This is a genomic window from Nocardiopsis sp. B62 (genome assembly GCF_018070675.1).
In the GTDB taxonomy this organism is placed as follows: Bacteria; Actinomycetota; Actinomycetes; order Streptosporangiales; family Streptosporangiaceae; genus Nocardiopsis; species Nocardiopsis prasina.
On sequence record NZ_JAGPXK010000020.1, the window covers coordinates 1 to 56438 of the forward strand.

Sequence of the window (56438 nt, forward strand, 5' to 3'; positions counted from 1 at the left end):
TGTGGGGTGGGAGAGTAGGTCGCTGCCACGGTTTTTCTTGATAGGGGAGGGGAAGGGCTTGTCCTTTGGGGCGGGTTCTTTCCCTTCTTTTTTGTTGGGGTTGTTTGTGCGTTTGTGAATTGTGTTGGGGTTGTGGTTGGGGTTGTGGTTTCTGGGTTGGGGGATGGGAGAAGCCCTGGGGGGTCGAGGGCTACTGGGGGTTGGTGTGCGCTGTGGGTTCTTGGGTTGTGGTTGCTGTAGCGCGAGGGTTCTACGGCCAACCCGTTTTTCCCATTAGCTGAAGTGGTCGGGTGCCGGTTACTGCGTACCCCTTGGGGTCATTCGCTCTGGTCAGGGCGGGGTGGGTGGATGGTGCTGTGCCCGCACCGCACTTGGCGGATGAGCAGACCAGCGACCGTCTGGTAGTTCAGGGCCAAGTACGGCGACGGGCCACCCCCCAGGACTACTGATGTGTTCCAGAGATGCGTGTCCCCCGGACTGGTAAAAACCCCCGCCGTCTGAGGGCCGACCACCGCTCTACGGCCAACCCGCACCACTGAACCAGGCGCACGAGTGCACGTTTGCACCCCGCTGTGTCTGAGGGGGTTTGCGCCGTGCGGGTTCAACCAGGGGGGACGGGGCTTCAAGCACACCTCCTGGGGCTGAGGCGGCTGCACACTTGCACGCGCACACCCCCTGGGGTTGAGGGGGTTTGCGCCGTGCGGGTCACTACGGCGCAGGGGGAAGCATCAAACCCCCGGTGGCCGAGGTGGTTGGTGCGTGCGGGCTACTACCGCGCGCCTGGTGGTGGTCTGAGCCCGGTGTTCGGCAGCCATCGGCGGCCGCTACGCACCTTGTTCCGGCAGTATGAAAGAGCGCGAGGAACGCAGCCGGCCCACCCCCAGGACAACCGACGCGCTCCAGAAGAACGTGTCCCCAGCATTGGCGCACACACCAACGAGGGCACTCACGTGACCGTTTCCAGACCCCCAGGGTCTGAGGGGGCTGGCGCCGTGCGGCACGGTCGGGGTCCCTTCGGTGCGGGGCGCTGCCCGGGTGTGCCTCGCAGCAGCGCGTGGTGGAGCTTCCAGCCCCGAAGGGGCGCGGGTGGCCTTCGGGCCCTCTGGGGTGCAGGAGCAGGGCACGGTGGAGGTACTGACCCCTAAGGGGTGATGGGCACCTGCGGTGCTCAGTCCTCGTCGGCTTCAGGTGTGTCGATGAGCTGCCGCAGCAGCGCAACGAAGTCGTCCTCGCTCAACGTCGACCAGTCCACGTGCTCGTTCATGTTCAGCGGTCTCCCCAACTTCCACGTCCGTAAGCCTCTGTTCGGCGTATTGGTTGGAGAAGTCTGGGTTAACGGTTCGTTGACGCAGGTGGGAGAGGTGGCCAGATGAGGACGGAGTGGTTCAGACCCGCTGTTGGAGGGCGCCGCGGCACTCGGGGCAGCGGCAGCGCTTGTTGTAGCCGGTGACGCTGCCGTGGGGGAGTGAGGGGTCGCGCTGGCTCGTGAGTGTGGCGTCGAGCTGCTCGCCGAAGGGCTTGAGGACTCGCGCCGTCGAGAAGACCTGCTTGGGGCTGATGTCCAGCTCCTTGGCGGCGTCGTCGATGTGCTTACCCATGCGGAGTTTCGCGATCAGGCGTGACCGGGTGCTGGGTGGCATCTGGGCCTCCGCGTTCGCGATCAACTGCTCTGCGTCGTCAAGCGGGTAGCTCATGGGTTTCCTCTATGTGTGCGGGTACGCCCTCAAGCATCGTACGCGCTTTTCAACTGTGGGTTCGTGTTGCGGATGTGGTTACTTATCGTAACAAACCTTCGGTTTTGGCATTGAGGTCCGTCTCGTAATGCATCGAATCGGTCGCTCTTTTCTAGAAACTCATTGCTAGATGCTAGGTGTCGTGTTTCGCTGATAGACCCGACACTCTGCGTCATTGGATCAGTGCTATGACCAGCCCCACTGTTCGCCGACGGCGACTGTCCGCCGAACTCCGACGTCGCCGTGTCCAGGCGGGCATGACCCTCAACGACGTGGCGGAGGAGTTGGAGTGGTCGCCGGCCAAGCTGGGTCACATCGAGACGGGTATCCGCAAGTGGCCCTCGGTCATGGAGATCGCCGCGCTGCTGAGGTTGTACGGGGTCACCGGGGGACAGCGGGAGGCCATCCTGACGCTGGTTCGGGAGTCGCGCCTGCGGCCCTGGTGGACCGAGTACGAGGACGTGCTGTCGTCGGCCTACGTGGGGAACGAGGCCGGAGCGGTGTCGTTGAGGTCCTACGCGGGCATCCTGGTGCCTGATCTCCTCCAGACGCCGGACTACACGGCCGCCCTGGCTCGGCGCCTGGGGCACGGGGAGCGCGCGGCGGAGCGGATGGTGGCCGCGTACCTGAAACGCCAGGAGATCCTCGACTCCGGGTCCCTGGGGCACTACCACGCGGTCGTCGAGGAGGACGCCCTCCAACGCGTCTCGGGTGATCTGGGCCTGTTGCGCGGGCAGACGAGGAGGATCGTCGAGTTGGCCGCCGAGCCGCATGTGACGGTCCAGCTGCTGCCGACGTCCGCGGGACCCCATCCGGGGTTCGCGGGACCCTTCTCCATACTCGAGTTCGAGGAGGACGAGGCCGACCTCGCGTACGTGGACTCCACCCAGGGCGGAGGGATCGTCGAGGCTGAGGACGCGCTTCGTTCGTGCCGGAGGGTCTGGGAGGAACTCACCCGGATCGCGGCCTCCCCCCAGTCCACGGTCGGGATTCTGGGGCGCATGGCGCTGTTGACCTGACCGTGCGGAACCCCCTCAGGGCGGATCAGCGGAAGAAGACGGTGTGAATCCGTCCACCATGGCAGGGACCGCCCGCCATGGCTTGCTAGTCTGCTAGGTGACAACCTCATAAAGTTGCCCACGGGGCTCTCGTTCAGGGAGCCCGTGCGTACGACCGGTTTTCCAACAGTGAAAGGGTCCGGACAGTGAAGAAGATCATCGTTCTGGCGCTGGTGGCCCTCGGGGCTTTCGCCGTCTACCGCAAGATCCAGGCGGACCGCGCCGAGCTCGACCTGTGGACGGAAGCCACCGCGGCCAGCGAGAGCTGATCGCCCTTCGGCTCAGGGGCCGAGAGCTTTCCAGGTGACACGAAGACGTGGGTGGGCCGACAATCCCGTGGTGCGACCCACGGCTTTGTGCTGTGCGGCCCCGCGATGCGGGTATGCTCTCCAGGTGGCCTGGATGTTCCCGGGCCCGTTGGGGCCATAGCTCAGCTGGCAGAGCGCCGGTTTTGCATACCGGAGGTCAGGGGTTCGACTCCCCTTGGCTCCACCCCCGAAGCGGTCCTGTGCTTGGCACAGGGCCGCTTCGTCGTTTCCTCGCACGCGTGAGCACCCAGAGCGCGCAGGCGCGCCGCCCAGGCTCCTGGGGTTCCTCGCGGTCGCTCCCGTGGAGGGGGTCGACCTGCCGGTGGTGATCTTGTCGGCCTCAACGGTGACTCCGGAGACGCGGCGCCCATCAGGTCCTGGACGACCTTGACCGTGGGCCAACGGATGCCGCGAATCATGGACCGTGAGCCATTCGTGCCGAAATCCCGGTGCTGGGACCTTTGGTCACATTGGATGGGACGCTCCGGAACGGACTCGCGAAAAATTCCCCGAGGTTACTAAACGGTAGTTATGTATGCGTTCGTGTGGGAGTGAATTGGGGGACCTGTGTGGTTGCCCTGCACGTCTGTCCGGGGGGTCCGCATAGCCCGATCGGGTGGGTTCGGTGACAGCGTGTCCTGTTGGGGCACGCCTGTCGCAGTGGGGACTCTCGCCCATGGGATGGTGTGAAGTCGCAGGTCATCATGGTTTTCAGGGAATGGTCTGAGACCGACCTTTCATTGTGGTTGCGCGGGGGTGCTTGTATCACATGCGGTGACTCTCCGTGTGTGTATGATGACACTTCCTCAGGAGGCAATGGTCCTAGTGGGCCATATGAGAAATAGGCCTCTTGGGGCCTGTTGGTGAACTCCGGCGATCCGTAGTTTCGACACCAACGACAACGAGAAACACAGCGCGCCGAAACGACGACCCCCGAAGGCGAGCCGCGCGGCCCCCCGCCCGGCATCGTGCACCGTCCTCGCTTCGGTCCGCTGTTCCTCGTCCATCGGAAGGCCTGAGCCCTCCGGTGGGATTCGATCACCACACATGCTGATCTTGGGAGTGGGGCAACATGTGGAATGAGAAGATGGCGGCCCGAGCCAAGTGCCGCGAAATCGACCCTGACGCCCTGTTCGTTCAGGGTGCCGCGCAGAACCGCGCGAAGCTCATCTGCCGGGGATGCCCGGTGCGTACCCAGTGCCTCGCCGAGGCGCTGGACAGTCGGATCGAGTTCGGTGTCTGGGGAGGCATGACCGAACGCGAGCGCCGTGCCCTGCTGCGTCGGCGCAAGGACGTCACCAGCTGGTTCGACCTGCTCACCAACGCCGAGCGGCGCTACGAGGAGGAGCGGACCGAGCAGGAGCCCGCGCGTCCCGGGGTGCCCGTCACCGCGCGACAGTGAGGTGAGACCCGTCTGGGAGGGGAGCCCGGACGGATGACGGTCGGCCACGGGGATGCTCGCGCCAATCCGTGACGGCGACCGCGGCGGTGTGTGGCGCGTTCCGACCAAAGTCGATGCCGGTCTCCTCCCTTGGGGGGAGGACCGGATCAGGGGAGGATCAGGGACGCCCCCCATACCCGCACCGCGTGTGATGCCGCATCATGGAGGGGAGCGCGGTCATCCTCGTACGGCCGTGCTCACCGAGCACACTGGGAGTGGGGATGGCCGTGCAGAACCCTCAGAAGCCGCCGAGGCGGAACCCGTGGGATCAGAGCCCCGCCGTTCCCGAGCCGCACATACGGCTCACCCACGCTGACCGCGACGCCGTGGCCGAGGTGCTCCGCGAGGCGTACTCGCAGGGGCAGCTGGACGAGGACGAGTTCGGCGATCGGCTCGACCACGCCATGCGGGCCAAGGTCAGCGCGGACCTCGTACCGCTCACGGCCGACCTGGGGGTCCGCGTCTCGCCCGGCGGGACCGGGAACGCCCGCGGGGCCACCGGCCCGCAGCAGGGCAAGGGGGAGAAGGAGCCGCAGCTGACCACCGACAACCCGGTGGAGAAGGTCGGGGCGGCCGCCGGACACCTGTCCGCTTTCTTCCTGCCCTTCCTGGCCCCGCTGGTACTGCTGCTCATCGGCGGGGAGCTGTCGCCCTACCTGCGGCGACAGGCCATGGAGGCGCTCAACTTCCAACTCTTCTGCCTCGTCGGCGCGATCGCGAGCCTCCTGCTGGTCTGGCTGGTGCTACCGGCCCTCGTCCTGGTCGGTATCTTCCTCGGCTGGTTCATCCTGCCGATCATCGCCGCCGCCGGGGCCCTGATGGGCCGGAGCTGGAAGTACCCGCTGGTGTACCGCCTGATCAAGGACAACTGACCCGAACACGACTGAGGCCGCGCCGAGACCTCGACGCGGCTCACAGAACGCACCGGTCGGCGGGCCCCTCCCGGAGGGGCCCCGCCCTCACCGGGAGGGGGATGTCAGGTCCGGGACGTCAGTCCTTCTTGGCGGCGCGCACCGTCTCCTTCGCCTTGGCCTTGGTGGCCTTGGCGGTCTCGGTCGCGGTGTCGGCGGCGTCCGAGGCCTTCTCCTCCAGGTGCTCACGGGTCTCACGGACCTGCTCGCGAGCCTGGTCCAGGTGTTCCTGCCACTCGGCGTCCTGTGAGGCCTGGCGCATCCGGATGAGCGAGTACACGATCACGCCGCCGACCACGGCGGCGCCACCGATCAGCACCCCTCGAGGCACACGGCGGTTCCCGCGCCGGAGCAGCCGCAGCCCGCGGCGAGTCGGCTTCGGGTCGATCCGCTGCGCGGCCGTGGTCAGCAGCCCGGCCACCCTGGGCGCCACAGTGTCCTCGACACGGAGCGCGGCGGTCTCCAGCCGAGGAGCGGTCCATCCACGCGCCTGGAGGAGCCTGAGCGCCGCCTGGTCCCGTGCCTGGTCCGCGTACGGGCCGAAACGGTCGGCCTGCTCCTTGGCCAGGTCCTGCAAGCGGGCGAGGCTGGCCTCGGCCTCCTTGCGTGCCTTGCGACGCTTGGCAGTGATAGGCACGTCGTCAGCTCCTTCGATCGATCTCAGGTTCGTTGGGTTCCTCCACCCGGTGGCCGACGCGTGCGGCCCCCCGGGCGGCTTCCCGTCGTCCTTCCCCGTTATCCGGGTGTTATCTCAACATACGTCCTCTGCGTCTGTGATCTACGTTTCGACACCGTCAAGGGGCCGATCGGGTTCAGGCGAAACGCGGTGGACGGACGGGTAACGTGAGCACGTAAATCTCACTCGACCGAAAGGCACTGAGGTGTCGGACTCCACGGGTCAGCCCACCGCGCGGCTGAACACCTCCAAGGGAACCATCGTCGTCAAGCTCTTCGAGGAGCAGGCGCCGGAGACGGTCGCCAACTTCGTCGGGCTGGCCGACGGCTCCAAGCAGTGGGTGGACCCCAGCACGGGCAAGCCGTCCAACAGCAGCCTGTACGAGGGCACGGTCTTCCACCGCGTCATCGACGGCTTCATGATCCAGGGCGGGGACCCGCTGGGCACCGGTCGCGGCGGCCCCGGCTACAAGTTCGGGGACGAGATCCACCCGGACCTGAGCTTCGACCGTCCGTACCTGCTGGCCATGGCCAACGCGGGCCCGGGCACCAACGGTTCGCAGTTCTTCATCACCGTCGGTGAGCCGTACTGGCTCAACGGCCGTCACACCATCTTCGGCGAGGTCGTCGAGGGCAGTGACGTCGTCGACGAGATCACCAAGGTCTCGACCGACGCGCAGGACCGTCCCCACGAGGACGTGGTGATCAACAGCGTCGAGATCACCCGCTAGATCTGGAACCACAGCGGTGAGACCCAGAGGAGTGACGACCCACCCATGACCGCGTATCCCCCTCCGCCAGGAAGCCCGTCCGAACCCGGTTCCGAGCCGGGAACACCTCGTACCTGCTACCGGCACTCCGGCCGGGAGACCGGTGTCAGCTGCACCCGGTGCTCGCGGCCGATCTGCCCGGACTGCATGGTCGAGGCGTCTGTCGGGTTCCAGTGCCCCGAGTGCGTGGCGGAGGGGAACCGGAGCGTGCGGTCCGCACGGACCACCTTCGGCGGCCGGGTCGTCCAGAAGCCCTATGTGACCTGGACGATCCTGGCGCTGATGGCGGTGGGCTTCCTCGTTCAGCTGGGCACCTCCGACCCGGTCGGCCAGGCCGGGCGGTCACCGTTGGTCGTCGAGTTCGGCATGCACGGCTTCGCCGCGATCCTGCAATTCGAGTGGTACCGGCTGATCACCGCGGCCTTCCTGCACGGCGGTGTCATGCACCTGCTGTTCAACGGCTACGCGATGTATCTCCTGGGGCAGCAGTTGGAACGCTGGCTCGGGCACGGCCGGTTCATCGCTCTGTGGGTCACGGGCGCCCTGGCCGGGTCCGTCATGAGCGCGCTCTTCGCTCCCGGTCAGCTCTCGGTGGGCGCCTCCGGCGCGATCTTCGCCCTCTTCGGGGCGGTCTTCGTGATCGGCCGGCGCCTCCGGCTGGACATGCGGATGATCCTGGTCCTGCTGGCGCTCAACCTGGGCATCACGTTCCTGGTCCCCGGCATCTCCTGGACGGCGCACATTGGCGGTCTCGTGGCGGGGCTGGCTCTCGGCGCGGTCTTCGCCCACCTGCCGTCCGGTTCGTCGGGTCGGGAGGGACGGCGGACCCTGACGCACACGGTCCTCGTGGCGGCCTTCGTGGTCCTGCTGATCGTGCTGTTGTTCCTGGCGCCGTCGCTCTGGTTCTCGGTGCTGTCCGTCTGAGCCGACTCGGTCGGCACCAGAAGGCCCCCGGAGGATGTGAAGTCCTCCGGGGGTCTTCTGGTGCCAGGGCGCTCCGCCCCGGGACGCCGGTGGTCGGTTCCGTTTCCGGGCATGCGAACAGAGCTACCCACAGCCTGTGGATAACCCTGTGGAAAACCTGATCAAGGCAGGTGGAACGCCCACGGGGGACGTTGGCGCCGTTGTCGGACCGCTCGGGTCAGGGGGTGCCGCGCGGTGCGCGACGGGGGGTCAGTGCCAGCGCGTGGACAGGATGACGGCCATGATGATCCCGCTGAAGCCGATCAGCAGGTTCCAGTTGTGCCAGTCCTGCATGTAGGGCACCTGGGAACCCGCGATGTAGTAGACCGCGATCCAGAGAATGCCCAGGATGAAGAACCCCAGCATCGTCGGCACGAGCCAACGCGGACTGACCTTCGGCTTCTCTTTGGAAGGAGGCGGCGTGTAGACAGCCTTCTTCTTGCGGTCGTTGCGGGACTTGGGCACGGTCGTTGCTCCAAGGATTAGCGGCGGTTCGGAACGAACACAGTCTACGGGTCGGGTGGGGCGCACGTCACTGGAGGATGGTTCCAATAGCCCAACGCCTCGGGCTCCGGGAGCGCACACGACGGCGGGCGGGGCTCCTCGGAGCACCCGCCCGCCGTCGTGTCAGCCTCGTCCTAGTCCCTCCGGAAGACGAAGTCGTCCCCCGGGCCCGGGAAGTCCGGGAAGGTCGGGCCGTCGGACTCCCCGGGATCGGTGGGCTCGCCCGGGTCCGTGGGCTCCTCGGGGTCGGTGGGCTGTTCGGCCGGGGCCACCGCCAGCGTCACGGTCACCGTGCTCCCCGTGTTCACGTTCTGCCCGGCGGAGGGCGACTGGCTGATGACGGTGCCCTCCGGGGCGTCGCCGTTCTCCTGCTCCTGGAAGTCACCGCTGAGCCCGGCGGAGCTGAGCGCGTTCTCCGCCTGCTCGCGCGTCATCCTCTGGAGGTCGGGCACACCCACCTGGTCGGGACCGGAGGAGATGATCAGCGTGATCTCCTCGGAGGGGTCGGCGTCCGTGCCGGAGTCAGGCTCGGTTCCCACCGCGTTGCCCTCGGCGATGCTGTCGTTCGCCCTGCGGTCGGTGGCGACGTTCTCGAAGCCCGCGTCGTTGAGCGTCGACAGCGCGTCGGCCTCCGACTGGTTCTCCACGTTCGGGACCTCCACGGCCCCGGGGCCGGAGGAGACGTAGACGACGATGGAGGTGGTGGCCTCGATCTCCGATCCGGCCGAGGGGTCGGTCTCGATGACCGTCCCCTCCTCGATCTCGTCGTCGGCCCTCTGCTCGGAGCGGAAGTTCTCGAACCCGTCCTCGGTGAGCTCGGCCTCCGCCTCCGGCAGTGTGCTCCCGGCCAGGTCGGGAACGGCCATCGTCGGGACGTCCTCCGTGCTGTTCTGGTTCATCAGGAAGAACACCAGGATGATCGAGCCGATCACGCCCAGGGCCAGCAGGGCCCACAGAGCCGCCCTGCCCCCGCCGCGCTTCTTCTCGTCCCGGTAGTCGTCGTAGTCGTCATCGTCGTAGTCGTCGTACCGGTCGTCGCCGGCGGGCGGCATCGCGGTGGTCGCACCGGCCGCGGCCATCGCCATGGTGCCCGCCTGGGTGGGCATCCCGGCCAGACCGCGCTGGATGTCCGCGCGCATCTCGGCGGCGTTCTGGTAGCGCTCCTCGCGGTCCTTGGTCATCGCGCGGAGGGTGACGTCCTCCAGCCACTCCGGGATCTGCCCGTCCAGATCGGACGGCGGCACCGGGTCCTCGCGGACGTGCTGGTAGGCGATCGAGACGGGGGAGTCGCCGGTGAACGGCGGCCGGTTGGTGAGCAGCTCGTAGAGCACACAGCCGGTCGAGTAGATGTCGCTGCGCGGGTCGACCCGCTCGCCGCGCGCCTGCTCGGGGGAGAGGTACTGCGCGGTGCCGATGACCTGGGAGGTCTGGGTCATCGTCGCCTGGTTGTCGTCCATCGACCGGGCGATGCCGAAGTCCATCACCTTGACTTCGGCGTTCTTGGTCAGCATCACGTTGGCGGGCTTGATGTCCCGGTGGACGATCCCGTTGTCGTGGCTGTACTCCAGGGCCTTGAGGATGCCGTCCACCAGCTCCGCCGAACGCTCCGGCAGCAGCTTGCGGTCGTCGTCCAGGAGCTCCTTGAGCGTGCGCCCGTCCACGAACTCCATGACGATGTACGGGAGGGAGACCCCGTCGACCATGTCCTCACCGGTGTCGTACACCGCGATGATCGCCGGGTGGTTCAGGGACGCCGCCGACTGCGCCTCCCTGCGGAAGCGCGCCTGGAAGACGTGGTCTCGTGCCAGGTCGTGGCGGAGCGTCTTGATGGCGACGAGCCGGTCGAGCCGGAGGTCGCGTGCGCGGTGTACCTCGGCCATGCCACCGCGCCCGACCACCGTGTCGAGTTCGTAGCGGCCGCCGAGAAGCCGGGGCTGGGACATGTCGTGCACTCATCCTCGTGTCATCCGGAAGCCGCCCGAGGGCCGCCGCCTACCCTGATCGTCTCTGGCTCGTTCCCTCTTCACGGAGGATTGTTGCCACCGCCCGATCCGGGCGGGGGTTCGTTGCCCCCGCCTTCGCCGTCGCCGGGGGTCTCCGGGTCGGGTGCCGGTTCGTCGGTGCCGGGATCCTCCTCGGACCCGTCGCTCTCGTCGTCCTCGGGGAGGGTCGGCTCCTCCTCGCCCTCATCGGGCAGGGGGCTCTCCGTCTCCTCCCAGCCGCCGGGATCGGGCGTCCAGTGCGGCGTGTCGTCCACCGGCACATGGGGCTCGATCTCCTCGTCCTCGTCCTCGTCCTCACTGGGGGTGGGCGAGGGGGAGACCTCGGAGGTCGGGGGCTTCGTGCTGTCGTTGACATTCTGGGTGTCGCGGTCCGGGCTGAAGACGAACCCCGCCACGGCCGCGGCCACGATCAGGATGGTCGCGGCCACCGCGGCCAACACCACGGGGGTCCGGATGCGTCGCTCCGTGCCCGAACCCTCGGCCAGACTAGCCGAATCGCCGCCCTGAACAGGGGTTACGGCCGACTGCCCGGCGGTTCGCCGCACGGTTCCGGACGGTCCGGTACGGGGACCGCCGTCCGGCACGGAACCGACCACCATCGTCTGCGCCATGCCGTGGAAACCGGTGGACGGGGTGGGCGGCCCGGTGCCCGCGTTGGAGCGGATGACCGCGGCCAGGTGCGCGACCTCGCCCGCGGAGGAGGGGCGGTCCTCCGGGTCCTTCTGCAACATCGAGAAGACCAGCTCGTCGATGTCGGCGGGAACGTACTCGGGCAGCTCGGGCGGATCGTCGCGGGTGTGCGCGAGCGCCAGGGCGACCGGGCTGTCCCCGGTGAACGGGGGCGTCCCCGCAAGGCACTCGTAGGCCACCACGCCGAGCGCGTACACGTCGGAGGCGGCACTCGCGGGCCGCCCCGACGCCTGCTCGGGCGAAATGTACTGGGCGGTGCCCATGACCATGCCGGTCTGGGTCAGGGTCACCGAGGTGTTGCCCCGGGCGATACCGAAGTCGGTCAGCTTGAGCTGGCCGTCCTCGGTCACCAGGAGGTTGCCCGGCTTGATGTCGCGGTGCACCACACCGCGGGCGTGCGCCGCGGCGAGCGCCTTGGCCGCCTGGCACACGAAGTCCAGGGTCTGGTCGGAGCTGAGTTGGCCCTGCTCGCGCAGGACCTGCGAGAGCGGCTCGCTGACCACGAGTTCCATGATCAGGAACGCGCGGCCCTCCTCCTCGCCGTAGTCGAAGACCTGGGCGATGCCCGGGTGGGACAGACCGGCGGTGATCCTGCCCTCCGTCCGGAAGCGCTCTCGTGCCGTCGGCTCGGCCATCTGGGCCGGGTGCAGCAGCTTCACCGCGACGGAACGGTTGAGCAGTGTGTCGGTCGCCCGCCACACGGTGCCCATACCGCCGGAGCCGATCTGCTCCTCCAGGCGGTAACGGTTGCTCAGAACGGCCCCGGCCAGTCCACCGGGGCCGTTATGGGAAGACGGCTCGTAGGCGCTCACTACTGGACCACTGCCTCCATCATCTGGCGGGCGATCGGCGCGGCGAGTTCGCCACCGCTGCCGCCGCCGTGCTCGATCACCACGGCGACCGCGACCTGCGGGTCGTCCGCGGGTGCGAATCCGATGAACCAGTTGTGCGTTCCGTTCTCACCGCCGGTCTCGGCGGTACCGGTCTTGCCCGCGACGTCGATGCCCCGGATGGCGCCGTTGGTGCCGGACCCGTCCGGGCCGGTCACCAGGACCATCATGTCCGTGAGGGTGGACGCCGTGCTGGCGCTCATCGCCTGGCTGTGGATCTCGGGAGTGGTCTGGGTGACCACCGAGCGGTCCGCGTCGCGCACGGAGTCGACCAGGTACGGGTGCATGACCTCGCCGGAGTTGGCCACACCGGCGGCGACCATGGCCATCTGGAGCGGCGTCGCCTCGACGTTGGACTGCCCGATGCCCGCGCGCCCCAGGATGTTGCGGTCGTCCTCGACCGGCGCCAGGCTCGGCACGACGTCCATGGGCACAGTGAGCGTGTCGCGCTCGTCGGGCGTCTTGGAGAAGCCGAACGCCGAGGCCTGGTCCGCCAGGGCCTCCCCGCCCATCTCGATCGCCCAGTTGGCCATCGAGGTGTTGCAGGAGATCTGGATGGAGTGGGCCAGGGTGTCCGGCTGCCCGCCGTTGCAGGTGCCGCCCGGCGTCGCGTTGGGTAGCGAGTGCCCCAGCTCCAGGACGTCCGGGGCGTCCATGGTGCTGTCGGGGCCGGCGTCCAGGTGCTCGATGGCGGCGGCGGCCGTCACGATCTTGAACGTCGAACCCGGAGGGTAGCGCTCGCGCAGCGCCCGGTTGAGCAGCGGCTGGTTGGGGTCGTTCTCCAGAGCCACGTAGTTCTCGTTGGCCTCGGTGACGTCGGTGATGCTGGAGACGTCGTTGCCGTCGTAGGACGGGTAGGAGACCGAACCGAGGATGGCCCCGGTGCTCGGGTCCAGGGCCACGGCGGAGCCGTTCTTGCCCAGCGCCTCGAAGCCCCGGTAACCGGCCTCCTGCACAGCCGGGTCGATGGTCAGCTCGATCCGCGCGCCCTCGGGCTCGCGGCCGGTGATGATGTCGCGGAAGTTGCGCACGGCGAGACGGTCGTCGCTGCCGTCCAGCAGCGCGTTCTCCGTGTACTCGATCCCCGAGGCGCCGAACCGGCGGAACGAGCCGACGACGGGGGTGTACATGCTGCCGCCGACGTACTCGCGCTGGTAGCGGGCCGGGTCACCCTCCTCCGAGATGTTCGTGGAGGAGGCGACGTTCTCGTCACCGATCACGATCGGTCCGCGCTGCTCGCTGAGGCGCTCGGTGTACTGGCGCGCGTTCAGCGGGTCGTCGCGGATGGCCTCGGCCTGGAACCCCTGGATGTAGGTCAGCTGGACCATCAGGGCGGCGAACAGGATCATCGAGAAGACGCTGAGGCGTCGGATGGGTGTGTTCATCGCTGGATCACCTGTGTGGCCCCCTCGTCCTGGATGGCCTGCGGCGCCGGGCGCCGCGCGTTGTCGCTCATCCGGAGCAACAGGCCGATCATCAACCAGCTGGCCATGAGGGCGGAACCACCCGCGGCCATGAAGGGCGTGGTCATACCGGTCAGGGGGATGAGCCGGGTCAGGCCGCCGAGCACCACGAACACCTGGAAGCACATGACGAAGGCCAGGCCGCTCGCGAGCATCTTGACGAACAGCTCACGGGAGGCCAGAGCGATGCGCATGCCCCGCTCCACCAGGATGAAGATGACGATCAGGATCGCCATGAGGCCGGTCAGCCCCAGGTCCTCCGAGAGGGAGGCCAGGATGAAGTCGCTGTCCGCGGCGAAGATGTTGTGGGCCTGGCCGCCGCCCATGCCGGTGCCGAACAGTCCGCCGTACGCCATGCCGATCTGGCCCTGGACCAGCTGCATGCTGCCGCCCAGACGGTCGTAGACCTCCTGGTCGAAGGCGTTGAACCAGATGTCGACGCGCTGGCGGAAGTGCCAGAAGAGCTGGAAGGCGAGCGCGGCCGCCCCGAGGAACACGGTCAGGCCGATGATCACCCAGGAGGAGCGCTGCGTGGCGACGTACAGCATCGCCAGGAAGGTGCCGAAGAGCAGCAGCGAGGTGCCGAGGTCCTTGGTGATGACCAGCAGACCGATCGCCGCGACCCAGCCGACGACCATCGGCATGAAGTCACGGGCGCGCGGCAGGTCAAGGATCTTGAACCGGCCGATCTTCACCTGCCGGGCCGCCAACGACAGCACCTGCCGTTTGGTGACCAGGTAGGACGCCAGGAAGATCACCAGGGCGATCTTGGCGAACTCGGAGGGCTGGATGGTTCGGCCCGCGATGCCGATCCACCGCCGGGCGCCGTACTCGGAGACGCCCAGACCCGGGATCATCGGCAGGGCGATGAGGATCAGTGCGGCCAGCGCGCTGATGTAGGTGTAGCGCTGGAGGACCCGCGGCTCCTTGAGGAAGAACAGCAGGGCGATGCACATCACCATGCCGACCGCGGTCCAGATCAGCTGCATGCCGACGCCCGCGTGCTCGATCTCGCCGGAGTCCGCGGCGTCCAGACGCCAGATCATCGCGACGCCGATGCCGTTGAGGAAGAGCGCGCACGGAAGGATGAGGGGGTCGGCGTAGGGCGCGATGAAGCGCAGTGCCACGTGGGTGGCGAGCGCCAGGGCTCCGAAGATGAGGCCGTAGCCCCACATGGCGCCGGGGACCTGGCCGTTGAGGTTCAGACCCGAGATCGCCATCGCACCCATGGTGATGAGGATGGTGATCCCGATCAGGACCAGTTCCGCGTTGCGGCGCTGGATCGGGGGGAGTGCCGTGGGCGCCTCGGGCGCGGTGGTACTCACAGGGTCACCCCGATTCCTCGGTCTCGGTCTCCCTGTTGGCGCCGCCCGTCGTGGAACCGTTCGAGGCGGCGCCGTCGGCGGCCTCCTCCAGCTCCCCGACGACGCGGGTGGCGTCGGCACGGTCGTCGACCGTGATGGTGTTCCTGACCAGTTCCTGGTCGGCCTCGGAGAGCGACCCCACCTGGAGATCGGTCGTCTCGACCTCGTCGGAGAGGCTGATGCCCGCGATGTCGGTGTCGATGCCCTGGTAGACGCTGACCGTCTCCCCGTTCGGGGACAGGCCCACGTAGAACTGGCTCTCCACGTACTGGCGGCCGAAGTAGTAACCGCCGCCCGCGATCAGGGCCACCACCACGATGAAGACCACGATGATCGGCCACCAGCTGCGCGTGCGGTACTCGGGCTCGGCGTCCCGGCCACGCGAGGGCGGCGCGTCGTAGTCGTCGTGGGTGTCGTACGAGCGCTCCTCGTAGGGGGCGCCGTAGGCGGGGTCCTGGTTCTGGGCGTTCTCCCGGACCGGGTCGAGTTCGGCGGTGTCGCCGCCGGCGCCGCGCAGCTCCTGCGCCCGTCTGGCGGGGCTGGTCTCGTTCGGCCCCGTCGACTCGTCGCGCTGGTCGGCCGCGCCCACCGTGTGGGAGACGTTGGTCGGACCCTCGCGGTCGGTGTCCGTCTCGATGACGTCCGCGACGACCGCGGTGATGTTGTCCGGGCCGCCGCCGCGGATGGCCAGCTCGATCAGCTTCTTGGCGGCCCCGCGCGGGTCGGTCTCCGCGACGAGCGTCTCGTGGATGGTCTTCTTGCTGACGACGCCGGACAGGCCGTCGGAGCAGAGCAGGTAGCGGTCGCCGACCTTCGCCTTGCTGATGGAGATGTCGGGGTCGACCGGGGTCTTGCCGTCCAGCGCGCGCAGGATCAGCGACCTCTGCGGGTGGGTGGCGACCTCCTCCTCGGTGATCTTGCCCTCGTCGACGAGGGTCTGCACCAGGGTGTGGTCGTGGGTGATCTGCTCGAAGCGCGGACCGCGCAGCAGGTAGGCGCGGGAGTCGCCGATGTGGATCAGGGCGACCTGGGAACCCGACCACAGCATGGCGGTCAGGGTCGTGCCCATGTTCTCCAGCTGGGGTTCCTGCCGGATGCGGATGGCGAGCGACTCGTTGGCCCGCTCGACCGCGCGCTGGAGGACCTCGGCCATCTCCTCGGACCTGGGGTCGTCCTGGGTGTCGAGCTGGCGGATGGACGAGATGGCGATGGAGCTGGCCACCTCACCGCCCGCGTAACCGCCCATGCCGTCGGCTACCGCGAGGAGGTGTTGGCCGGCGTAGCCGGAGTCTTCGTTGCCTTCGCGGAGGCATCCAACGTCGGAGTACGCCGCGTATCGGAGAGCGATTGTCATTTGCGCAGTTCCAGGACGGTTTTGCCGATACGGATGGGCTGACCCACCGTGATGGGCTGGGGGCGGTTCAGCTTCTGCTGGCCGAGGTAGGTGCCGTTGGTGGAGTTCAGGTCCTCGACGAACCAGCGGCCGCTTTCGGAGTAGACGCGCGCGTGGCGGCCCGAGGCGTAGTCATCGGTGATGACCAGTGTCGAGTCCGGGGCGCGGCCGATGAGGATGGGCTGTGAGGACAGGTTGACCGTGGTTCCCGTCAACGGGCCCTGGGTCACGGCCAGGACCGTGGGCTCGTTGCGGCGGGGACGCTGCGGTCGGTCCTGGGACGACGACGCGGCGCGGCGCGGGGCCGGACGCGACGAGGAGGAGCGGGGTTTCTTCTTCCCGGGCTTCTTCTTCGACTGGCCGAAGAGGTCCGTGCGGATGACGCCGACCGCCATGAGGACGAACAGCCAAAGCACCGCGAGGTACGCGATCTTGATCAATATGAGGGTCAAGTTGGACATCGAACTGCTCTTCAGCCCCTGTCGTGCTTCGGCCGGGGTGGCGGTCATCGGCGCCGCCACCGTTTCTGCCCCACCTTCGAGTCGGTGAGTCTGGGTCGCTGGTCCGCGGCCCAGCCGGGCGCGGCCATTCTCCCCGATCGGTCAGGTCATCGCGGAGACTACCCGCCCGGCCGGAGTTCCGACACAGGTCCATACCAGGCCGGGCTCGGACAACGACCTTTCAGACGCCGAATCGGGGCGGTTGGTTGCGGTCCGGTTCGGCCGGATCGTCCGACTGATCGGGGCCGGGTGGTCAGTCCCGGCGGAAGGTCATCGTGGTACGGCCCAGGCTGATCCGGGTCCCGTCCACCAGCCTGGCCTGCCTGACCTGCTGTCCGTTGACGAAGGTCCCGTTCGTGGACCCCTTGTCCTCCAGGATGACCTCTTCGCCGTCGACCCGGATCTCCACATGGTGACGTGAGACACCGTTGTCCACCAGGCGCAGGTCGCAGTCGGTGCCGCGCCCCAGCAGGGTGACCGGTGTGGTCAGCTCGAAGGACTGCTGCATGCCCTGGCTGGCGATGTTGCCCTCGGCGGTCGCGCCGCCCGGGGAGATCAGCAGTCGGGGGCGGCCGGTCTGGCGCGGTCCCCCGCCCGGGCCCGGGTCGCCCACGGGCTGACGGACCTCTCCGTCCTTGACCATCGTTCCTCGGACGACGCCCGAGCGGATGCGGAAGCGACCCGTCTTCAGACCCTCGTCCGACCTGAACTGCACCCGCACCGGACCGACGAACGAGTAGCCCTGTTCGGTGGCGTAGTCGCGGGCCAGCTTGGACAGTTCCTGGCCGAGGCTGTCGGCGTAGACTTCCAGGCGCTCCTTGTCACTGGCCGAAAGCTCGACGATGAAGTCGTTCGGAACCAGTGTGCGTCCCTGGGCGACGATCGCCGCGCGCTCGTCCATTTCACGCTGGACCGCGCTCGCGACCTCGACCGGCTGGAGCTCAGACTTGAAGGCCATCGCGAAGGTGCCTTCGATCATGCCCTCAAGCCTGCGCTCGAAGCGTTGGAGCACTCCCACGAGGTACCTCCCTTGTACTCCACTCCGTATGTGTAGACGATCGTAACCGGGCCCGGGTGTCCCTGGTTTCAGGCGCACCCCCGTCGGGAGGCTCCGGGAGCCCTGATCCGGGTCCGCGACAAACGGTGTGCAACCCGCCTTGAAGCCGTGCTAGCCTTATTCATGTCGCCAGGGGGAACAGGAAAAAAGCCCGGATCACCTGGCAACACAACTTCATGAGTCACACCAGCGCGGGTGGCGGAACGGTAGACGCGCACGGTTCAGGTCCGTGTGTCCGAAAGGATGTGAGGGTTCAAATCCCTCCTCGCGCACCAGACGAAGACGACCCCGGTCGTTGGCCTCAGGCCAGCTTCCGGGGTCGTTTTGTTGTGCCCTGTGGGGGACGACGCTCCGCGCCCCCGGTGTGCCACTCGGCCTCCGGCCCTCCGGCTTCCGGTACGACCGTGGATGGGCCGGTCCTGGCCCTCCGTGTGGCGGGGCACTCCGGCCCACGGCTGGGTCCTGCGCCTGGTCAGGCCTGTGGGTTGGTCCTCCGTTGGAGTCGGTCTCCGATTTTGGCAGTTCTGTCGGGACTTCGGGCGTGGCGCGGCTTTCGGCTGCCGCTGAGTACGGGATTCGGGTTGCCCCAACGGGTCGGGGTTGCCCACTAACGATCTTCGATCGTTAGGTCCGGGGGCCGTATGCGGACACCGAGGGTGGCGGGTTCCGGGGGTCATCCACGCGAATGGGACACTCCGGGCGTGGGAATCATCGAGAGACTTCACGACATCGGGCGGCCGCTGGTCGCCGAACAGCTCGCGCATCCGACGGTCTCCGGGATCGCCCGGGGTGACCTCGACGAACGGGCCTTCCGGTACTGGCTGGAGCAGGACCACCTGTACCTGTTGGACTACGCCCGGGCCTTCTCCCGGCTTGCCTGGCAGGCGCCGGACGGCCACCTCGCCGACCTGGTCGGGATCGCGCACAGCACCCTGACCGAGGAACTGGAGCTGCACCGCTCCCTGTCCGGGGAGTTCGGCGCGGACCTGGAGACCAAGGAGAAGGGCGCCGCCTGCGAGGCCTACACGTCCTGGCTCCTGGACGCGGCCGCCGACTACCGGGACGGGCTGGCGGCCGTCTACCCGTGTATGTGGGGCTACAACACACTGGGGCTCGAACTGGCCCGGGCCAGGCCGCAGGACCCCAGGTACCAGCGGTGGATCGACACGTACGCCGATCCGGCCTTCACCGATCTGACCCGCAGGTACGGGCGCATGCTGGAGGAGGCGCGACCCGATCCGGCGAGGGCGGAGCGCTTCTTCCTGGAGGGCATGCGCCACGAGGTGGCCTTCTGGGACACCCCCTACGCGTAGACGTGGAGGGGCGGACCGGGTCCGCCCCTCCGTGGTTCCACTCGTCGAGGACCGTGGTCCTACGGGTTGAGGACCGTGTGGACCTCTTCGAAGCGCTCGATCTCGCAACCGTCGCGCTTGTTGAACTCGGTGTCGATGTCGGTGCCGTTCACGTGCCCGGTGACGCGGACGACCTCGGGGCCGCCGATCTGCATCGTGCACATGGAGTCGCTGGTGTCGAGGGTGAAGGGTTCGGTCCCGACGTCCTCGATCTCCGCGCAGGCGGCCTCGGGGTCGGGGTGGTCACCGCCCGCGGGGGCACAGGTGAGCGTCCACTCGTCCTCCTCGAACCCCTCCTCGGGGGTCAGGGCGTCCTCTTCGGACAGGGAGCGTTCGATCACGAGTTCCACTTCGGCGGTCTCGTCGGGGGCTGTCTGGTCGGGAGCCGGCGCGTTCACCTCGGTGGGCTCGTTGCCGCAGGCCGTGATGAGCAGGCCAAGAGCTGCGAGTGCGGCGAGGCGGGTCGGCAGGGCCGTTGCGAAGGTGTGCTTACGCATACTGGTTGGACGGAGGGCCCGGTTCCCGGGTTCCACCGTTTTTTCGATTTTCGGAACACACTCGACACAGGGGGTCACCAACATGTTCGGTGAGCAGGTCGCCGAGGTCCTCGTCAACGACGTGCCTGAGGGCGCCTACCTTCTCGACGTCCGCGAGGACGACGAGTGGAGGGCGGGCCACGCGCCCGGCGCCGCGCACATCCCGCTGCGGACGCTGGGGGAGCGCGCGGGCGAGGTGCCCAAGGACCGCAGGGTCTACGTGGTCTGCCGGGTGGGCGGCCGTTCGGCCCAGGCGACGATGGCGCTCAACCAGGCCGGTTGGGACGCGGTCAACGTCGCCGGGGGCATGCAGGCCTGGCAGCACGCCGCCCGTGACATGGCGGCCGAGGGTGAGGGTGAGCCCACAGTCATCTAGTGGTCACGCTGTGAAGCGGCGGTCGTCGAATTTGGTCGGATTGTGCGAAGCCCCGCCACGCGGAGCCCCACGAATGGCACTATGACGACGTGAGTTCCGACCGCGCGCCCCTCAGTGCCGAAGCCGTGCTGGCGTCCTCGGCGGACGCGGTCATCGGCATCGACGACCGGCTGCGGGTCACCGTCTGGAACCCGGCGGCCGAGCGGATGTTCGGCTGGCCCGCCGCCGAGGTGCTCGGCGGCGAGCTGCCGATCATCCCCAAGGAACTGCGGCCGGAACACGGCGCGGTGCTGGAACAGGTGCGCAACGGGACGCCGTTGACGATCTTCACCCGTCGCATGGGCAGGGACGGCGCCGCCGTCGACGTGCGGGTCAGCACCGGTTGCGTGCGGGACGAACACGGGAACCACGCCGGGTGGGTGCTGGTGCTCTACCCGAGCGAGAAGGAGGTCCAGGCGCAGACCTCCGCCATGGAGCGCGCCCGCCTGGTGCGACGGCTGACCGACGTGGTCGCCGACATCAACGCGGACCTCAGCCTCAAGTCGGTCCTGGACCGCATCATCAGCAGCCTCACCGAGCTGACCGGTGCCGACGCGGGCGGGTTCGTCCTGCTCAACGAGAACCGGGTGGAGCTGGTCAGCCTCACCCACCTGTCGGAGGAGCTGTACGGGGTCAGCGCGCCCCTGGAGTCGAGCCTGTTCGGTGAACTCCTGCGCAGCGGCAAGTCCGTGCTCCTGGCCAACAGCGCCACCCGCAGCCTGGAGGACCTGGTCTGGGCCGACCTGCCCGGCCTGCACACCATCGCCCTGTGCGTGTCCAACGTGCAGGGCCGCCCCTACGGAGCCCTGTACGCGCTGTACAGCGAGCGCAGGGTCGGGCACGTGGAGCTGGAGCTCCTGGAACTGCTGGCGGAGCACGCCGGGGTGGCCATAGGCAACGCGATGGCCTACGAGGAGCTCAAGCTCCAGCGGGCCAGGGAGCAGGCGGTGTCGGACTCCAGCGCGGACGGGATCGCGGTGCTGGACTCCACCGGCAAGGTCCGCAAGTGGAACCGGTCGGCCGCGGAGCTGACCGGCTACTCGTTCGAGGAGATGGAGGGCCGGCACCCGCCCTTCCCGATACCGGCCGCGCACGGTGAGCCCGTCAAGCACAAGAACGAGGGCGGCCGGTGGCTGGAGATCCTCATGGCGCGCATCCCGGACACCGACGAGTGGGTGGTGGACTTCCGCGACATCACCGCGCAGAAGGCGCTGGAGGAGGAACGGGAGTTCTTCCTGGCCAGCACGGGGCACGAGCTGCGCACACCCGTGACGGTGATCCAGGGGTACGCGGCGCTGCTGTCCCGCAAGGGTGAACGGCTGGGCCCGGAGGGCCGCCAGGAGGCGAGCGAGATCATCCTCGACCGCGCCCGTGCGCTGGCCAAGCTGGTGGAGCGGCTGCGGTTGGGGTCGGACGTGGCCAGCGGCGAGATGACCGTGGACAAGGTCCCCTTCGACCTCGTCGAGCTGTTGGGTCAGTCCGTGACGGCCTTCCGTCCCCTGGCCGAGCGCCAGGAGCTGATCCTGGACTCCGGCGGGACCCTGTGGACGGTGGGCGACCCGCTGGTCACGGGGATGGTGATCGACCAGCTGCTGGAGAACTCGCTGAAGTTCACGCCCAGCGGCGGGACCGTGCGGGTCACGGTCCAGGAGGACGAGGACATCGTCACCATCCACGTGGACGACGAGGGGATCGGGATCGACCCCGGTGACGAGGAACGGATCTTCGAGCGCTTCTTCCAGAGCGGCGAACGGGGCGACCGCCGGGGGTACAGCGGGCTCGGGATCGGTCTGTACATCGTGCGCCAGCTGGTGCGGGAACAGGGCGGGGAGGTGACCGCGCACCGGATGGAGAACGGTACGCGGATGCGGGTCACCCTGCCCCGGCACCGGGGCGAGGACGCCGAGCTCGGCGTCCTGGTGTCCGAAACGCCGAGGAGCAGGGAGGAGCCGGAGGTTTCCCCGGCAAAGGCGTAGAACGGACACGGCGACACACAGAAAACAACAAAAACCTCAACGGCCCCGCAAGCCCTGTCACGTCGGAGTTGTACAGGGCCGTGACCGGGATCGTCCCCGCGGATTCGCCCACGGGCTGGTTTCCCCTGCAGGGGATCGGGGCATTTCCACCCCTGGTGGAATTCGCTGGCACACTTCGGGCGAGTTCCGGACCGACCGAGAAGCACGAACTCGCGGGGACGAAAGCTGTGTCAGGAGACAACGCCGCACACGACGACGGGGGCCACGACGCGCCTCGGCAGGTCGAGCGAAGCGTCATCCTTCCCTACGTTCCCGAGAGCGTCACCGGGGCCAGACAGGCGCTCTGCGCCGACCTGCGCGCCCTGGGCATCAGGGTGGACCGGATCGACGACGCGGCCCTGATCCTCAGCGAACTGGTCAGCAATGCCCTCAGACACGCCAGCGCCCTTCCGGACGACACGGTGGGTGTGTGCTGGCGGGCCGAGATCGACCCGGAGGGTCCAACGGCGGACTGGTTGGAGATCTCGGTGCGCGACGGTGGCTCCACCACCATGCCCCGCGTGTCCCGCCCCTCGCTTTCGGGTCTGGGCGGGCGCGGCCTGGGCATCGTGCAGTCCCTGGCGGGCCGCTGGGGTACCGAGATGGACGCGACGACGACCACGGTCTGGGCGGTGCTGGAGATCGCCGAGGAAGCGGGCGACACCGTCGCGGCGGCGCCCGCCTCGGACGAGGGATGCGCCCGGTCGTACGCGGCCGACGTGGTCGAGCTCGACCTGGGTGTCCGCGAGGGCCAACCCGCCTGGAGTGTCCTGCCCTGACCCGGAATCGCCGGTCTGATCCGCTTTGAGCTGGGCTTTCGGTGGTTCCGAGCGGAGAACGTGACCGATGTAGCGAAACGCCGCCAACGAGGTGGCCCGGCCCCGGCGTGGACGCTACAGTCACGACCGTGGAGTTGAAGATATCAAGCCGATCTCAGGATGACGTCGCAGTGGTAACCGTGGGTGGTGAGATCGATCTGTACACGGCACCCCAGTTGCGCACCGAACTCGTCGAGTCCCTCGCCCTGGGGGCACGGCGCCTGGTCGTCGACATGTCGAGGGCGGAGTTCTGCGACTCGACGGGGATCAGCGTCCTGCTCTCCGCGATGAAGCGCTCCCGTGACCGGGGCGGGGACCTGGAACTCGTGGCGCCCAAGCCCGCGGTCATGAAGGTCCTTCAGGTCACCGGTCTGGACGAGGTCTTCGTGATCCACCCGGACGTCGACGCGTCGCTGGTGGCCGCGGGAACCGGCTCGGCGCAGTAGTCGGGTGTCCGTGGTACGAGGACGGCCCGAAGAGCCGACGGACGCGGCGGTCGCCGTGGTGATCGCCGCCAAGAACGAGGACGACCGCATCGGCGCCACCATCGTGGCCGCCCACACGCTGCCGGGTGTCGACCTGGTCGTGGTGGTCGACGACGGTTCCACCGACCGCACCGCGGACCTCGCCCTCGAGGCGGGGGCCAGGGTGCTCAGGCACAGCCGCAACCGGGGCAAGGGCGCCGCAATGGAGACGGGCGCCGAGGGTGTGCGCCTGACGGAGGAGCGTGAGGCGGCGGAGGGGGCCATCCGTGCCCCGCGCCACCTGCTCTTCCTCGACGCCGACCTCGGGGAGACCGCCAAGGACGCGGCACCCCTGGTGGAACCGGTGCTCGAGGGAACCTCGGACATGACCATCGCGCTGTTCCCGGCCACCCGGCTGCGTCTGGGCGGGCACGGGTTCGTGGTCCGCCTGGCCCGGGAGGGCGTGCGCAGGAGCACCGGGTGGGAGCCCGAGCAGCCGCTGAACGGACAGCGCTGCATGAGCCGGGCGGCCTTCGAGGCGGCGCGCCCCCTCGCCCCGGGGTTCGGGGTGGAGACCGGACTGACCATCGACGTCCTGCACGCGGGCTTCCGCGTCATGGAGGTCGCGGTCCCGCTCGAACACCGCGCGACCGGCACGGACCTGCGCGCCCAACTGCACCGCGCGCACCAGTTCGTGGACGTCGCACGTGCCCTGACCGCCCGTGAACTGCGGCCGGCGCTGCGCCGGACCTGGCAGGGAGTGACGGCGAGGAGCACCGGCGACGGGCGTGAACACATCCGAAAAAGCGGGCACATTACTCGCAAAAATCGCCAAGAGTGACCCCATGGGCGCGATGCGTAGGGATACGCTCGCGCTGTGTTCACTACCTTCATCGCATCCATCGCACTGTTCGCCGGGCTTTCCGGGCTCGCCCTCGGTGTGTACGCGCTGTACCGGACCCGCCAGGTCCGCGGTGAGTACCAGGTCCTGGCCCAACGCGCCCTCGCGGTCAACGCCTCGGGGGCCGACCCCAGGGCAGTCCGCGACGTGGCCGTCCTGCACTACGACGCCCTGGAGGAGATGTCGGGCGCCCGCTCGTTCTCCCTGGCCATGCTCAACAGCCACGGTGACGGAGTGGTCGTCACGTCCATCAACGGGCGCACCGAGACCCGCACCTACGCCAAGGCCGTCACCAGGGGCGAGGCCGACCACCTGCTCAGCCCCGAGGAGTACCGGGTGATCCGCTCGGCGCGCCTGGGCAACGGGATCGGGGCCACGTTGCCCGACCCCGCACCGGCCGGACCCGCCGGTCCGTCCGCCGACGAACCCGACGAGGACGCGGAAGCCCTGGTCACGGTGGTGCGGGGGGCCGACGTGAAGGAGAGCGGCGACGGGGACGCCGACACCTCGCCCGAGGGCGGTGGGGGAACCCATGGTCCTCCGGCGCCCCGCCCGGGGAAGTGACCACCCCGGGGCCACCGGCTGCGTATAGCCTGAACAGCATGCCCAACCGTTACGCCTACCTCGGCCCCGAGGGCACCTTCACCGAAGCCGCCCTGCGCGATCTGCGTCCGCTAGCGACCGAAGAAGCGCGCGTGCCGTGCGACGGTGTGGCGGCGGTCTTCGACGCGGTCCGAGCCGGGGTCGTGGACGGCGGGGTCGTCCCGCTGGAGAACTCGGTGGAGGGCGGGGTCACCGCCACCATCGCCGAACTCATCGGCGGCGAGCCCCTGCTCATCACCGGGGAGACCGCCGTCCCGGTCGAGTTCGCTCTCTTCGTCCGGCCCGGAACCGTGCTGGAGGACGTCAAACGGGTGGCCACCCACCCGCACGCCCTCGCCCAGTGCCGTGGCTGGCTCGCCCGCAACCTGCCCGAGGCCGACACCCACACCGTGTCCTCCACAGCCGCCGCCGCGCGCGCCGTGTCCGAGCCGGGAGCGCCCTACGACGCCGCGATCTGCGCGGTCATCGCGGGTGAGCGCTACGGGCTGAAGGCACTGGCCACCGGGGTGGGCGACCGTCCCGACGCCGCCACGCGCTTCATCTACCTGTCCCGCGCGGGGGCCCTTCCCGAGCCCACCGGCGCCGACCGGACCTCCCTGGTGGCCTTCATCGCCGATGACCACCCCGGTGCGCTCATCGAGGTGCTCAATCAGTTCGCCGTGCGCGGTGTGAACCTCACCCGCCTGGAGTCGCGCCCCACCGGCGACGGCCTCGGCAGCTACTGCTTCTGCATCGACGCCGAGGGACACGTCGCCGAGGCGCGCGTCGGCGAGGCCCTCATGGGCATCCGCCGCGTCTGCCGGGACGTGCGCTTCCTCGGCAGCTACCCGCGCGGTGACCGGGACACCGAGATCACCCCGGCGATGCTCCCCCGACCGGCCACCGACGCGGACTTCGCTGAGGCCGAACTCTGGCTCACCCGCGTGCGGGCGGGCGAGACAGGCTGAGCCGAACCCGTCAGGTGGCCTCGACGGGCGCGGTCGCGCCCTCCTCGGAGGGCCACTCCTCCGTAGCCGCCCGGCGCAGCTCCAGGTACAGCGCCAGCCTCAGCGCCGTGTCCTCCGGGCGCGCGTCGTCCAGGGCCTCCAGGGCACCGGAGAGTTCCTCGGTGGTCATCTCACCCAGCGGTTTCACGACTTTCCCCCCATCGTCGTCGGTGCCGCCCGGGGGCTTACGCTCCCCGTTCGGTCCTTCGTTGGAGATACGGGGGCGGGGACGGTTCATGACGTGAGTGTCGGCAAAAGATGTGGGGCGCGGGTGGGGTGGGCGGTAACCTGCAAGACGTGATCGACCTTCGCGCTCTTCGAGAAGACCCCGAACGACTCCGTGCATCGCAGCGGGCCCGCGGTGAGGACCCCGCCGTGGCCGACCGGCTGCTCGAACTGGACTCCAGTCGGCGCTCCGCGCTGACCCGGTTCGAGACCCTGCGCGCCGAGCAGAAGAGTGTGGGCAAGTCCGTCTCGAAGGCCTCTCCGGAGGAGCGCGAGGAGCTGCTGACCCGGGCCAAGGCCCTCTCGGCCGAGGTCAAGGAGGCCGAGGCCGAGGCGGGACGGCTCGGAGACGAGCTCGACGCCGTGCTGGCGCGCGTCCCCAACCTCGTCGAGGAGGGCGCCCCCGAGGGTGGCGTGGACGACTTCGTGGTGCTGGAGACCGCGGGCGAGCCCCGCGAGTTCGACTTCACCCCGCGCGACCACCTGGAGCTGGGCGAGATGCTCGGCGCCATCGACATGGAGCGCGGCGCCAAGGTCTCCGGTGCCCGCTTCTACTTCCTCACCGGTGTGGGCGCCCAGCTGGAGCTGGCGCTGCTCAACATGGCGATGAACCAGGCCATCGAGGCCGGCTTCACCGCGATGATCCCGCCGGTGCTGGTCAAGCCCGAGACCATGGAGGGCACCGGGTTCCTCGGCGAGCACTCCGACGAGGTCTACAACCTGCCCGCCGACGACCTCTACCTCGTGGGCACCTCCGAGGTGGCGCTGGCCGGGTACCACGGCGGCGAGATCCTGCCCGCCGACGCGCTGCCCAACCGGTACGTGGGCTGGTCGTCCTGCTTCCGCCGCGAGGCCGGTTCCTACGGCAAGGACACCCGGGGCATCATCCGCGTCCACCAGTTCAACAAGGTGGAGATGTTCGTCTACACCCGCCCGGAGCAGGCGCACGAGGAGCACAAGCGGCTCCTCGCCTGGGAGCGGGAGATGCTGGACAAGCTCGAACTGCCCTACCGCGTGGTGGACATCGCCGGGGGCGACCTGGGCACCAGCGCCGCCCGCAAGTACGACTGCGAGGCGTGGGTCCCGACTCAGGAGACCTACCGCGAGCTGACCTCCACCTCGAACTGCACCGAGTTCCAGGCCCGACGCCTCAACGTGCGCTACCGGGACGAGGACGGCAAGCCCCGCTTCGCCGCCACCCTGAACGGCACGCTGGCCACCACGCGGTGGATCGTCGCGATCCTGGAGAACCACCAGCGCGCGGACGGTTCCGTGGTGGTCCCCGAGGCCCTGCGCCCCTACCTGGGCAAGGACGTACTCGAACCCGTCCAGGCCGCCAAGGGCAAGAAGTAGGCACGACGACGGAGCCCGCCCCTCACGTGAGGGGCGGGCTCCGTCGTGCGCGGTCCTACAGGTAGGGGCCGGACCCCATGTGCGGGTGGTCCTCCTGCGACTCCGCGCCGGGGCCCTGGGCCTGGAGCCCGGACACCCCCGGCGGGAGCGCCTTGCGCATGTTCTCCAGCTGCGCCCGGGCCGCCATCTGCTGGGCGAACAGGGTGGTCTGGATGCCGTGGAACAGACCCTCCAACCAGCCCACCAGCTGCGCCTGGGCGATCCTCAGCTCGGCGTCGCTGGGCGCCGACCCCTCGGCGAACGGCAGGGTCAGGCGTTCCAGCTCCTCGATGAGTTCGGGCGCGAGCCCGTCCTCCAGCTCCTTGATCGAGGAGGTGTGGATCTCCTTCAGCCGGGTGCGGCTGGCCTCGTCCAGCGGGGCCGCCTTCACCTCGTCGAGGAGCTGACGGATCATGCTGCCGATCCGCATCACCTTGGCGGGCTGCTCCACCATGTCCGCGAGGGTGCGGGGTTCCCCGGAGTCGTCCCCGTCTCCGTTCCCGTGGCTGTCGTCGGTTCCGACCACCAGGACCTGCGGTTCCTTCTGGTCGTCTGCGTTGCTCATCGATCCCCTAGTTCGGCTGTGTCCGGCACGCTGTCAACGGGTGAGAAGGATCTTGCCTGTGTGCGCGCTCGATTCCAACACGCGGTGGGCCTCCGCCGCGTCCTCGATCGACAGTTCGCGGTCCACGACGGGGCGGATGGTTCCTTCCTCTATCAACGGCCAAACCTCCTCCAGTACTCCCGCGACGATGGCCGCCTTCTCCTCGGGAGGCCGGGAGCGAAGGGTGGTGGCCTGCACGGAGAGGCGTTTGACCAGCATGCGGCCGAGGTCGATCTCGGAGGTGCCCCCGCCCATCAGCCCGATGATCACGAGGCGTCCGTTGGTGGCCAGTGAGCGCAGGTTCGCGTCCAGGTAGGAACCGCCCATGATGTCGAGGATGAGGTCCGCGCCGCCCTCGGCCCGCAGGACCTCGGTGAAGTTCCCGGTGCGGTAGTTCACGGTGATCTCGGCGCCCAGTTCACGGCAGCGCTCCAGCTTCTCCTCGCTGCCCGCAGTGACCGCCACACGGGCGCCCAGCGCCTTCGCGAACTGGACGGCGAACGTGCCGATCCCGCTGCCGCCGCCGTGGACGAGGACGGTCTGCCCGGCACGCAACCCGCCCACCATCACGAGGTTGGACCACACGGTGCAGGCCACCTCGGGCAGCGCCGCCGCGTCGGTCAGACTCACTCCGCGTGGCACCGGCAGGAGCTGGCCGACCGGGACGGCGACCCTCTCGGCGTACCCGCCGCCCGTCAGCAGGGCGCACACCCGGTCGCCGACGGACCAGCCGGTGCCGTCCGTGCCGGGGCCGAGTTCGGCGATCGTGCCCGAGCACTCCAGGCCCGGGTACTCGGAGCCGCCGGGAGGCGGAGGGTAGACGCCCTGGCGTTGGGCGACGTCGGCCCGGTTGACCGCGGTGGCCGCCACGTCCACCAGGACCTCGCCCTCCCGGACGACGGGATCGGGGACCTCGGACCAGGCCAGGACGTCGGGGCCGCCGGGTTCGGTGATTGTGATCGCGTGCATGGGGCCGACAGTACCCAGAGACGGGACCGAAGGGGAGGAGGGTTCCGCGCTGAGAAGCGGGATCACTCTGTTCAGGGCGTCGAGGAGGATGCTTTTCTTGTTCAGCGCGGGTATGAGAACCCCGAGGGCCCACCCCGGCAACCCCGACAGGGCCCTTCCTCCACAGCACACCCCCTCGACGCAGGAGAGCCCCGGTGGCACAGCAGGAACAGAACGGGTCAGGAGCCGAGCCGGAGTCGCACGAGCGCACGGAGTCGATCCGGCGCCGGACGGACGACGACGCGGCTGACTTCGCGGAGGAGGTCGAGGGCGCGCCGGGTCCGTCCGCACCCACCCCCAGGGAACAGTGGTTCGGCGGGTTCGAGGGCGCGGCCCCACCTCCGCCGCCGTACGCGCGCCTGCCCGAGGACACCCCGCCCCCGACCCCCGGCACCGCCTTCCGGGCACCCGCGCCGGAAGAGGGAGGGAACGACACCCCGGACGAGCCCGAGGAGCTGCCGAGCAACACGGTCCGGCTGCTGCCCGGCGCCCGAAACCGGCCGCCTTCGGGCCCGTGGCAGGAGGAGCGCCGTCCGCAGCGGCCCCAGCGCCTCGGAGGTCCGGCGGGGGAGGAGAGGGACCCGCTGGCCCCGCGCAGGACGCCCGGCGACTCCGACGTCCCCGAGCCCGAACAGCTGCCGCCGCTGGAGGCCGAGCGCCCCGAACCCCCGGAACAGGAGCGCCCGGGTCCGTCACCCTGGGCCGCCGGGCCCGCTCCCCAACCGCCCTCGCCGCTTGGTGCCGCGGAGGACCCCGGGTTCGCTGGTGCGGGTCGCACGGAGAACGCGGGCATGCAGAACCCCTGGGGCCTGCCCGGGCTCGGTGCGGCCTCCGTGGAACGCGCGGAGCCGCTGCCGGACCGTCCCGCGCCGCCGGCGTCCCTGACCGGACCCCGGGACACCGGCCCCGGGAGCGGGCTCGGGCCCGGCCCCAACCCCTGGAGCGGGAGCCAGGCACCGGCCCGACCGCTCGCGCCCCACACCGACCAGGGGGAGACCTCCGACTCCCTCAGCGCGGCCACCCTCGTCCGCAACCGGCGCTACGGCCCCAGCAGCGGCTGGCGCAAGGCCGTGCACAACGCCAGCCTCGGCCTGATCAACCCGGGGGAGTCGCCCAAGGTGCTGCGTGAACGCGAGCTGGTCGCCCGCGCCTGCACCCCGGTCGCGTCCGGGCACCACAGGGTGGCGGTCCTCAGCCTCAAGGGCGGGGTCGGCAAGACCACCACCACGGTCGCCCTGGGCGCCACCCTGGCCTCCCTGCGCGGGGACCGGGTGCTCGCCGTGGACGCCAACCCCGACCGCGGCACGCTCTCGGACAAGGTGCGCCTGGAGACCGCGGCCACCATCCGGGACCTGCTCAACGAACGCCACCTGGTGTCGCGCTACGCCGACATCCGGGGCTTCACCTCCCAGGCGCCCAGCCGACTGGAGATCCTCGCCTCCGACCGCGACCCGGCGGTCTCCGAGGCGTTCAGCGACGCCGACTACCGCGAGGTGGCCCGGATCGTCGAGCACTTCTACTCCATCTGCATCACCGACTGCGGCACCGGACTCCTGCACGCCGCCATGCGCGGGGTGCTCGGCCTGGCCGACCAGGTGGTGCTGGTGAGCTCGGCCTCCGTGGACGGCGCGCGCAGCGCCAGCGCCACCCTCGACTGGCTGGACGCGCACGGCCACGGAGACCTCGTACGCGGCGCCGCCGTCGTGCTGTCCATGGTCCGCTCCAACAGCAAGAGCAGCGTGGACCTCAACCGGCTGGAGGACCACTTCGCGGGACGCTGCCGCTCCGTCGTACGCGTGCCCTGGGACGGACACCTGGAAGAGGGAGCCGAGGTCGACCTGGAACAGCTCGCCCCCGCGACCAAGGACGCGTACCTGCAACTGGCCGCGAGCGTGGGGGAGGCCTTCGCGCGCTGACGGAAGACGCGCGGGCCCTCCCTCGCGGGTTTCCCGCCGAACGGTCCCGACAATGAACAGTGAGGGGAAGAGGTGGACATGAACACAGAGGAACGCCCGCCAGCGGTCATTGCGGGGGTGGACGGCTCACCCACCGCCCGCGCCGCGCTGGCCTGGGCGACCGACACCGCCGCCAGGTACGGGCGACAGATCAGGATCGTGCACGGGCTCGGCCTGCCGACGGTGACGGGGACCTTCGCCGACTCCGCGCCGGAGCGCTACCAGGCCGGGGAGGCGGCTCGGGAGGCCGGGCACGCGCTGCTCGCCGAGAGCGCCGAGTACGTCCGGAGCGCCCGCCCCGACCTGGACGTGGCCACCGTGCTCGCGCCGGAGGAGGCCCCGGCGGTCCTGCTCAACGAGGCCCGGCACGGTGACGTCATCGTCGTCGGTTCCCGAGGGCTGGGCGCGGTCCGGGCGATCATGCTCGGCTCGGTGAGCCTGCGCACCTCCTCCCACGCCCCCTGCCCGGTGGTGGTCGTCCCCGAACCGGCCCCGGAGCGCCCGCGGAACACGGTGGTGGTGGGGGTGGACGGCTCGGAGTCCTCACGCCGGGCGCTGCGTTTCGCCCTGGAGCACGCGCTGGCCACCGGCGCCGAGGTCGTGGTGGTCAACAGCTGGGAGGTGCCGCTCCCGGAGGATCCGGACTCTCTCTCGGCCGACACCCAGTCCCTCCACGAGGAGATGTTCGACCGCCAGTCCGAGGAGGTGGTCGCCGGGGTGCTGGCGGAGGTGATCGACGACCGGACCCAGGCAGTGGAGATCAGCGCCGTGCGGATGCAGGCCGACCCGGTGGAGGCCCTCCTCGAAGCCGGTGGGCAGGCCGACCTCATCGTGGTGGGCTCCCGCGGGCGCGGAGGTGTGCGGGGCCTGGTCATGGGCTCCACCAGCCAGGGGGTGCTGAGCCGGGCGCGCGGCCCCGTGGCGGTGCTGCCGCCGCACTCCGACGAGGAGGACTGAAGGTCCCTCACACACGGGTCCGTTTTCCCTGTGCCGTTCACGTGTGTTCGTGCTGGACTCGGTGATGATGATGGGTAGAGGGAAACTCGTCTCAAGGGGGAACCATGTCAGGCGAACGACAACGTCCCAGCCGGGTGGTCGTGGGCGCGGACGGATCGGACCACTCGCGGGCGGCCCTCGAATGGGCGGCCGCCGAGGCCGCGCGCCGGGATGTCGAGCTGCACGTCGTGTACGCACTCGGGATGCCGCTGATCGTGTCCGCCTACGGGGGACCGACCCGCTTCGAGCCCTCCGACGAGATCTCGGGGCAGGCCACCACGATCCTCTCCGAGGCCATCGAACTGGTCCGTAAGGAACACCCGTCCGTCAGGGTGGAGACTTTCACGGCTCTGGAGGAGCCGCCGCTGGCGTTGATCCGGGACAGCCACCCGCACGACCTCATCGTGCTGGGTACCCGCGGCCTCGGGGCCTTCGCCTCGATGTTTGTGGGTTCCGTCAGCGTCCGGGTGTCCGCGCAGGCCCCGTGCCCCGTCGTGGTGGTCCCCACCGGCGCCAAGGGGAAGCCCGCGACCACGAAGCTGGACCGGATCGTCGTGGGCGTCGACGGGTCGAACCCCTCCCGGCGCGCCCTCGGACTCGCCGTGAACCTGGCGGCCGAGACCGACGGTGAGCTGGTCGTGGTCAACAGCTGGGAGGTCCCCTACCCGTACGACCCGATCGCGATGACGGCGGCGGGCCACCAGCCGCAGGAGAACATCTTCGAGCGGCAGTCCGAGGAGCTCGTCGCCGAGTTGCTGGCCGAGGCCATGGACGAGCAGCGCGAGGACGTGAACATCGAGGTCACCGTGGTGCGGACCCAGTCAGGGCCCGTCGACGCGATCCTGGAGGCCGCCGAGGGCGCCGACGCCATCGTCGTGGGGTCCCGTGGCCGGGGCACCATCCGAGGTCTGCTCCTGGGCTCGGTGAGCCAGGGCGTGCTGCACCACGCGAAGATTCCCGTGGTGGTGCTGCCCAAGCACGCCGACGAGGAGAACTAGCGAAGGGGCGGCCCGAGGGCCGCCCCAGTGCTAGCTCCCCAACTCCGACCTGCTGCGGGATCCGCCGCTGGCCAGGACCCAGACACCGCTCACCACGAACGGCGCCAGGACGAAGAAGTAGACGGTCCACGACCCTCCGAGGGTGGGGACCAGCACCGCCAGGGCACCGGCCGCGAAGACGATCCCGAGGGTGATCCACAGGACCTTCTGTCTCCAGGGGGCTTTTCCGATCGTCCTCACCTCGAACTTCCGTGGATGGCTGCGGACCAGTGTCGAACCGGTCACTCTCCGGCATACCGAACCAGAGCCGCCCCAAACCCCCGGTGGCGATCTGTCGACAAAGCGACAGGTCCCAGCCGCGACCACCGGGTGCGCGATCGCTCGCTTCCCTCAGGCCTTCCGGTGCGAGCCTGTTCGAGAAGTCTTCGAAGGGTCGTCATGCCGGAAACGGTGCATGTAGCCGACGCCCGTCACCGTGAAGCACAGCGAGGCGAGGAGAGCCAGCCAAGGCGTCGTCCCAGCGCTCACGAAGTGCAGGATCGACTCCGCGCCGAAGAGCGCACCGGCAAGAAGACTGAGCCAAACCAGGGGGCGCTTGATCTGTCTGAGCACGGCTGACTCCTAACCAGGGTCCACGGTTCGGCCTCGGACGATCCATGTGATGAGCACCCCGGTGGAGGCCAGGAAGACCACGGAGCACGCCAGGAGCAGCCAGTTGTTGGCGTTCAGGTGGGCGGAGTAGCCGGTCAGAAGCATACTCACCATGACAAGGACCGCGCTGACAGCCGTCCGCCTCGGCAGGTCTTCCCGAGGCCCTCCCGTCATCGTTCGTCAGTCTCTCGCGCTTCCGGGGCTATCGCTCTCTTGACGACCAGGGGAGCGCCGATACCGCACACGAGGCCGACGATCGTTCCAACGACCCACGGTGGTGGGGCGAACATCCAGCCGATCAGGACGCCGATGGTGACAGCCACCGCCACGAGAAGCACCATCGAAGCTCCCGGCGAGGTGAGCCAGCGGGGGAGGTAGGTCATCTGTGTCCTTGGGGATCGGGGGGCGGCCGCTACTCAGGGTTTACCGCGCCCGGAACCGGTCAAACGCGGCCCAGGTCGGCGGCAGGTCTGACCAGCTGAGCACCTGGGGCTCTGGAACTTGGAACGACGAAGGCCGGTGGCCCGGGTCCCGCGCGGACCCGGCTCACCGGCCTTCTCTTCTGCGGAGGGTATGGGATTTGAACCCATGAAGCCCCGTCAAGGACTTGGTGCTTTTCAAGAGCACTGCACTCGGCCGCTATGCGAACCCTCCTTGGGAGAGGAGTCCTCTCCGCCAGACATGGTAGCCCACGGCGGGGACGGCTTCGCGGGAGTATTCGGGCTTGGATGGGGGTGGCGCTCTCGGGTTACTCGTGAGTAACCTTGGGGGTATGCAGAAAATGGACGCCGAGACGGCGGAGATGGTCAAGTCCGGGTTCCTGGCCTCGGTTCCCTTCGCGCGCACGCTGGGTGTGACCTTCAGCGACCTCGACCACGGGCGCGCCACCATGCGGCTGCCCGACAACGCCGACCACCACAACCACGTGGGCGGCCCGCACGCGGGCGCCATGTTCACGCTGGCAGAGTCCGCCTCGGGCGCCATCGTGATCGGCACCTTCGGCGACCAGCTGGAGCGCGCGGTCCCGCTGGCCGTCAGCGCCGAGATCCGCTACCTCAAGCTCGCCATGGGCGACGTGACCGCCGAGGCCACGCTGGGCCGCTCGCGGGACGAGGTCCTCGCCGAACTGGACGAGGGCAAGCGTCCCGAGTTCCCGGTGGAGATCGAGCTGCGCACGGACGACGGCACCGTCACGGGCCGGATGACCGTGGTGTGGACCCTGCGTCCGAACCGGAAGTAGCCACCCGTCGATTGTCGGTGCCGCTGGTTACGTTGACCGCAAGCAACGACCGGGAGGCGCAGTGAGAGTACGTGTGGACCGCGACGCGTTCGCGGAGGCGGTCGCGTGGACCGCCAGGGCCCTGCCGACCCGGCACGCGGTCCCCGTGCTCGCCGGGATGCGGCTGGAGGTCGCGCCGGACGGCGGCGCCCTGCACATGTCCGGCTTCGACTACGAGGTCTCCACCCGGGCCTCCGTGGAGGTCCTCTCGGAGGAGACCGGCGCCGCGTTGGTGCCCGGGAGACTGTTGGCCGAGATCGTCAACAACCTGCCCTCGGGCACGGTGCGCCTCGAGACCGACGGTGCCAGGCTTTTGGTCAGCGCCGGTGCGGCCAGGTTCACCCTGATCACCATGCCGCTGGAGGACTACCCGAGCCTGCCCGGGATGCCCGGGTGGATCGGCTCCGTGCCCGCCGACGCTTTCACTGCGGCGGTGCGCCAGGTGACCCCGGCGGCCAGCCGGGACGACACCCTGCCGATGCTCACCGGCGCCTACCTCGACTTCACCGGCGACCAGCTGAGTGTCGTGGCCACCGACCGCTACCGCATCGCGGTGCGTGAACTCTGGTGGCGGCCGGAGAACGCCGGGATCGACGCCGCCGCCCTGGTGCCCGCGCGCACCCTGGCCAACACGGTTCGGGGTCTGATCAACCGGAGCAACGTGGACGTCGCTCTGTCCACCGGGGCCGGTCCCGCCGAGGGCATGGTCGGGTTCGAGAACGGTGAGCGCCGGACCACCACCCGGCTGATCGACAGCGACTTCGTCAAGTACGCCTCCTGGTTCCCCACAGACTTCTCCGCACGGGCCGAGGTGCCCGTCGCGCCGCTGTTGGAAGCGGTCAAGCGGGTCGCGTTGGTGGCGGACCGAAACACGCCCCTGCGGCTCGCCTTCACGGAGGGTGAGGTGGTGTTGGAGGCGGGTTCGGGTGACGACGCCCAGGCCGTGGAGGCCCTGGAGGTCGGCTTCGAGGGGGACCCGATCCGGCTCGCCTTCCGGCCCGACTACCTGACGGACGGGCTCAACGGGGTGGAGACCGACACCGCCCACCTGCACCTCACCGAGCCGACCAAACCCGCGGTGTTCACGGATGTTCCGGCCAAGGAGGGCGACAGCCCCGCCTTCCGCTACCTGGTACAACCGCTTCGGGTTAGTTGACCAGGGGTTTTGATGTTCTTGGGAAAGTTCTCCACAGGACTGTCCACAGGTTATCCACAGGCTGCTTCCCCAGCCTGTGGATAACCCCGGGTGATCGGCCTCCATCGGGGCCCGAACGGCCTCTCGAATCGGCTCGTATTTCCTATGTGACATGGGAAAACGGTGAGCCTGTGGATTCTCTGCACACCCTGTGGATAACTCGGGGTGAGGAGCTATTCGCCCTCGGCCAGAGAGGATGACCGTCCGCTGGTCACCGGGGTGTCCAGACCCAGCTCCGCCTGGCGTCCGCGCCGGTAGCCGGCGCGGTATCCGGCGGCGCTGTGGGTGCGCTCGGGGCGGTGTTTACGCAACTGTGGGAATTGCTTGTGGAACTCTTCGTTCACCCGGTTCACGTCGTCCCGCAGAACCAACTCCGCACCACGGACCGAACCGTTCTCGCCGTCACCCTCAGTGACGCCTGGTTCTCCGTCGTGCTCGGCCATTTCCTGGAGTCGCGCCCGGAACTCGCGAATGCGTTCGGCCACCGCCCGGCCGTAGGCGCGTACGAACGACCGGTAGTAGCGCTTGCGCTCGGTCTCCAGTTCGGAGCGGGTGTAGTTGCGCAGTTCCCGGATGTCGGCCACGTGCGAGGAACTCATGAACCTGGCCGAGGCCTCCATCTGCATGGAGATCGACGGCATCAGCATCCGCAGCGCGTCCAGGGCGCTGACCGTCCCCACCAGGATGATGGTCCGTTCGGTGTTCTCGGAGTTGTTCCCGCGCACCGCAGACTGGCACCCGTAGGCGGCGGCGATGTCGGCGAGGGCTCTGACCCGGGCCTTGCCGTGACCCCCCACCCCCGGGACGGTGTAGTCCATGCGGCTGATCGCGTCCGGTTCCTCGCCCCTCTCGGCGCGGGCCTCGGCCTCGGCGATCGCGTGGCGGGTCATCAGCTCGGCGGCCTTGGCGGTGAACGCCTGGCTCTCGGCATCAGTGACCGCGGGGTCCTCCGCCATGCGAAGGAGCCCGCGGACCCGCTCGACCATCTTCTGACGAGCAGCTTCAGTCATCGGCGCCGGTTGTCTCCCGTAGGTGAGGTGTGGTCCATCCGCTCCTTGGCGGAAAACTCGAGCCTAGGCCCTTCTGTTCCCCTCCACCATCACGGCGGCGCCGAACCACCCCGGTGGGCGCCTACTTCTTGTCGCCCGCGACCATGGCCACGACGCCGATGATGAGCCACAGGGCCAGCCCCACACCGAGTCCCGCCCAGAGACCGCCGAACAGGCCGCCGATGATGGCGAAGTCGGTGATCACGGACACGATGTAGCTCACCACGGCGGTGGCGCCACCGCCGAGGATCGCCGGTGCGCTCGCGTAGCGGAACGGGTAGGCGGCGGCCCAGCGGCGGCCGCGGCGGTCGCCCTTCTTGCTCAGCACGCCGCCGACCCCGCCAATCAGGGCGAAGAAGAAGATTCCGGTGGTCACGGCGGCCGGGATGCCGGCCAGTCCGAAGTTGGCGAGGAAGGAGAGGGCACCGGCCACGGTGCCGCCGACAACGGACGCCCCCCACGGCCAGATCATCGTCGCCGAGGCGACGGGAGTGAATGCGTTACCGCGCTCCAGCGTCATGTTCACAGCTCCAGTCGAATCGCGTGGCGCCCACTCTTCGCAGGGCCGTCCCCTCCAGCATGCGGGGTCGGGGCGGTCAAGCACATCAGGGCCCGTCCCTGACTTACCCCCGAGACGGTGTTCTGGCACCTGGCACGCGGGGGAAGCCGAGACGAATCATCCCAGAACCGTGTGGTCGCCGCCTCTGCCGAGTCCAACGATCGACGGGGCCCGGAAGTGCCCGCCTCACGGGGATCGCGCTCCTCACTGCCCCGACCTGGGGTGTCAGTGTTCGCACGGGTGCGCGGCGGGCTCTGGGAGTCCTCGGAGCGTCGCGTCCTCGAACGACTCGAAGGACACGCCCCCGCTCGTCGGGCACTCCTCAGGACCCGGGTCGGTCGTCGGAGGGAGGATGGGTCCATGTCGACCGTCCATGAGAACTACCGTGCCGCGGCCCGGCCCCTCGGTGAGCTCCTGCGCACCGTGCGCGGCGACCGCTGGTCCGACCCCTCGCCCTGCGAGGGGTGGTCCGCCGCCGACGTCGTACGCCACCTGATCGGAACCCAGAGGTCGTTCCTCGAGGGCGTTGGGGTCGCGCTCCCGGACGTCCCCGACGTGGACGACGATCCGGCCGAGGCCTGGACCGTCCACGAGAGGGTGATGCTCGACCTGCTCTCTGATCCCGAGGTCACGGAGAGGTCCTACGAAGGCATGTTCGGCACGACCACCGTCGCCCGGACCCTCGACACCTACTACGTGTTCGACATGATCGCCCACCGTTGGGACGTCGCCCGGGCCGTCGGCGGCGACACCGAGCTCACCGAGGCGGAGGTCGACCGTCTGGAGGCGGCTCTGGAGACCTTCGGCGAGCACGCGTACATGGAGGGGGTGTTCGTGCGGGGCCCCGAGGCGCCGCCCGGGGCCTCTCGGCAGGAGCGCGTCCTCGCGAGGATGGGCCGGGGCGTGTAGCCGGTTCAGTGGAGGGGCCCCGGGGCAGGCCGGACTCCCCGGTCCCGTTCGGGGTGTCGGCACGAACGTGGTCTCCTGCGTGGGGTGTCGGGCAACACCGCCGTCTCCGGGCTCGTCCGGCGGTCGATCGGTGCGACGACTGGGAGTGGCGTGCGTGGGTGTGGGCGTGGGCACCTCTGGCACCCTCCCGCACCCTTATCCGCCCGGCGGGGAGGGACCTCCGCCCAGGGCGGAGACGGAACGGGCGGTGCTGGCCGCGCCACGCCGTCGCGCGTCGGAGCCTCCGAAGCGGTGACCGCCCGCAGGACGGCCGGGGAAGCCCAGGACACCCCCGGCCCTGCGCCTACGCCGTCGCCGAGCGCAGATCGGCGCTCAGGTGCGGCCAGGCGGAACGGAAGGCGGGCAGCAGCGGGAGGTTTTCGGCGGCGTCCACCTGGACCCACCGGATCTCCTTGCTCTCCGAGTTCCCCGGCCGGAACGGGGTGAGGGCCGGTACCCGCAGCAGGAACGTGTCGTAGCGCCACACGGACAGGTCCTGCTCGTGGCGACCCAGGACCGTGTACTCCCCGAGGTCACCGGAGACCTCCTCACAGAACTCGCGCACGGCCGCCTCGAGCGGGGTCTCGTCCCGGTTGCGGGCCCCGCCGGGGATCCCCCAGGTGCCGCCCATGTGCGTCCAGCCCGCCCGGTGCTGGAGCAGGACGTGGCCGGATCCGGTCACGTCGGTGGCGTACAACAGCAGTCCGGCGGCGCCGAACCGCCCCCACCTGCGGGATCCGTCGGCCAGCTCCACCCAGCCGTTCCCGTCGACCTCCTGCATCAAGCCCTCCAACCAGAGCTGTCGCTCGTTTCCCACGATCAGGGTCCTGCGGCCCACGGCGCTGTGGACAACCGGAGTCCACCGAGACCATTCCCGCTGCTCTCTTGAACCTACGGCGCGCACGACCTCTTCCGCAGCCTCCCGGAACCTCTACTCGTGAACGCCCGCGGCCCAGCCATGAGCCGCGGGGTTTCCCAGCCGTGCGTCCACACCGCCGGATGCTCACCACACGTGCCTCTTCCGCGGACTGGTCGCCCTTACCGACGCCAATCCCACCCTTTCCCTGGCAGGGCTCGGTCTCACCCTCCTCGTCACCCCGATCACCTCCCTCGTCACGTTCCAGCTGCCCGGACAGGACCGCCGATGACGGACGTCGGACCGGGCGCGGAGGTCGTCCGTCGCAGGCGGAACGGGTCCGCGAACCGGGGTCGACGCCTCGAGATCTCCTCCTGGGCGGGCCTGAACGTGACCGAAAGAGGACAGTGCGAACGTCCCGGCGCGGGGAAGGATTTCGGTGCCCGGTACCGTGACGGCCGAGGGTTCGAGGGGCCAAGGAAGGGCCGGAAATGTTCGCGGGAGCGCCTGTGGGGGTAGGAGAGGTAACCGTGCCCCTTGGTGTGGGGCCGTTCCCCGCCGCCGTTCGTATTTCCGAAAGCCGCCTCCACTTCCCAGCCCGCCTTCAAGGGGTGTCGAGAATCCGGTGATTCGTGTTCGCGCGGTGACGGGAAGCGGTGGGGCGACGCTGGGGAGTTCGCGGCGGCACGAGAAGTGAACAACGGGTAGCGGCGTTGTGACCTTGGGTTTTCCGCTCGGGATTGAAAGCCGGTTGAAAGCGGAGCGGAAGAGGATCTCTCTAGTGTGGTGCACGTTCGTCGGATCGGTAGCTGCGTGAGGACGGCTCGCAGCTTCCAGTGCGTCCGGCGTCCGTCGGACACATGCCATCCGTGGCGTAGCTGAGGCGGCAGCGCCACGGATGGCGGCTCCGTCGGAAGGGGGTTCCCCTTGATGCTTCGTAGACGACGTAGGGCGACTCTCAGGCTCTACGCGAGTGCCGTACGCAAAGGAGTCCGAGTGCCCGAGATGCTGACAGTCAACGAGCAGTTCGACGCGATCGTCGGCGGTGTCCGACGCGAAGTCAGCGGCGACAAGATGGATCCGTACCGCGAGCCCACTCCTCAGCCCAAGCCGGCCGAGGAGAAAGACAAGAAGGGCGAGGGCCAAGGAGACAAAGACGGGAAGTAGCCTTCCCGGCCGTCGTGCCAACGCCCCGAGTATGAGTTCGAGGGGGATACTCGGGGCGTTCTCGTGCTCGACGGCGCTGGCCATGACCACACAGGCTTGTAGGGTTGGCCCTTGTGGAATTCGGCGTGCTTGGTCCAATCGCCGCGTGGTCCGAAGGCCGACCTGTGGCGGTTGGCGGGCCTCGCCAGTCGTGCGTGCTGGGAGTCCTGCTCGTCCATCTCGGGCGAGAGGTCACTGTCGACCAACTGATCTCCTGCCTGTGGAGTGACCGACCCCCGCGTACAGCACGATCAGTCATCCAGGTGCAGGTCTCGCACCTTCGCCGTGTGTTCCCCGGGATGATCAGAACCACCCCTGGCGGCTACCTTGCCGACATCGCCCCGGAGAAGGTGGATCTCCACCGGTTTCGCGCACTGCGCGACCAGGCCGAGACACTGCCCCCCGAGAAGAGTCTCGAGGCGTGGCAAGCGGCCCTGGACTGTTGGAGGGGCGTCCCCTTCTCGGGTGTCGGCTCTGATGATCTCTACTACACGCTGGTACAGCCGCTGCTGGAAGAACGGTGGGCCGCGGCGACCTCCTGGGCGACGAACGCCATCTCCGTCAAGCGCTTCGCGGAGGTGGTCTCCTACCTGACGCCCCTGGTCCGTTCGGAGCCTCTGCGAGAGCGGTCCCACCACTTGCTGATCTCCGCCCTGTGGCACAGCGGGGAGCGTGCCACCGCGTTGAGTGTCTATGAGGACTTCCGCCTGCGGCTCGCAGACGAGTTGGGTGTCCGCCCCGGGGCCGACCTTGTGGACCTGCACGCACGGATCCTCCAGGACGAAGAGGACAACACGACACCGTCGGGCCGGGGCCGGGCAGAGCGCGACGCTCCTGCTGGTGACACGCTCGTACCGGGTGAGTTCGTGGTGCGCAACGACCTTCCGAGAGACATACCCGATCTCTCCGGCAGGGACGACGTCCTGGACTACCTGCGGGACTTCACGGGGGAGGGTGGCGCGGGGGCCATGGTCTGCGCGGTGACAGGCAGCGGTGGTAGCGGTAAGACCACTGTCGCCGTGCGGGCCGGGTACACCCTGGTGGATCGCTTTCCAGATGGTCAGCTCTTCATCGACCTGCATGGATACACAGCGAACAAGGAGCCGCTGGGGGCGTTCGAAGCCCTGGGCAGCCTGCTCCGAGCGGTGGGGGTGAAGCCCGAGCGGGTCCCGGACAGCCTCGACGAGAGGTCCGCCCTGTGGCGTGCGATGCTCATGAGCCGTCGGCTCCTCCTCATCCTGGACAACGCGCGTAGCTACGCCCAGGTGAGCCCCCTCCTCCCCTCGTCCTCGGGTTGCCTGGTCCTCATCACCAGTCGGAACGATCTCGCCGGACTGAACGGCGCCCGGTATCTGCCACTGTCGATGCTCTCGGAGACGGCGGCCATCGAATTCCTCACCCTCGTGCTGGGCGAGGAGCGGGTGAGGAAGAGCCTGGATCACGCGGTCCAGGTGGTGCGGACCTGTGGCGGCATGCCACTCGCGCTGAGGGTCATCGCCGGTCGCATGCTGAGTCGACCCCGTTGGACCTTCGAACACGTGGCACGTCGGCTCTCCGACCAGAATCGGATGCTCCGCGAACTCCAGGTCGACGGTCGGAGCGTCGAGGCTGCGATAGGGCTCTCCTACTGGAGCCTGGGACCCGACCAGCGACGTGCCTTCCTCTTCCTGGGCCTCGCGGTGGGCAGGACACTGGACCTCCAAGGCGCCGCGGCGCTCCTGGGATCCGAGCTCGAGGACGCCGACGACCTGCTCCAGGAATTGGTGAGTGTCTGTCTCATCGAAGAGCCACGTGGTGACGTCTACCGCTTCCACGATCTGCTGGCCGAGTTCGCCCGCCAACGGGCGGAGCAGGAACTGTCCGCCTCCGAGGCGAGCGACGCGCGTCTGCGCCAGGCCGAGTACTTCATGACCACAGCCCAACAGGCCGCGGACCTTCTGGGACCCAGAGCGCACGGCGGGTCCGACGGCGGCGGAGGTTCGCGGTATCGCTGGACAATGACCGAACGCTCGGAAGCGGAGGCCTGGTTCGAGGTCCACCAGGACAACATCGCCGACGTCGTCGATTTCTACGCCTCTCAGGGAAACGGCGAGGACGCATGGCGCATGGCCGACGCGGTGTGGCGCTTCTACGCCCTTCGAGGCCAGATGGGGCTCCTGCTCTCCTCCCACGAAAAGGCCCTGGCCATCAGTCGGCGTCAGGGAAACCAGCGGGGCAGCGCGGTGACACTCATCGGTCTGGGTATCGCCCACTACATGACCAGCAGATTCGACACGGCACTCGAACTGCTGAAGGAGGCCCATGTCGTCCTGGCGCGCATCGGCGACCGCAGGGGAGTGGTGCGGGCCCTTGCCAACCTGGGACTCGTGTACGAGCGGCTCGGGCGGATCCACGAGTCCGCGGAGTGTCTCAACGGCGTCCTCGAGCAGGCCGTCCTGCTGAAGGATCAGAGGCTGGAGGCCCTCCAGCGGGGGAATCTCGGAGTTCTCTACCTGGAGCTCGGGGACCACAGCAAGGCTCTCGAAATGGGGGAGCAGGTCTTCTCCATGGGGGAGAAGGACGAGCTCAAAGGCGCGCGTGCCCACTCGATGAGGATCATCGGAGAGGCCAGGACGGGTCTGGGCGATGTCGAAGGGGCATTGCAGGCCCTGCGCAGCGCGTTGGAGCTCACCCGGGAACTCGGTCTGCGCGGAAAGGAGGTCTACGTGCACAACTCTTTCGGGACGGCCTACCGAGTCGCCGGTCGCTGGGACGAGGCGATTCGTGCGCACAAGGACGCCTTGGAACTTGCGGAGACGAGGGAGAGCCACAACGGCTCCGCCGAGATCCTCGCGGACCTGGGAATCACCTATGCTGCCGCCTCACGTCATGAGGAGGCCGCCGAGACGCTCACCCAGGCCCTCGTCAACGCGAGTGAGCGCGGCGAGCGCTACACCGAGGCCAGGGCCGCACTGGGGCTCGGGAGGCTGCCCGCGCCGGTGGTCGACGCCGAGCGCGCGCGGTCGCTGCTCACCGACGCCCTCCACGCCTTCGAGGAGATGGGGCTGCCCGAGGTCGACCAGGCGCGGGAAGCGCTCAAGGACCTCTGAGCCCCACTTCCGTGGTCGCCGTTCAGTCCCGCGAACCTTCGCCGCCGTGGCCGATCGGGCACGTCGGTCTCGTGGACTTCGACGCCTTCGACGGCTTCGTCGGCTTCCAGCCGCCGTTCTTCCTCATCGACCTCAGGTACAGGGTCGAGGGCAGACTCCGGACGGCCTTCGGGAGGCGCGGGTACACCCTGCGGGTCAGGCGGATCAGGCGCTCGAAGCGGCGCTGGCGCGCCTCGGACCAGGGGATTCCGAACTGTTCGCGCAGCTCCGGTTCCAACAGGCCACCGCTCAGGAACCGCTGTGTCTCGCACATGGGCCACAGAAGCCGGTTGTTCGGGCGGAACAAGCCCTCGGACAGGCCCACGGCGTCCGGGCCGACCTCCAGGCGGGCGTAGGCGTTCTCCCAGTACTCCGAGAACTCCTCGAGGCTTTGGGGCCACCATTCCTGGGGCAGGCCGAGTGCGGTGGCGTACACCGAGGTCTCACGCAGGAACTGGGCGTGTTCCTCCTCGGTCAGTTCGGTGACGGTCATCTCGTACACGCGCACCGCGCTGTGGTACAGCGTCGCGCCGATCCACATGAGCAGTTCGGGGTCGAGGGCGTCGTAACCCGGCCCGCGAACCCTGCGGTGCACGGCGCGCACGATCGCCTGGACGCGTTCGCGCTCCTCCGGCGTGCCCAGAGCGGTTCCGTAGACGTAGTAGAGAGTGCCGCGCAGCCGGTCGAGAGGGCGCGCGGCGAAGTCGCTGTGCTCGGCCACTCCTCGGGCGACGCTCGGGTGGGCGACCTGAAGCAGAATCGCGTAACCGGCTCCGGCGAGGATGCTGGCCTCTGTGTTGAGCCGCCTGAGAACAGGCGGGGCGTGGGATAGGTCCATGCCTGGATCGTAGGGCAGCGCCCAGCTTCGTCGCAGGTGACGCGCCCACCCTGGTATATGGCGCTTCCTCCGCGTTCGTCTCGACCGGCCCTCCGTACCGCCCTTCCGGAGCCAGGGGGCACCCGGTCGGGCCCTAGCCGGAACCGAGCCGACCCACGGCACGGGACACGTCTCGAGCCAGTCCGACACGTTCCAGGGCGTCGGTGCTGTCGACGTACTGGTCGACGGCGCCCACCGGCGGCAGACCGACGAGCGCGGGGTCCCTGACTTCTTCGAGCAGGGCCCTGGTGAAGCGTGCGGCGTCAAGGACGGGGTACGGCCGCGAGTGGAACGGGCGGGGCTCGGGGGACAGCTCCTCCGCCAACCCGGTCCGGTTCTGCCAGGCCGCGACCATCCGGCACGCCTCGGCCAGGTCGTGCTGAGGGTCGGGCGCGGAGAGCACCCCGCGCAGTACGGGGCCCACCTCGGCCGCCTCGGGCAGCGCGGAGAAGGCCGACCCCAACCACTTGGAGTAGGGCGGGTAGCGGCGCGCGAGCAGCAGGCACAGGCGCATGAGGTCGCGAACCAGACGTGCGGCGACCACCCGTGCTCCGAGTTCGTCACCGGTCTCCGCACATCGTCCCACGAAAGGCTCCTCCTGGGCGATTCGCAGCCACTGACAGGCCAGTACGTATCGCCAGACGTCGGTGGGGTACCAGCGCAGGGTCCGGCGCGCGGCGGTGAGCTCCCCGACGCCGTCGTGGAACACGGCACCGGCGACAGCCCCCGCCAACCGTTGGGTCGGGGTCGCCAGCCAGTCTGCGGTGGTCACCTCGGCGTTCGGGTCGAAGCCCAGCCACTCGGTGAACCAGGCGCCGGGTTCGACCACGTTCACCAGGTGCCGCCCGCCGGGGCCGTCGGCGAGTCGGTGCACCCCGGGGTCGTCGGGTGCCGGTTCGTACCGCGTGGGCCAACCGCGCACCCGTCGGGGCAGGCCCTCCTCCAGGAGCGCCCGGACACGCTCGTGGTCGTCAGGGACGAACAGTTGCAGGCGCGGCCCCCAGTCGTGGTCGGTGGAGCGGGCGGTGTCCAGGCCCAGCACCTCGGAACCCGCGCCCACCAGGGCCGCGGCGTGGGGGATCCCGTGCAGGAGGGGGGCCACCCCCTCCTCGTAGAGGGCGCGCGACAACTCCAGCCCGGGCAGGAACGGACGGTCCGCCTCAGGGGGAGGGGATGCCTCAGGGGGAGGGGGCGCCCCGTGTCCTGCTGGCGAGGGAGGGGGAGGCGGGGGTGTCTGGTCGGTCATCCGTGATCACTCCGTTCTCGTGGCCGGGCGAGGCCCGTGCCCTGGCACTCGGCTCGGCCGCCACAGCGCGCCGAGGCCTCCGGCCCGGCGTCCGCGCTCCGTTCTGCCACTCACCACGGACCCTGTCCACGGCTTTTCTGACGAATCGCCCCCGCCGTCCGCACGGAAGGGGGAAGGTGAATGTCACCTTCGGGTGAGGTCTGGTGGAACGACGTTCGGGTCGACCACTTGGTCCAGTCCGTGAGCGGCAGACCGGTCCCGCGCCGCGATGATCATCGGCCCTGTTCGGGCCGCCGGACCTGCGGCGCGGCCACCAGTACCAGTGCCCGTGCCGCCGCCGCTGGGCCCTTCCACTGGTACGGGTGCCACTCCGCACCCACTGGTAACAGGGATCTTGACGAGGGGTGACAACCTCTTTACCGTCCTCGGTACTGGGTGGACGGAGGTTCCCGAAACCCACGGGAACGTCCCCGGGCAACCCCCCGCTCGGGCTCGCGGAAATAACCGGCCGTGAGTGCGTTCCACCCGCCCTGGTCCGGAGACGGTCCGGGTCACCCCGCTACGGCCCCCCAGGGTCGTGACCCAGCAGAAGGGCTCCCTCATGAGCATCAGCAGCAAGATCCGCTCGACCGCGGCCGTCGGTGCCGCCACCGCCCTGGCCTTCACGTTGATGCCCGCGGGCACCGCCAGCGCCCACGGCTACATCAACAACCCGCCCAGCCGCCAGGCGCAGTGCGCCGCCGGAACGGTCTCCTGTGGGCCGATCCAGTGGGAGCCGCAGAGCGTTGAGGGCCCCAAGGGTCTGATGAGCTGTTCTGGAGGCAACGCCGCCTTCTCCGAGCTGGACGACGACAACTACGGCTGGGACGTCACCCCGGTCGGCGACTCCGTCACCTTCGACTGGACGATCACCGCCCGGCACTCGACCAGCACGTGGGAATACTTCATCGACGGTCAGCAGATCGAGAGCATCGACGACGGCGGTGCGCAGCCGCCGGCGAACTTCTCCCACACCGTCGACCTGTCGGGCTACAGCGGTGAGCAGACGGTGCTGGCCCGCTGGAACGTGGCCGACACCCCGATGGCCTTCTACGTCTGCGTCGACCTCAACGTCGGCGCCGCCTAGGCACGTGCGGGTTCACCTCCGTACGCCGTGACGCCCCGACCCCCGGGCGTCACGGCGCTCCGCCCCGGTCCGGCCCCCGGTCCGGGGCTTTCGCGTTCCCGGATCCCGGGCTTCGGGGGCACAGGTTCCTCGTTTGTGGTGTTCCAGTTGGCCGGAGTAGGCCGATTTCTGCCTGTCCGGTGCTCGTGCCCGGTTTCGCCGGTGGCGCCGTGAGAACATTCGACGGGTCAGGACTCACGTACTCGTGGACGGACCCTCCGCATGGGACACCCCCTCCCACCGCCCCAACCAGGCCATCAGGGGCACCAGGGGCAGCCCCCGCCCCACTTCGGCCACCAGAACCCACCGGGCCGGCCGCCGGGGCAGCCGCCGCCTCCCCAGGGCACTCCCGGGCATCCCGGCCCCCAGGGATTCCCCAGCCAACCCCCGGTACCCCGGCGCCGCCCCCGGACCGCACTCACGGTGGCACTCACCGCCGCCGTCACGCTCGCCGTAGCGGGTTCCTTCACGTGGGTGGTCTCCGACACCACCGCCTCCTCCGCGCGGATCAGTCCCGCGAGCGGACTGCCGACCGACGACCCCTGCGCGGTCGTCAGTGACCGGACCCTCGCTTCGATGGACGGCGAGGCCGAACGCTGGTCCACGAGCACCTACTCCAACAGCTGCATCTGGAACGTCACCATGGCGGAGAATGACGACGTCCGCCTCTCCCTCAGCCGACACGTGCCGCTCTCCTCGAGTGACGCCGCCCTGCGTGAGGAACGCGAACCGCAAGGGCTGGACGTACCCGCCGATGCCGACGAGCTCTTCGCATTGACAGTGGAGAGCGCCAGCGACGCATCGAACGTCCAGCAGGGCGAGGTCACGGACACCTGGGATCGGCCGCTGCGGTTCGGAGACGAGGGATCGCTCGTCCTCACCAACATCCAGATCGGTGGAGGGAGGGACTCACACCTCCAGCGGGTGAACCTCGTCGTGCGCGAGGGCCGCCTGGTGAGTGAGTTCCTGTTCCAGCTCTCCGACTCCACCGAGATCGATCTGGACGAGGCGGAGGACCTCCTCGCCGACGTGGCCGCAGACGCCTTCGGGTGACTCTTCCGACAGGCGCACGGGCGTCGTACAGAACCAGGAGGACAGCCGTGTACAACGGCCCCCCACAGCAGTACCCCCCACAGCAGTACCCACCACAGCAGTTCCCACCACAGACCCACGGTCCGGGAGTCCCCGGCCAGGGACCCCAGGGACCCCAGGGTCCCACGGGCCCTCCCCGCGGTCCGGGTGGCCCGTCCCCGGCCAACGGCCCTGGCACCCCACGGCGCCGCACGGGCCGAATCATCGCGATCACCGTCGCGGCTACCCTCGCGGTCTACGGCCTTGCGGCCGGAGGCGTCTGGGCGGTTACTTCGACGACGGCATCGGCCCCGCTCGGCCCCGACGTCAACGAGCTGCCGCCCATAGATCCGTGCGCGGTGCCCAGCGGGTCAGAGCTTCGTTCTGTCAGCGCCGCACTGGCTTCCGCGTCGCACACCAGGATCGACTCCGTGTGTGTCTGGAGCGCGGAGTTCGCCAACGGAACTTTGGGGTCCCTCCGGGTCGCCTACAGCCTCCCCTGGGGCGATGACGGACCGAATGGAGGCGTCGAGGAAGCCCAGCGCGATTTCGAGGAGAAGCGTGAGTCCCTGGCCGAGGGCTACAGCAGTGCCTACCGCCTGGTCCAGGAGGCGCGTGCTCTCGAGATCGGCGACGAGTCGTTCGTGACGCACTTCCTCGAAGGTAGTGAGGAACAGGGCAGCGTGGCCCAGGTACACGTCCGGGACGCGGAGTACCTGGTCGAGGTCACCCTCAGGGAGGTGTGGGAGGACCAGCCCAGCGGGGTCGACTTCACCCTCGGCGAGGAGGTCCTCATCTCGATCGCCGAACGTGCCGTCGACCGGCTGGAGGACTACGGACGCGACTAGGGCGACCCCGCGGATGCCGTCGTCACCGGTCGCACGCGCTGCCCCGTGCCCGGCCCGAGCTCCGGGCGGCGGTCGGCGCAGCGCGTGCGGTCCTCGAACGCCTTCGCGTAGCGCAGCAGCTCCACGTCCCGGTAGTGGTCCACGGAGAGCTGGAAGCCCACCGGGAGCCCGGACTTGGTGAACCCCGCCGGGAGCGCCAGGACGGGCAGCCCCGTCGCGGAGAGCGCGCACGCCGAGCGCATCCAGTCCAGGTAGGTCGTGGACTCCACTCCGTTGATCGCGGTCGGGTAACGCAGCCGGGCGTCGAAGGGCTCCACCTGGGCGGCGGGGCTGACCAGGAGGTCGTAGCGGGTGTGGAAGGCCCGGACGGCGGCGGCCAGCCGGGTCCGCGCGGCCGTCGCGGCGATGATCTCCCGTGCGCCCAGCGCCCATCCGGCCTCGACGTTCCAGACCACCTCGGGCTTGACCAACTCCGGCAGATCGCGCACCACGGGCCCCAGAGCGGCGGCGAAGTCGAGGGCTCGGGTGGTGCGGAAGACCTCGTCCGCCCCGCTGAGGTCCGGAGCGGCCTCCTCGACGATGGCCCCCGCCTCCTCGAAGACACGCAGCCGTCCCTCCAGGACCTCCAGCACCTCCGGTTCCACGGGCAGACCAAGTCCGAGGTCCGGGCTCCAGGCGACCCGTACCCCGCGCAGGTCCCCGAGCATCGGCCCGGCGAAGTCGGCTCCGGTGACCGGTGCCGGAGGCTGGACCCGGGGCGAGGGCCCGGCGACGGCGGACATGAACAGCGCGATGTCGGACACCTCGCGGGCCATCGGGCCGGTGCGGGTCAGCCACGCCCAGTCGTTGCCCGCGGCCGGCGCCGGGATCACCCCGTGGGAGGGACGCAGCCCCACCACACCGCAGAACGACGCCGGGATGCGCAGCGACCCACCCATGTCCGACCCCTCACCCAGGGGCTGGATCCCGGTGGAGACGGCTGCGGCCAGGCCACCGGACGAGCCGCCCGCGCTCAGTTCCGGGTCGTAGGGGTTGGTGGTCGTCCCGAAGACGTCGTTGAAGGTGTGCGAACCCGCGCCGAACTCCGGGACGTTGCTCTTGCCCGTGGAGACGACGCCCGCGTCCCTCAACCTGGAGATGATCGCGTCGTCCTCGGCGGGCACGTGGTCGGCGAGGAGCCGGGAGCCGCTGGTGCTGCGCATCCCGGCCACCGCGTGGGTGTCCTTGTGGGTCATCGGCAGCCCGTGCAACGGAGGAAGCGCGGCTCCGGACACGGTGCGCTGATCAGCGGCCCCGGCGGCGTCCCGGGCCCGTTCCGGATCCAGGGTGACCACGGCGTTGACTGCCGGGTTCACCTCCTCGATCCGTTCCAGGTGCGCGTCGAGCGCCTCCCGGGCGGAGACCTCGCGGCGGCGGATCGCCGCCACCAGGGCGGTCGCGGACATCAGCTGGATCTCGTTCATGGTGGCGCACTGGCTCCTTCTGCGGTCTCCGCCGGTTCCGTGGCGCCCAGTCTCCGGTGCGGTCCGCGGGTTCGGGAACCTCCCCTCGGTGGATTCGTCGTGGTTTTTCGGGAAACGACCACACGGGGGCTCACTCCCGCCCCGGATCGCGAAGGAAGGCCTCCGCATGACCAGCCCGACCGACACCGTCCTGTCCGGACTCGACACCGGGCGCGCGCACCGGATCTACCGGCACCTGCACGCCCACCCCGAACTCTCCATGCGGGAGTACGCCACCGCCGACTTCGTCGCGGCCGAACTGGACGACATCGGAATCGGGAACTTCCGTTGCGGAGGCACCGGCGTGGTCGGTGTCATCCGCAACGGGGAGGGGCCGGTGGTGGCCTTCCGCGCCGACACGGACGGGCTGCCCATCGCCGAGGACACCGGGCTGGAGTACGCCAGCACGGTCACCGGAACGCTGGAGGACGGCACCACGGTGCCGGTCATGCACGGTTGCGGGCACGACACCCACGTCACGTCCCTGCTGACCGCCGCCCGCGCGCTGGTGTCCCACCCGGAAGCCTGGTCCGGGACCCTCGTGCTGGTCTTCCAACCCGGAGAGGAGGTCGCGGCCGGTGCGCGGGCGATGGTCGACGACGGCCTGTGGGAGCGCGCACCCGTGCCCGAGGTCGTCCTGGGCCAGCACGTCATGCCGCTCCGGACCGGGACCGTCAACATCTCCCACGGGGTCGCGATGGCCATGGCCGACGCCCTGCGGGTGACGGTGTACGGCAAGCAGTCCCACGGCTCGCGGCCGCAGTCCTCCATCGACCCGATCGTCCTCGGGGCGCACATGATCGCCCGGTTGCAGACGATCGTCTCCCGCGAACTCGACCCGCGCACCCCGGCCGTGGTCACCTCGGGGACCTTCCACGCGGGCCTGAAGGAGAACATCATCCCGGACCGCGCGGAGTTCACCCTGAACATCCGCACGTTCGAACCCGAGGTCCGCGACCAGGTGCTCTCCGCCGTGCGGCGGATCGTCTCTGGTGAGGCCGCGGTCTCGGGAGCTCCGGAGCCGCTGGTCGAGGAGATCTACGCGTTCCCGAGCTGCCACAACGACCCGGCCCAGGCCGCACGCGTCGAGGCGGCGCTCAGGGCCGGACTGGGGGAGGGGAACGTGTCCGTCTCCGAACCGGTGATGGGCAGCGAGGACTTCGGCCACCTGGCGGAGGCCATCGGGGTGCCCTCGGTCTTCTGGATGTTCGGGGGGTTCGACCTGACCCCGGGCGAGGAGGCCCCGGTCAACCACTCCCCGCACTTCGGCCCGGTCATGGAACCGACGCTCACCACCGGAACCCGGGCCGCCGTCACCGGAATCCTGGCCTACCTCGGAACCGATCCACGAGGCTGACGGGCGGGTCCGGACGGCGGACCCACCCCGGACACGACGAAGGCGGGTCCCGTGGGACCGGCCTTCGTGCTCTGCCGGGGTGGCGGGATTTGAACCCACGACCTCTTCCCGTACCGGGGCCCTGCGATGGACTGTGAACGGACCCCGGAAACCGTCCCTGACCTCGACGTTAGTCCCGGTCGGTTCCCACCGCTTCCGGGCCCCTCTCGCAGCCATGTGCACTGAATGTGCATTGCTCTCGCCCCAGCCACAGGACGTCCACTACGGGTGAGCTGGCCTGTCTCGCACGCCTGAACCATGCTCCCTCAGCCCCGGTCTTCGGCAACCATCATCTTCGGTCCGGGGTGCCCGATGGCGCCGGGGTCGGCCACCCCAGGCAGTCCGTGTCGCGCCATCGGGTGCCCCGGGACCTGAACACGTCATCGACCATTGGGACCAAATGCCCTGACAGAGGGCTGTGTCCTGAGTCACTATGGAGGTGTCGGGCAGCTTTGGCCCCGCTCGCCGTACGGGCCTGTCCGAGAGACGTTGCGTGCGTGTGGCCAACGGCCGTGCGCTCGGGACCGGGCGGCAGCCCGCAGCTTCGCAACAAAAAGGGCGTCATGGACCTGTGAACCCTTCAGAGGCGGATGAAGAAGGGGGTGATGGCGTTGGGCTGCAACGAGGTCGCGTATCTGCGTAGAGCTTTGTTCGTGGTGGCCGCTAATGCCAGGCCAATTTGGGTAGGTTGATGTTCGGATGCTTCCACCTAACCAATGCCTGCTGATGCTACTGCCACAGACGATTGACAGAAAACCGTGAAAAACGTGGATCCAACTGGAGGCTTAGGCGCCACGCAGGATAGTGTTTGATTCTAGCTTCAAGGAGGGCGTCTTAGCGAAATGCCGGAAATATCACATTTTGATATGGTATTGCTGCACGTGTCGACCAGTAAGAAAAATGCAATCTCTGCTCTTCCTGCAAATGGAGGAAGGTATCCTTTTCCGGTTATACAGCTAATGCAAAGAGTCGCTGTCGATAGGTTATTGCTCGCTGGCGAGCATTTGCGGTCGGGTGATCACTTGCTTTTTGGTTCTCAGTATAGATCTGCGATCGGGCGCCACTACTACGCGATGTATCACGCAGCTAGAGCTGTTGTTTTTGCTGAAAATGGCGGAGACGACTTTGAGCGCCATAGCGTCCTCCCTAGGAATCTTCCCACTTCATTGCCAGATTCGGCGAAATGGGAGACCGAATTGACGGATGCTCGATTGCTGCGGAATAAAGCTGATTATGACATATATCCAATCAACGATTCTGAATGGGAAGGCGACGCTCGGGCGCTTGCGGTGACTTCTGTCAAGTTCCTCCAAACCTGCGAGTCATTTGCTGCGACGAACGGATACATTTGATCATGTCAAACATTGATTTTAATGCTATTATTTCTGAATTGCTTGGAGCAGCGAGCATTTCGGTAGTTCGAGTTGATGAGAGGTCATTTCCAGATGAGAAGTGGTTTGTCGTATGGGTTGACGAAGATTCAATAGTAAATGCACAAAGTCTCGCGGGATCTATTGAGGAGAAGCTGAATGAGGCTTCGGATGTTGCAAATCAGTCTCTCGTTGTGACTTTTAGGCCTGAGAAGACTGAAGAAGAAAAAGAAATCCCTCCCGAGGCTCTAAGCCCTCTCTCTGGCCCAAAGATGGATCAGTTGATTCAACTACTAGAAGCAAGATCTCGTACATCAGACGCACTTCCCAGCCTGAAATATATGGAAGACCCTAGGGCGAGCCTTGCTGCTATTGGGGCTTCGAGGCATCACCTCGTTTATGGGAGAAGGGGGGTAGGTAAGACAGCACTTCTGCTTGAAGCCAAGCGTATTGCAGAGAAAGAAGGGCATGTTACTGCTTGGATCAATGCCCATACCTTGCGGCGCCTAAATGTTTCTAGTGCTTTTCTTGCGGTCGCTGAAGTCGCTCTAAATTCCCTGGTCCATTATTCTGGCTCATCGCAGGGGGAGTCCTATGTGCGACTTAAGGACCTGAATAATAGAGTCGCTCAATTGAAGCGAAATAGTCAAATGACGGAAGGTGAACTAGGAGAAGTCATTTCTGACCTGAATCGTTCCTTGCGTGCTGTGTTGCGAGAAGATCTAATTCGTCTATACCTTTATATTGATGACTTTTATCTATTTCCTGAAGCTTTGCAGCCCCATCTCCTGGATTGTGTGGCCGGAATGCTTCGCGACTGCAACGGCTGGATCAAGGTCGCTAGTATCGAACGTCTGACCCGACCATTTGAACCTTCTTCAAGGAGCGGAATTGAAGTCCCACACGATGCGTCGAAGATCGATCTTGACGTTACTTTGGAGTATCCGGATTCCACGCAAAAATTTCTTGAGTCGGTACTTTCGAGCTACACAACAACCGCTGGTCTGACGAAACCTTCAGGTATAGCGCAAGGCGCTGCGCTGGGTAGGCTAGTTCTCGCATCAGGTGGAGTTCCTCGGGACTACTTGAATCTATTTGCGTCTTCAATTGTGGCAGCACGCTCCCGACCGAGGGCGCGGGAGATCGGTAGGGAAGACGTCGCCGATGCTGCGGGACAATCTGCGAGAAGCAAAAAGAGGGATCTTGAGCAAGATGTTTCATCGGACAGCGCTAATGTTTTGCTCGCCACTCTGGAGGTCCTTTCGGAAAAGGTAAAGGGAAGTGGTTATACGTACTTCCGTATCAACACCTCTCAAAAGTCTCATCCGATTTACGGGATCTTGGGACAGCTGGTCGATCTGCGTTTTGCTCATCTGATTCAGTCGACGTTGTCTGACCAGCATAGGCCAGGAGTCAAATACGAAGTATATATCCTTGATCTAAGTGGATATGCTGATGTTCGGTTGAAGCGAGGTTTGGCGATCCTTGATCTTAAGAATGGGAAGTGGAGTTTTCGTAAGAGTGGGACTGCGGGCACTCAAAGGCAATTGCCGGGAACGAAATTGCGAGATGAGTTCCGACGGGCTCCAATTGTCGATTTGCAGGATATTTCAGATGAAGTCTCGACGCTCATGGGCAAAGCTTGATGTTTGCTGGAATACGCTCTTGTGTTCTATTCCTGTTCGCCGAATTACATGAAATCGGAGGAGCTTGGAGAAAATTTGATTAAGGTTTGCCGGACTAGTGCCTTAATTCGTTGCGTGACGGTAGTCGCGCGCTCGGGACCGGGCGGTAGCCCGCAGCCCGAGCGGTAGTGGCCGGAACGCAGGGCCGGTGCGCGCGTCGGCGCCCTTGATTTAGCAAAGTTAAATTCGGCAATTTATGGAGGACTGCATAAATGGACGACAAAAAATCTGACATTCGAGTTGTTGCTGAATGTTATTCCTGTGAGAGAATTAATTTGGCTGAAGTGGTAGGTAGTTATTCTTATAAGAATCCACCGGAGGAGGGTTATTATGATTCTCTTCTTTCTTTGGTGAAATGTATAAGGTGTGGTTGTGGGATGCTCCTCGTCCAGGAAGATTATGGCCAGGGTTTTGATGAGCCTGTGAGAACGTGGCCGCCAATGGAGAGTGTTCTGAGTTGGAAAATTCCTGTGGATCTCAGGCGAGAGCTTGAAGAGGCTCGGATCTGTTTTAGGAACAAGGCATTTACGGCTTCGCTGGTTATGGTGAGGAGGACGTTGGAGGGGGTCTGTATAGATCAGGGTATTGCCCGAAACAAGAACCTTGCCAGGTCTCTAGAGGCCCTTAGGGATGAAGGAAAAATCAATAATCAGCTGTTCGAATGGGCGCAGGAATTGAGAATGGCTGGCAATGATGGTGCGCACTATAGTCCAAATCGAACGACACGCGAGATCGCTTCGGACTCTATGGCGCTTGCTGAAGCCTTGCTTGACTACATTTATGTTCTCACCTCGCAGTTTGAGGAATTTCGCGCGCGTAGAGCAAAGGTGAAGGGGAAATAGAATTGCTTTATAGGCTTGAGGAGAGTTGCTTTCCGTCGTGCGTTCGTACATGAGGGATGTTCGGTTCTAGAGCGTCTAGAAGGCGAACAGCGTAGACCTCGCCCATGTGTTTCTTGACCTCGTCGGGCGTGAGCCACTCGACGGCGGTTGCCTCGCTCGTGGGGCTCCCCTCGCCGCCGGACGGCTTGCAGCGGAAGACCAGAGCGACGATTCCGCGGGCCATGTTCTTGTAGACGCCCGTGAGTTGGTCCACCTCGACGTGGATCCCGGTCTCCTCCAGGACCTCACGGACAACACCTTCTTCGGGGGTCTCATCCAACTCCAGGACCCCGCCTGGTGGTTCCCAGGTGCCGTTGTCTCTGCGTTGGATCGCCAGCATGCGCCCGTCGTCGCGTATGACGGCTCCTGCCACGGACACCGAGTGCAGCGGCGTTGACGGCTTGTCTCCGGTGCTGTTACTCATGTACAGGAGCATAGGAGGAACAGAAGGACTATGGCGAGCACTGTAGGGGCGAAGTCGGCGAAGCCCCGGTATCTCCAGATCGCAGACGACATCGAAGAGCAGATCCGGGCC

56 protein-coding genes and 3 tRNA genes (1 of these 59 running past the window's edge) are annotated in these 56438 nt (G+C 68.0%); 33 read left to right on the plus strand and 26 right to left on the minus strand.

The window, feature by feature from the left end:
- Positions 1–1385 precede the first annotated feature (1385 nt).
- Complete coding sequence (locus KBX21_RS19335; RefSeq protein ID WP_017546622.1) at positions 1386–1694, minus strand: hypothetical protein; 309 nt, start codon at positions 1692–1694, stop codon at positions 1386–1388.
- A 227-nt stretch (positions 1695–1921) separates the two neighbouring features.
- Here KBX21_RS19335 and KBX21_RS19340 point away from each other — a divergent pair, with 227 nt between their 5' ends.
- From KBX21_RS19340 to KBX21_RS19360, 5 genes are all read left to right on the plus strand, one after another.
- Positions 1922–2752, plus strand: coding sequence for a helix-turn-helix transcriptional regulator (locus KBX21_RS19340; RefSeq protein ID WP_210842807.1), 831 nt, complete (start codon positions 1922–1924; stop codon positions 2750–2752).
- Between the two features lie 185 nt (positions 2753–2937).
- Positions 2938–3060 carry a DLW-39 family protein gene (locus tag KBX21_RS19345; RefSeq protein ID WP_014912962.1) on the plus strand — a complete coding sequence of 41 codons (123 nt, stop codon included), beginning with the start codon at positions 2938–2940 and terminating at the stop codon, positions 3058–3060.
- A 150-nt stretch (positions 3061–3210) separates the two neighbouring features.
- Positions 3211–3283, plus strand: a tRNA-Ala gene (locus KBX21_RS19350).
- A gap of 888 nt (positions 3284–4171) precedes the next feature.
- Positions 4172–4501 (plus strand): WhiB family transcriptional regulator, encoded by a 330-nt coding sequence (locus KBX21_RS19355; RefSeq protein WP_049572951.1) that lies wholly within the window; start codon positions 4172–4174, stop codon positions 4499–4501.
- Between the two features lie 260 nt (positions 4502–4761).
- Entirely contained in the window at positions 4762–5412 is a 651-nt protein-coding gene (locus tag KBX21_RS19360) for a DUF1707 and DUF4870 domain-containing protein (RefSeq protein ID WP_082206469.1), read from the plus strand.
- Between the two features lie 118 nt (positions 5413–5530).
- Here the strand turns inward: KBX21_RS19360 and KBX21_RS19365 are convergent, their stop codons facing one another.
- Positions 5531–6088, minus strand: a complete 558-nt coding sequence (locus tag KBX21_RS19365) for a hypothetical protein (RefSeq protein WP_049572949.1) — start codon at positions 6086–6088, stop codon at positions 5531–5533.
- A 244-nt stretch (positions 6089–6332) separates the two neighbouring features.
- Between KBX21_RS19365 and KBX21_RS19370 the strand changes: the two genes are divergently transcribed.
- Both KBX21_RS19370 and KBX21_RS19375 read left to right on the plus strand, forming a co-directional pair.
- Entirely contained in the window at positions 6333–6857 is a 525-nt protein-coding gene (locus KBX21_RS19370) for a peptidylprolyl isomerase (RefSeq protein WP_049572946.1), read from the plus strand.
- 246 nt (positions 6858–7103) lie between these two features.
- Positions 7104–7820: a rhomboid family intramembrane serine protease gene (locus KBX21_RS19375; RefSeq protein ID WP_307869240.1), complete on the plus strand. Its 717-nt coding sequence runs from the start codon at positions 7104–7106 to the stop codon at positions 7818–7820.
- 249 nt (positions 7821–8069) lie between these two features.
- Here the strand turns inward: KBX21_RS19375 and KBX21_RS19380 are convergent, their stop codons facing one another.
- From KBX21_RS19380 to KBX21_RS19415, 8 genes are all read right to left on the minus strand, one after another.
- The gene (locus KBX21_RS19380) at positions 8070–8324 is read right to left on the minus strand and encodes a cell division protein CrgA (protein ID WP_049572940.1); all 255 of its coding nucleotides are present in this window, start codon (positions 8322–8324) and stop codon (positions 8070–8072) included.
- A 173-nt stretch (positions 8325–8497) separates the two neighbouring features.
- Positions 8498–10306 carry a Stk1 family PASTA domain-containing Ser/Thr kinase gene (gene pknB / locus KBX21_RS19385; RefSeq protein WP_049572937.1) on the minus strand — a complete coding sequence of 603 codons (1809 nt, stop codon included), beginning with the start codon at positions 10304–10306 and terminating at the stop codon, positions 8498–8500.
- Between the two features lie 80 nt (positions 10307–10386).
- Positions 10387–11868: a serine/threonine-protein kinase gene (locus KBX21_RS19390; RefSeq protein ID WP_049572934.1), complete on the minus strand. Its 1482-nt coding sequence runs from the start codon at positions 11866–11868 to the stop codon at positions 10387–10389.
- Positions 11868–13331, minus strand: coding sequence for a penicillin-binding protein 2 (locus KBX21_RS19395; RefSeq protein WP_210842811.1), 1464 nt, complete (start codon positions 13329–13331; stop codon positions 11868–11870). Before KBX21_RS19395 ends, KBX21_RS19390 begins: the two co-directional genes overlap by 1 nt.
- Positions 13328–14734, minus strand: coding sequence for an FtsW/RodA/SpoVE family cell cycle protein (locus tag KBX21_RS19400; RefSeq protein ID WP_017546633.1), 1407 nt, complete (start codon positions 14732–14734; stop codon positions 13328–13330). Before KBX21_RS19400 ends, KBX21_RS19395 begins: the two co-directional genes overlap by 4 nt.
- A 4-nt stretch (positions 14735–14738) precedes the next feature.
- Complete coding sequence (locus KBX21_RS19405) at positions 14739–16127, minus strand: Stp1/IreP family PP2C-type Ser/Thr phosphatase (protein ID WP_049572928.1); 1389 nt, start codon at positions 16125–16127, stop codon at positions 14739–14741.
- Positions 16124–16675, minus strand: coding sequence for an FHA domain-containing protein (locus KBX21_RS19410; RefSeq protein ID WP_082206467.1), 552 nt, complete (start codon positions 16673–16675; stop codon positions 16124–16126). The genes KBX21_RS19405 and KBX21_RS19410 overlap by 4 nt, the downstream gene beginning before the upstream one ends.
- Before the next feature lie 244 nt (positions 16676–16919).
- Entirely contained in the window at positions 16920–17678 is a 759-nt protein-coding gene (locus KBX21_RS19415; protein WP_082206478.1) for a DUF3662 and FHA domain-containing protein, read from the minus strand.
- Between the two features lie 234 nt (positions 17679–17912).
- On the opposite strand from KBX21_RS19415, the gene KBX21_RS19420 reads away from it, so the two are divergent.
- Both KBX21_RS19420 and KBX21_RS19425 read left to right on the plus strand, forming a co-directional pair.
- A tRNA-Leu gene (locus KBX21_RS19420) sits at positions 17913–17998 on the plus strand.
- 426 nt (positions 17999–18424) lie between these two features.
- Positions 18425–19036 carry a TenA family protein gene (locus KBX21_RS19425; RefSeq protein ID WP_210842813.1) on the plus strand — a complete coding sequence of 204 codons (612 nt, stop codon included), beginning with the start codon at positions 18425–18427 and terminating at the stop codon, positions 19034–19036.
- Between the two features lie 59 nt (positions 19037–19095).
- On the opposite strand, the gene KBX21_RS19430 is transcribed toward KBX21_RS19425, so the two are convergent.
- Positions 19096–19572 carry an SSI family serine proteinase inhibitor gene (locus KBX21_RS19430; RefSeq protein ID WP_210842815.1) on the minus strand — a complete coding sequence of 159 codons (477 nt, stop codon included), beginning with the start codon at positions 19570–19572 and terminating at the stop codon, positions 19096–19098.
- 82 nt (positions 19573–19654) lie between these two features.
- Between KBX21_RS19430 and KBX21_RS19435 the strand changes: the two genes are divergently transcribed.
- The 7 genes from KBX21_RS19435 (at position 19655) to pheA (ending at position 25774) form a co-directional block, all read left to right on the plus strand.
- Positions 19655–19987: a rhodanese-like domain-containing protein gene (locus tag KBX21_RS19435; protein ID WP_049572918.1), complete on the plus strand. Its 333-nt coding sequence runs from the start codon at positions 19655–19657 to the stop codon at positions 19985–19987.
- A gap of 89 nt (positions 19988–20076) precedes the next feature.
- Positions 20077–22002 (plus strand): PAS domain S-box protein, encoded by a 1926-nt coding sequence (locus KBX21_RS19440; protein ID WP_210842817.1) that lies wholly within the window; start codon positions 20077–20079, stop codon positions 22000–22002.
- Positions 22003–22229: 227 nt separating this feature from the next.
- Positions 22230–22820: an ATP-binding protein gene (locus KBX21_RS19445; RefSeq protein ID WP_049572911.1), complete on the plus strand. Its 591-nt coding sequence runs from the start codon at positions 22230–22232 to the stop codon at positions 22818–22820.
- A gap of 128 nt (positions 22821–22948) precedes the next feature.
- Positions 22949–23305 carry an STAS domain-containing protein gene (locus tag KBX21_RS19450; protein ID WP_199776580.1) on the plus strand — a complete coding sequence of 119 codons (357 nt, stop codon included), beginning with the start codon at positions 22949–22951 and terminating at the stop codon, positions 23303–23305.
- 4 nt (positions 23306–23309) lie between these two features.
- The gene (locus KBX21_RS19455; RefSeq protein ID WP_210842819.1) at positions 23310–24164 is read left to right on the plus strand and encodes a glycosyltransferase; all 855 of its coding nucleotides are present in this window, start codon (positions 23310–23312) and stop codon (positions 24162–24164) included.
- Positions 24165–24200: 36 nt separating this feature from the next.
- A complete protein-coding gene (locus KBX21_RS19460; protein WP_210842821.1) occupies positions 24201–24788 on the plus strand; it encodes a DUF4446 family protein in 588 nt (195 codons plus the stop codon).
- 38 nt (positions 24789–24826) lie between these two features.
- Complete coding sequence (gene pheA / locus KBX21_RS19465; protein ID WP_049572901.1) at positions 24827–25774, plus strand: prephenate dehydratase; 948 nt, start codon at positions 24827–24829, stop codon at positions 25772–25774.
- 10 nt (positions 25775–25784) lie between these two features.
- Here pheA and KBX21_RS19470 read toward each other — a convergent pair whose 3' ends face one another.
- Positions 25785–25961 carry a hypothetical protein gene (locus KBX21_RS19470; RefSeq protein ID WP_199776578.1) on the minus strand — a complete coding sequence of 59 codons (177 nt, stop codon included), beginning with the start codon at positions 25959–25961 and terminating at the stop codon, positions 25785–25787.
- A gap of 149 nt (positions 25962–26110) precedes the next feature.
- On the opposite strand from KBX21_RS19470, the gene serS reads away from it, so the two are divergent.
- Entirely contained in the window at positions 26111–27391 is a 1281-nt protein-coding gene (serS, locus tag KBX21_RS19475) for a serine--tRNA ligase (RefSeq protein WP_049572980.1), read from the plus strand.
- 55 nt (positions 27392–27446) lie between these two features.
- Here the strand turns inward: serS and KBX21_RS19480 are convergent, their stop codons facing one another.
- Both KBX21_RS19480 and KBX21_RS19485 read right to left on the minus strand, forming a co-directional pair.
- Entirely contained in the window at positions 27447–27995 is a 549-nt protein-coding gene (locus KBX21_RS19480) for a bacterial proteasome activator family protein (RefSeq protein WP_049572898.1), read from the minus strand.
- A 33-nt stretch (positions 27996–28028) separates the two neighbouring features.
- Positions 28029–29003 (minus strand): NAD(P)H-quinone oxidoreductase, encoded by a 975-nt coding sequence (locus KBX21_RS19485; RefSeq protein WP_049572895.1) that lies wholly within the window; start codon positions 29001–29003, stop codon positions 28029–28031.
- Between the two features lie 194 nt (positions 29004–29197).
- On the opposite strand from KBX21_RS19485, the gene KBX21_RS19490 reads away from it, so the two are divergent.
- The 3 genes from KBX21_RS19490 (at position 29198) to KBX21_RS19500 (ending at position 32991) form a co-directional block, all read left to right on the plus strand.
- Complete coding sequence (locus tag KBX21_RS19490) at positions 29198–30958, plus strand: MinD/ParA family protein (protein ID WP_210842823.1); 1761 nt, start codon at positions 29198–29200, stop codon at positions 30956–30958.
- 78 nt (positions 30959–31036) lie between these two features.
- A complete protein-coding gene (locus KBX21_RS19495; protein WP_210842825.1) occupies positions 31037–31954 on the plus strand; it encodes a universal stress protein in 918 nt (305 codons plus the stop codon).
- Positions 31955–32058: 104 nt separating this feature from the next.
- Complete coding sequence (locus tag KBX21_RS19500) at positions 32059–32991, plus strand: universal stress protein (RefSeq protein ID WP_210842827.1); 933 nt, start codon at positions 32059–32061, stop codon at positions 32989–32991.
- Positions 32992–33021: 30 nt separating this feature from the next.
- On the opposite strand, the gene KBX21_RS19505 is transcribed toward KBX21_RS19500, so the two are convergent.
- The 5 genes from KBX21_RS19505 to KBX21_RS19525 all read right to left on the minus strand — a co-directional run bounded on the left by KBX21_RS19505 (position 33022) and on the right by KBX21_RS19525 (position 34296).
- Complete coding sequence (locus KBX21_RS19505; RefSeq protein ID WP_110051936.1) at positions 33022–33231, minus strand: hypothetical protein; 210 nt, start codon at positions 33229–33231, stop codon at positions 33022–33024.
- A 150-nt stretch (positions 33232–33381) separates the two neighbouring features.
- A complete protein-coding gene (locus KBX21_RS19510; RefSeq protein ID WP_210842829.1) occupies positions 33382–33603 on the minus strand; it encodes a hypothetical protein in 222 nt (73 codons plus the stop codon).
- Positions 33604–33612: 9 nt separating this feature from the next.
- Entirely contained in the window at positions 33613–33756 is a 144-nt protein-coding gene (locus KBX21_RS19515; RefSeq protein WP_210842831.1) for a hypothetical protein, read from the minus strand.
- Between the two features lie 56 nt (positions 33757–33812).
- The gene (locus KBX21_RS19520; protein WP_049572888.1) at positions 33813–34025 is read right to left on the minus strand and encodes a hypothetical protein; all 213 of its coding nucleotides are present in this window, start codon (positions 34023–34025) and stop codon (positions 33813–33815) included.
- Between the two features lie 182 nt (positions 34026–34207).
- Positions 34208–34296, minus strand: a tRNA-Ser gene (locus tag KBX21_RS19525).
- A 127-nt stretch (positions 34297–34423) separates the two neighbouring features.
- On the opposite strand from KBX21_RS19525, the gene KBX21_RS19530 reads away from it, so the two are divergent.
- Both KBX21_RS19530 and dnaN read left to right on the plus strand, forming a co-directional pair.
- A complete protein-coding gene (locus KBX21_RS19530) occupies positions 34424–34882 on the plus strand; it encodes a DUF4442 domain-containing protein (RefSeq protein WP_049572865.1) in 459 nt (152 codons plus the stop codon).
- 73 nt (positions 34883–34955) lie between these two features.
- Positions 34956–36077 (plus strand): DNA polymerase III subunit beta, encoded by a 1122-nt coding sequence (gene dnaN / locus KBX21_RS19535; RefSeq protein ID WP_199776584.1) that lies wholly within the window; start codon positions 34956–34958, stop codon positions 36075–36077.
- Between the two features lie 212 nt (positions 36078–36289).
- On the opposite strand, the gene KBX21_RS19540 is transcribed toward dnaN, so the two are convergent.
- Together KBX21_RS19540 and KBX21_RS19545 are read right to left on the minus strand one after the other, a co-directional pair.
- Complete coding sequence (locus KBX21_RS19540) at positions 36290–37102, minus strand: DUF2786 domain-containing protein (protein ID WP_049572860.1); 813 nt, start codon at positions 37100–37102, stop codon at positions 36290–36292.
- Positions 37103–37247: 145 nt separating this feature from the next.
- On the minus strand, positions 37248–37685 hold the full coding sequence (locus tag KBX21_RS19545) for a hypothetical protein (protein WP_017546658.1): 438 nt from the start codon (positions 37683–37685) through the stop codon (positions 37248–37250).
- Positions 37686–38084: 399 nt separating this feature from the next.
- On the opposite strand from KBX21_RS19545, the gene KBX21_RS19550 reads away from it, so the two are divergent.
- On the plus strand, positions 38085–38633 hold the full coding sequence (locus KBX21_RS19550) for a TIGR03086 family metal-binding protein (RefSeq protein WP_210842833.1): 549 nt from the start codon (positions 38085–38087) through the stop codon (positions 38631–38633).
- Positions 38634–38976: 343 nt separating this feature from the next.
- Here the strand turns inward: KBX21_RS19550 and KBX21_RS19555 are convergent, their stop codons facing one another.
- Positions 38977–39453 carry an NUDIX hydrolase gene (locus KBX21_RS19555; protein ID WP_210842931.1) on the minus strand — a complete coding sequence of 159 codons (477 nt, stop codon included), beginning with the start codon at positions 39451–39453 and terminating at the stop codon, positions 38977–38979.
- 1071 nt (positions 39454–40524) lie between these two features.
- On the opposite strand from KBX21_RS19555, the gene KBX21_RS19560 reads away from it, so the two are divergent.
- Together KBX21_RS19560 and KBX21_RS19565 are read left to right on the plus strand one after the other, a co-directional pair.
- Positions 40525–40695 carry a hypothetical protein gene (locus KBX21_RS19560; RefSeq protein ID WP_210842835.1) on the plus strand — a complete coding sequence of 57 codons (171 nt, stop codon included), beginning with the start codon at positions 40525–40527 and terminating at the stop codon, positions 40693–40695.
- Between the two features lie 338 nt (positions 40696–41033).
- Positions 41034–43823 carry a tetratricopeptide repeat protein gene (locus KBX21_RS19565; RefSeq protein WP_247666010.1) on the plus strand — a complete coding sequence of 930 codons (2790 nt, stop codon included), beginning with the start codon at positions 41034–41036 and terminating at the stop codon, positions 43821–43823.
- A gap of 22 nt (positions 43824–43845) precedes the next feature.
- On the opposite strand, the gene KBX21_RS19570 is transcribed toward KBX21_RS19565, so the two are convergent.
- A complete protein-coding gene (locus tag KBX21_RS19570) occupies positions 43846–44700 on the minus strand; it encodes an oxygenase MpaB family protein (protein ID WP_210842839.1) in 855 nt (284 codons plus the stop codon).
- 133 nt (positions 44701–44833) lie between these two features.
- A complete protein-coding gene (locus KBX21_RS19575; RefSeq protein WP_210842841.1) occupies positions 44834–45985 on the minus strand; it encodes a DUF4037 domain-containing protein in 1152 nt (383 codons plus the stop codon).
- A 601-nt stretch (positions 45986–46586) separates the two neighbouring features.
- On the opposite strand from KBX21_RS19575, the gene KBX21_RS19580 reads away from it, so the two are divergent.
- The 3 genes from KBX21_RS19580 (at position 46587) to KBX21_RS19590 (ending at position 49069) form a co-directional block, all read left to right on the plus strand.
- On the plus strand, positions 46587–47111 hold the full coding sequence (locus KBX21_RS19580) for a lytic polysaccharide monooxygenase auxiliary activity family 9 protein (RefSeq protein ID WP_049579973.1): 525 nt from the start codon (positions 46587–46589) through the stop codon (positions 47109–47111).
- Between the two features lie 462 nt (positions 47112–47573).
- On the plus strand, positions 47574–48203 hold the full coding sequence (locus KBX21_RS19585; RefSeq protein WP_247666011.1) for a hypothetical protein: 630 nt from the start codon (positions 47574–47576) through the stop codon (positions 48201–48203).
- A gap of 449 nt (positions 48204–48652) precedes the next feature.
- On the plus strand, positions 48653–49069 hold the full coding sequence (locus KBX21_RS19590; protein WP_210842845.1) for a hypothetical protein: 417 nt from the start codon (positions 48653–48655) through the stop codon (positions 49067–49069).
- On the opposite strand, the gene KBX21_RS19595 is transcribed toward KBX21_RS19590, so the two are convergent.
- Positions 49066–50532 carry an amidase gene (locus tag KBX21_RS19595; protein WP_210842847.1) on the minus strand — a complete coding sequence of 489 codons (1467 nt, stop codon included), beginning with the start codon at positions 50530–50532 and terminating at the stop codon, positions 49066–49068. The two genes, KBX21_RS19590 and KBX21_RS19595, sit on opposite strands and share 4 nt — an antisense overlap.
- Positions 50533–50698: 166 nt before the next feature.
- On the opposite strand from KBX21_RS19595, the gene KBX21_RS19600 reads away from it, so the two are divergent.
- From KBX21_RS19600 to KBX21_RS19615, 4 genes are all read left to right on the plus strand, one after another.
- Complete coding sequence (locus tag KBX21_RS19600) at positions 50699–51928, plus strand: amidohydrolase (RefSeq protein ID WP_210842849.1); 1230 nt, start codon at positions 50699–50701, stop codon at positions 51926–51928.
- A gap of 920 nt (positions 51929–52848) precedes the next feature.
- Positions 52849–53319: a HEPN domain-containing protein gene (locus tag KBX21_RS19605; RefSeq protein ID WP_210842851.1), complete on the plus strand. Its 471-nt coding sequence runs from the start codon at positions 52849–52851 to the stop codon at positions 53317–53319.
- A gap of 2 nt (positions 53320–53321) precedes the next feature.
- Positions 53322–54983, plus strand: a complete 1662-nt coding sequence (locus KBX21_RS19610; RefSeq protein ID WP_210842853.1) for an ATP-binding protein — start codon at positions 53322–53324, stop codon at positions 54981–54983.
- A gap of 251 nt (positions 54984–55234) precedes the next feature.
- Positions 55235–55864: a DUF4145 domain-containing protein gene (locus KBX21_RS19615; protein ID WP_210842855.1), complete on the plus strand. Its 630-nt coding sequence runs from the start codon at positions 55235–55237 to the stop codon at positions 55862–55864.
- Between the two features lie 7 nt (positions 55865–55871).
- Here the strand turns inward: KBX21_RS19615 and KBX21_RS19620 are convergent, their stop codons facing one another.
- Positions 55872–56327, minus strand: coding sequence for an NUDIX hydrolase (locus KBX21_RS19620; RefSeq protein WP_247666012.1), 456 nt, complete (start codon positions 56325–56327; stop codon positions 55872–55874).
- A 30-nt stretch (positions 56328–56357) separates the two neighbouring features.
- Here KBX21_RS19620 and KBX21_RS19625 point away from each other — a divergent pair, with 30 nt between their 5' ends.
- Positions 56358–56438: the start of a GntR family transcriptional regulator gene (locus KBX21_RS19625; RefSeq protein WP_210842859.1), read on the plus strand. It continues 699 nt past the right edge of the window; the window shows 81 of its 780 coding nt (coding positions 1–81); its start codon is at positions 56358–56360; the stop codon falls past the right edge of the window.

Bases quoted from the DNA above. Each gene is read 5' to 3' on its own strand.
- KBX21_RS19335 (WP_017546622.1), bottom strand. From the start codon at position 1,694: ATGAGCTACCCGCTTGACGACGCAGAGCAGTTGATCGCGAACGCGGAG.
- KBX21_RS19340 (WP_210842807.1), top strand. From the start codon at position 1,922: ATGACCAGCCCCACTGTTCGCCGACGGCGACTGTCCGCCGAACTCCGA.
- KBX21_RS19355 (WP_049572951.1), top strand. From the start codon at position 4,172: ATGTGGAATGAGAAGATGGCGGCCCGAGCCAAGTGCCGCGAAATCGAC.
- KBX21_RS19360 (WP_082206469.1), top strand. From the start codon at position 4,762: ATGGCCGTGCAGAACCCTCAGAAGCCGCCGAGGCGGAACCCGTGGGAT.
- pknB (WP_049572937.1), bottom strand. From the start codon at position 10,306: ATGTCCCAGCCCCGGCTTCTCGGCGGCCGCTACGAACTCGACACGGTG.
- KBX21_RS19395 (WP_210842811.1), bottom strand. From the start codon at position 13,331: ATGAACACACCCATCCGACGCCTCAGCGTCTTCTCGATGATCCTGTTC.
- KBX21_RS19405 (WP_049572928.1), bottom strand. From the start codon at position 16,127: ATGACAATCGCTCTCCGATACGCGGCGTACTCCGACGTTGGATGCCTC.
- KBX21_RS19410 (WP_082206467.1), bottom strand. From the start codon at position 16,675: ATGACCGCCACCCCGGCCGAAGCACGACAGGGGCTGAAGAGCAGTTCG.
- KBX21_RS19430 (WP_210842815.1), bottom strand. From the start codon at position 19,572: ATGCGTAAGCACACCTTCGCAACGGCCCTGCCGACCCGCCTCGCCGCA.
- KBX21_RS19435 (WP_049572918.1), top strand. From the start codon at position 19,655: ATGTTCGGTGAGCAGGTCGCCGAGGTCCTCGTCAACGACGTGCCTGAG.
- pheA (WP_049572901.1), top strand. From the start codon at position 24,827: ATGCCCAACCGTTACGCCTACCTCGGCCCCGAGGGCACCTTCACCGAA.
- KBX21_RS19480 (WP_049572898.1), bottom strand. From the start codon at position 27,995: ATGAGCAACGCAGACGACCAGAAGGAACCGCAGGTCCTGGTGGTCGGA.
- KBX21_RS19485 (WP_049572895.1), bottom strand. From the start codon at position 29,003: ATGCACGCGATCACAATCACCGAACCCGGCGGCCCCGACGTCCTGGCC.
- KBX21_RS19495 (WP_210842825.1), top strand. From the start codon at position 31,037: ATGAACACAGAGGAACGCCCGCCAGCGGTCATTGCGGGGGTGGACGGC.
- KBX21_RS19500 (WP_210842827.1), top strand. From the start codon at position 32,059: ATGTCAGGCGAACGACAACGTCCCAGCCGGGTGGTCGTGGGCGCGGAC.
- KBX21_RS19515 (WP_210842831.1), bottom strand. From the start codon at position 33,756: ATGGTGAGTATGCTTCTGACCGGCTACTCCGCCCACCTGAACGCCAAC.
- KBX21_RS19520 (WP_049572888.1), bottom strand. From the start codon at position 34,025: ATGACCTACCTCCCCCGCTGGCTCACCTCGCCGGGAGCTTCGATGGTG.
- KBX21_RS19530 (WP_049572865.1), top strand. From the start codon at position 34,424: ATGGACGCCGAGACGGCGGAGATGGTCAAGTCCGGGTTCCTGGCCTCG.
- KBX21_RS19540 (WP_049572860.1), bottom strand. From the start codon at position 37,102: ATGGTCGAGCGGGTCCGCGGGCTCCTTCGCATGGCGGAGGACCCCGCG.
- KBX21_RS19545 (WP_017546658.1), bottom strand. From the start codon at position 37,685: ATGACGCTGGAGCGCGGTAACGCATTCACTCCCGTCGCCTCGGCGACG.
- KBX21_RS19550 (WP_210842833.1), top strand. From the start codon at position 38,085: ATGTCGACCGTCCATGAGAACTACCGTGCCGCGGCCCGGCCCCTCGGT.
- KBX21_RS19555 (WP_210842931.1), bottom strand. From the start codon at position 39,453: ATGCAGGAGGTCGACGGGAACGGCTGGGTGGAGCTGGCCGACGGATCC.
- KBX21_RS19565 (WP_247666010.1), top strand. From the start codon at position 41,034: ATGATCAGAACCACCCCTGGCGGCTACCTTGCCGACATCGCCCCGGAG.
- KBX21_RS19570 (WP_210842839.1), bottom strand. From the start codon at position 44,700: ATGGACCTATCCCACGCCCCGCCTGTTCTCAGGCGGCTCAACACAGAG.
- KBX21_RS19575 (WP_210842841.1), bottom strand. From the start codon at position 45,985: ATGACCGACCAGACACCCCCGCCTCCCCCTCCCTCGCCAGCAGGACAC.
- KBX21_RS19580 (WP_049579973.1), top strand. From the start codon at position 46,587: ATGAGCATCAGCAGCAAGATCCGCTCGACCGCGGCCGTCGGTGCCGCC.
- KBX21_RS19595 (WP_210842847.1), bottom strand. From the start codon at position 50,532: ATGAACGAGATCCAGCTGATGTCCGCGACCGCCCTGGTGGCGGCGATC.
- KBX21_RS19600 (WP_210842849.1), top strand. From the start codon at position 50,699: ATGACCAGCCCGACCGACACCGTCCTGTCCGGACTCGACACCGGGCGC.
- KBX21_RS19610 (WP_210842853.1), top strand. From the start codon at position 53,322: ATGTCAAACATTGATTTTAATGCTATTATTTCTGAATTGCTTGGAGCA.
- KBX21_RS19615 (WP_210842855.1), top strand. From the start codon at position 55,235: ATGGACGACAAAAAATCTGACATTCGAGTTGTTGCTGAATGTTATTCC.
- KBX21_RS19620 (WP_247666012.1), bottom strand. From the start codon at position 56,327: ATGAGTAACAGCACCGGAGACAAGCCGTCAACGCCGCTGCACTCGGTG.